Origin of the sequence: Vibrio anguillarum (assembly GCF_003390515.1) — a bacterium.
GTDB classification, from domain to species: Bacteria; Pseudomonadota; Gammaproteobacteria; order Enterobacterales; family Vibrionaceae; genus Vibrio; species Vibrio anguillarum.
Map to the genome: position 1 here is coordinate 1,277,641 of NZ_CP031479.1, position 57,671 is coordinate 1,335,311.

Here is a 57,671-nt window from a genome sequence, read left to right on the forward strand (position 1 = left end):
AATATTTTGATAAATATCAAAAAAAATTGAGAGCAAGTCTTAAATTTGCCTAATTTGTGTGTAGTTACATGCATTTATCCTAATGAAACGTGCTGCGAAGATAGCTTCATTTGCTGAACAAGATTTATCTGAAGCAAGCGCATTACTGAGAATTCCTTCAGTGTGAGATTTCACGCTGAATCATGTTTATTTCTTTTTGAGGATTATTGTTGTGACACGAATTATCGTAGTCGGTGGTGGCGCGGGTGGTTTAGAGCTCGCGACTAAACTTGGTCGCACTCTTGGCCGTAAAAATCGCGCAGAAATCACATTAGTAGATCGTAAAGCAAGCCACTTATGGAAACCGTTATTGCATGAAGTGGCAACGGGTTCATTAGATGAAGGAGTGGATGCGCTAAGCTACCGCGCTCACGCAAAAAATCATCGTTTTGATTTCCAAATGGGTAGTCTTGCTGATATCGATCGTGAACGCAAAGTGATTGTTCTTAGTGAATTGCAAGATGAGCATGGTGAATTGTTAATGCCAAGTCGTGAGCTTGAATATGACATTTTGGTGCTGGCAATCGGTTCAACGTCTAACGACTTCAATACTCCAGGAGTTCGTGAGCATTGTATCTTCCTTGATAGCCCTGAACAGGCAAATTGTTTTCGTACTGAAATGAACAATGAGTTTCTAAAACTTCATGCGAAAAATGGTAACGGTACAGTTGATATTGCGATTGTTGGCGCAGGTGCAACGGGTGTTGAATTATCTGCAGAGCTACATAATGCAGTAAAAGAGCTGCGGACTTATGGTTTTGGCGATCTTGATTCAAGCAAACTGAATGTCAACCTTGTGGAAGCGGGTGAGCGTATTCTACCCGCTCTTCCACCTCGCATTTCTAGTGCTGCGCATAGCGAATTAACGAAATTAGGTGTCAACGTTCGTACTGCGACTATGGTCACGCGAGCGGATAAGGATGGCCTAACAACTAAAGATGGCGAAAAGATTCCCGCTCAGATCATGGTGTGGGCTGCTGGCATCAAAGCACCGGATTTTATGAAAGAGATTGCTGGTTTGGAAACAAACCGCATTAATCAGTTAGTGGTAAAAAACACCTTACAAACTACAAGAGATGACGATATTTTTGTGATCGGTGATCTAGCACAATGTACACAAGCTGATGGTTCATTTGTGCCACCTCGTGCACAAGCAGCGCACCAAATGGCAAGCCAAGCGTTCAAGAATATTGTTGCTAAGCTTAACGGGCGTGAGCTCAAACCGTATGTTTATAAAGATCACGGTTCGTTGGTTTCATTAAGTCGTTTTTCTACCGTTGGTAGCTTAATGGGTAATTTAACCAAAGGCTCGATGATGGTTGAAGGTCGTATTGCGCGAGTAGTGTACATTTCTTTGTATCGCATGCACCAAATGGCGCTACACGGTATGTTCAAAACAGGGTTGATGATGTTAGTTGGCCGTATTAATCGTGTGTTGCGTCCAAACTTAAAGCTTCACTAATATTCCCAGCGTACTAGCCATAAAAAACCTCGCCTTTGTTAAAAGGCGAGGTTTTTTGTTGTCACCCACCACCACCGCCTTGGGCGATAGTGGTGGTTATATCAAATTCAAGTTATTTAATGGTACTTGAGCGATAAGTGTTATGTGTTAGCCAACTAGGCTGAGCATTGGTTGGTACTGAGCCATCTTGGTTAATGTTTGAGAAATGGAATGAATGTTGGTTCCAAATTCTCGTTGCATTTTTCCATGGTTTATCAGCATCGGCTGATTCATAAACGTAGACGCCGTGGTTGATTGCGCTTTCTTTTGCATAATCATTTGCGACCACAATAAGCGATGCATTGTTTTTGCCTTCGAGATCCGCCACAACAGGATATTCCCACAAGGTGTTCGACGAGTTAGCAATCGTTGCTAATACTGCTCCTGTGCGCCCATCAAGAATACGGACTCTCAGAAGATCTTGTACGATAACTTCATCAATGCCATCACCAGTGAAATCGTAAGCCGAGACACCAATTTTACCGCTGTTATAGTCATCATTTGCTACAGACCAAACTTTGCTACCTTGTGCATTATACATATCAACAGCATGATAACCTGCATAGACAATACCAGTGTTCAGGTAACTATCATTAATGCTTTCCCCAACAACAAACTGAACTGCATTAACGTGTTTTTTGAAGGTAAAGATAGGTTTTGGTTTGCTCCAAACATTTAAGCCTACCAATTGGGTATTGCTTGGGACTGTGTATCGTTCAGTGGTTGCTTTGCTCTTCATGACGGGAACAGCATAAGGAATCGTTTTAGTTTTCCAAACAGGAGCTAGGTAAGAAACTGTTTTGGTATGCCAGCCAAAGAACCAGTAAGAAACTTGTTTTGTTCTCCACTCCAATCCAAGATATGGAACTTCTTTGGTTCGCCACTCTAATGCTGGGTATTTAAAGGCTGAGTCTTTTGAACCTAACGTTATTTTCGAACCATCATTGAGAGTGAATTCCATCTCGAGTACGCCATATGTCCACCACGTTTTATATTTGCCGTAGGTTACATCGATAGAGCGGACTTTGCTTGCATCAATAGTATGCAGTGAACCACCTTGACCACCCACCATATTACTGGCTGTTGATCCAATCGCGTCAATCAGATCTCCTGAGCGGATTTTAAGTTGGTTGTCATCTGCTATTTTAACTGGATGGCTGTGATGTAAATGGGTATATCCATAAACAGGGGACTTAGCTATTTCATTGGTAGAGTTAGTTGCTGCATTACCAAGGAAATTAGAGATAGCTTGTACACCACCGCCTGGATTTTCAAGGTTATTAACCTCCCATTTTACTGAGCCGTCATGCTCTAATACGGCAAAGCTACTATTTTGTGCAGAGCCTTTCGAGGCTGGAACTGATACCACAATTTCTGGTTTATTGTCGCTATCTAGGTTGGCAACGGAAGAAAACCAAACCGTATCATTCGTTTGATATTGCCAAGTAAATGAGCCATCGCTTTTATAAAGAGCGCCGTTTGAAAATACTTCTTGGATACCATCGCCATCCGCATCAAAACTAATCGGTGATGGAGCCCACTCTAAACTAAATAGCAAACCAGTATCGTAATTATAAACACCATCGGCAGAGAGAATATCAATTGAACCATCATTGTTTAAATCAGATAGTGAAATTGCGCCAACCGAGCGCCATCCAGAAGCACTCTTCAGGATTTGTTTTTTTATCTGGCCTTCATTATCTAATATATTGATGTAAGGGCTGATTGTACTCGTTGTCACAATTTCAACTACACCATCTCCATCAAGATCGGCAACTGCAGGAGAGTAGCGAGCATCGGCTATAATGCCACCATTATTATATGACCAAAGCTCAGAACCATCGATGCCGCTTAATGCTCTAACTAGCCCACCTTGTGTATATTTGTTATTTTCAAACGTCACAACAATGATATCAGCGATATCATTCTCGTCGATTTTTCCATCACCATTATCATCATTTAACTGAGCAACGATAGGTGCCGCTATAACTTGGTTAGACTCAGGTTTAAATGAACTGCCTTGCCAAGACCATTTTAATTGGGTGTTTATCTCACTAGGGCTTGATGCGATTGCAATGTTACTTGCTGTGATACTGCCTATTGACAGTAGCCCGACCGCACATAACGAAAATTTAGAAGTCATTAGGTAACATCTCTCTCAGTATGTTTGTGTAAATTCCGATTTAAATTGATGTTGTTAACCTGTGCTGCACTTCAACGATAGGTCTTACGGTAAATAAGTTGAACATGGCACAACACGAGATGGAGGGATTATCAAGACTTAATAAGAGAGATTCAATCTAACATGGCTCTCATAAATGAGAGGTCTTAAAAATGAAACACTCACTAATAAAATACATTGTCAGTTTAACTTTTAGAAGATCACGTACCCAAACCATTGGAGCGGCCTGTAGGTGGGTTGTGTTATTGGTTTTAATAAGAATAGTTAACAACAGAATAGCTCTAACCTGTAAGGATATTAAATCAGTGAGCTAAACTGTATGGGAGATGAATAAAAGAAAAAACGCCCGGCAGGGCGCTTTGTTAGGCTTTATTCTGCAACGCGGCGAACTTGAATGATCATTCCCATTAATGGATGGTCTAGATAGTGGGTTTCGTTGCTGCGCATACGGCGTTTTTGGTCCATCCGATAGCTCTTTAAAAACTCTTCCTTTTCCACTGTTGGAGAGATGGCTTCTAGGTTCCCCAGTTGAACCTCGGCATTTTGCTCTTCAGGTGTAATGTCTAACTCCAATGGTTTACTTTGGAGCATGATTTCTCGCACACTCGGGGCTTTAAGGTCGAGCGTGGTTTCAGCATAAAGATAGTGCTGCACATAGATTTGTAATTTACCGTCGAGTTCGTAAAGGGGACTCGCGATGTTTTGTTCTAGCACACCGTTTACTGGCGATTCTTCTAGTACGGCTACTTTTTCACTGCCGTCAGTATTGAATTTAGCGGAGTAATCTTTACCCGCTTGAATATGGAAAATCGGTGCGGAAGCTCTGCCTTGATCGCCTTGACGCCAAGCCGTATGCAATAGCACTTCAAAGCCGGCGTGGTTTTTCAGTTTTTGTGCTTGATCGTTAAGTTGGTAGTCGGAAAAAGGCAGCATTTTCACGCCTTTTTCTTGGCGATAGTTTAAGTCACTAAAACTGCCCGCGCGTTGAATATTGATTTCAGGCAATGAGTTAGGCCACGACTCACTGACCTTCTCTGCATCAATTGCACGCTTAAAAATGATCACTTCTATGTCAAATTGCCGTTGTGCCAGACTTGGCATCGAAATAAGCAAAAGTAGGAGTGGGATCAGTTTTTTCATTATGGCTCCATCATTTTTTGTGCGTAATTTATGCTCTAGGCATCAGGTTTTGTTGGAATTCGCTGAGCATACTCGACACAAATTGAATTCGTTCACGTCTATCAGCTAATGGTACAGCAAACTTAAACTTAGTTGGCCCTTCCATTGCAAATTTTTTCGGTTGTGATTGCAGAAGTCTAACCAAAAAGACGGGATTAATGTCAGCATCTGGATAGAACTCAATGTAGCCACCTTTTTCATGCGCTTCGATTTTCTTCACTTTTATACGTGCAGCATCAATTTTGACTTCAGCAACGCCGAGTAAGTTATTTGCAGCATCAGGTAATTTACCAAAGCGATCAATCAACTCGACTTTGAGCTCGGCGAGTTCATCTCGGCTAGCGACACTCGCTATCTGTTTATACATGGAGAGGCGAGTATTTACATCAGGAATGTAATCATCGGGTAATAGCGCTGGCAAACGCATTTCCACTTCGGTTTGTTCACGAAGCAAATCGTCAAGAGAAGGTTCTCTGCCATTTTTTAATGCTTCAACCGCTTGCTCTAGCATCTCCATATAGAGAGTAAAACCAATTGATTGGATCTGACCGCTCTGTTCATCGCCCAATAATTCACCCGCTCCACGGATTTCTAAATCGTGCGTTGCTAGAGTAAAACCGGCTCCAAGATCTTCAAGAGATGCAATCGCTTCTAAACGTTTCACGGCATCTTTAGTGATGGCTTTAGGATGTGGAGTGAGTAAGTAAGCATAAGCTTGATGGTGAGAACGTCCTACTCGGCCACGAAGTTGGTGTAGCTGCGCTAAGCCAAGGTTATCTGCTCGGTCCATAATGATGGTGTTCGCGGTTGGGACATCAATCCCGGTTTCAATGATGGTTGTGCAAACCAATACATTGAATCGTTGGTGATAAAAGTCGTTCATCACTTTTTCCAGCTCACGTTCACGCATTTGTCCATGGGCGACGGTAATTCGAGCTTCAGGGACCAGCTTTTCTAAATCGGCAGCCACTTTGTCGATAGTTTCTACTTGGTTATGTAGAAAATAAACCTGTCCACCGCGCATGATTTCACGTAATACGGCCTCTCGAATCGTATTGTCATCATGTTGGCGTACAAAGGTTTTGATGGCTAATCGTCGTGCGGGTGGTGTGGCGATAATCGATAGATCGCGCATTCCGCTCATCGCCATGTTTAACGTGCGCGGAATCGGCGTTGCCGTTAGCGTGAGAATATCCACATCAGCACGCATCGCTTTCACTTTTTCTTTTTGGCGAACGCCAAAACGGTGTTCTTCATCAACGATCAAAAGACCAAGATCGCTAAATTTTAGCTCGCTGGAAAGCAGTTTATGCGTGCCAACCAAAATGTCGACTTTGCCGTCGGCGACATCTTGTAGAATCTGCTTTTGCTCTTTTGCTGATTTGAAGCGTGATAAAACTTCGACACGGATCGGCAGGTTAGCGAATCGGTCTCGAAAGTTCTCAAAATGCTGCTGTGCGAGTAAGGTTGTCGGTACTAATACGGCCACTTGTTTATTGTTGTCGGTGCAAACAAAGGCGGCGCGCATGGCGACTTCTGTTTTGCCAAATCCAACGTCACCACACACTAATCGGTCCATCGCTTTTTTCTGACACATGTCCGATAGCACGGCGTTGATAGCTGTATTTTGATCATCGGTTTCTTCAAATGGGAAACCTGCTTTAAAGGTCGCGTATTGGCCACGATCCAGAGCGAACTTATAGCCTGGTTTGAGCTCTCGTTTGGCGTAGACATCCAGCAGTTCCGCAGCAACATCGCGGACTTTTTCGGCCGCTTTTCGTCGTGCCTTGGTCCATGCTTCACCCCCGAGCTTATGCAATGGTGCGCTTTCTTCCGCGCCGCCAGAGTAACGACTAATGAGATTCAATGAAGCGACAGGGACATAAAGTTTGGCTTCGTTTTGATACTCAAGGGTGACGTATTCGGTCATCATGCCACCCGCTTCAAGCGTCTGTAACCCGAGATAACGGCCGATACCATGATCAATATGAACAACGGGTTGCCCTGGCTTGAGTTCGGCTAAGTTACGAATGACAGCGTCACTATTGGTGACTTTACGATCTTTCTTACGGCGAAGAATGACACGGTCACCGAGTAAATCACTTTCGCAGATGAACGCTAAGTTAGCATTGTTATCGATAAAGCCGTGCTCAGATGCCCCTAATACGAGACATTGTTTTTCTTTTGCTTGGCACGCTTGCTGGAAGGTTTCTTTTTCGATAGGGCGCAGTTTTACGCGTTGCAATAGCTCTAGTAATGCTTCGCGACGGCCTTCTGATTCGACGGAAAAAATGATTTTCCCAGCGAAACTCTCACTAAATTGCCGGATGGCGGCTAAAGGCTCTTTATTTTGATGCATGACCGCCAAGTCGGGTAATGCACTGACCGCTAAATTGATCCGCCCTTGCTTTTCTGAAATCGGTTCCACACTGAGTTGGATCTGAGCCACGTTTTTGAAAAGACTGAAAAGCTCATCTTTTTTAAGCCACAATTCATGAGGTGGCAGCAACGGGCGAAGAGGGTCAACTTTACGCTGCTGGTAACGATATTCGACGTCGGTTAAAAACTGGTCAATCGCTGTTTCGATATTTCCTACGACAATTAGTTGGCTTTCTGGCGCGATATAATCGAACAAGGTTTCGGTGTGTTCAAAAAATAGCGGTTGCCAGTATTCAATACCGGCTGGCCAAACCCCCTTTGAGACTTGCATATAGACAGATTCTGGTTCACGACGTGCTTCAAATCGTTGACGCCAGCGGGTGCGAAAATCTTCAATTGCACTTTCTGTGGTGGGAAATTCATGAGCAGGTAGCAAGCGTATCTCACTGATCTCTTCAATTGAGCGTTGATTCTCAGGATCGAAGGTGCGTATGGTGTCGATTTCATCATCAAAAAAATCAATGCGATAAGGATCGCTGCTGCCCATTGGAAATAAATCAAGAATCGAACCTCGGCTGGCGTACTCGCCTGGGCCAAACACTTGATCAACATGACGATAGCCCGATTTTTCCAGCTGAAGACGCAGTTTATCTAAGGAAAACTGGTCGCCAGTTTTAACCATCAGGGTATGCTGTAGCAGAAATTCTCGCGGCGTCTGACGCTGCAATATGGTGCTCACTGGCACAATGGTAATGCCTGTTTTCAAGCTCGGTAATTGATATAGGCGCGCGATGCGATCAGAAATGATCTCTTGATGAGGCGAAAAACTATCATAAGGCAAAGTTTCCCAATCAGGAAACAGCGCCACTTCGGCGTCACTAAACTGCTCAATTTCGTGCTGCAGCTTTAAGGCGGTTTGAGGATCAGGTACAGCCAGTAAAGTGTGGCTATTATGCTGGTTGGCCAGCTCTGCAATTGCCAACGCAAGGCTTGCACCACGTAGGTTACCAATGTGTTTTTTGTCGCCCGCGCCAGCAGGTTTAATCAGAGTCAGTAAAGAGTGTGTAGTCATGAGAACGCTTATGGTTTATTTCGGTCTAAAGAGCGTTGACGCAGCAATTTTTGCTGCTGGTACAGTGCGGCTTTAATCAAGAGATCTTGGTCAGTATCTCGCAGTAAATCGTATTTCATCGTGATGAGATAGTGTTGCTCGTCCGCTTGGCAATCAATCACCGAACTATAGCAATAAATAGCGGCTGCAGGGTGGTCCAAAAACAGTTTACAGCGGGCTTGGGTACCAATCTCTAGTGCATTTGGATAACGAAGAGAGAAGCGACTGGCACCAAATGTGCTGGTGATGAAGCGTGAATGTGGCTCATCTTGCTGTGACAGCATAAAGGTTAGCAACAAATTCAGTTTCGAATTTTGAGTATCAAGTAACTGAACGACGTGCTTGAAATCACTATTTTTCAGTTCTAGTCGTGCACTTTCGGTGAGTGCATCCAACTGGCTAAACTCACTGGCCACAATAAATGGGGCAGGAATCTCCGCTTCAAATATTGATTGGGAAGGTAGCATAAATGTGCTGTCTAAAAGTTCAATATTGGTTGTCAGTCCATAGTGAACCGTAAAAAATTCTTGCTCGGTCATAAAGGCATCCTTCTCATCGCTTTGTTGATTATCGTCATACCGGCGAACTAATCAAGGTATGTCCTTGTTATCGAGTCTATTTAACCGATTTTTGGCAAATTAAAGCTACAACCTTCCACCGTTTCTCGTTACAGTACTGAGCATCACTTTTAGGCGGTTTTTCTTATGTTTCATCCTATTTCGGCGTTCATCGGCTTGCGTTATTTACGTGGGCGATCCGGTGATAGATTCAGTCGATTTGTCTCTTATATGTCTACGGCGGGAATAACCATTGGCGTGATGTCACTGGTGACGGTGCTTTCGGTCATGAATGGTTTTGAATCCCAGCTCAAAAATAGAATTTTAGGTGTGTTGCCTCAGGCTGTAGTTTCGCAAAATGGCGATCGCACTTTGCTCACGCAAGATGTGCCTCAATTCATTAGCCAGCTCTCTAGCGCCAGAGCGGCTGAACCGATTGTACGCAGTGAAGCGGTTGTTCAAAGCTCATCGCAACTGACCGCAGGCTTGTTGGTGGGAATTGAACCTAATCAACATGATCCGATTGCGGCGCACTTGATTGCGGGTCAAGTGAGTGCGCTCAAGCCGGGCGAATATCAACTCTTCCTTGGCCATTCACTGGCGCGGGCGCTCAACGTGACAATTGGCGATAAAGTGCGTTTGATGGTCACTTCAGCTAGCCAATTTACCCCCTTAGGTCGTATTCCTGCGCAGCGTAATTTTACAGTCGCAGGCATCTTCAATACGGGGTCTGATGTGGATGGACAGCTGATGCTGACGCACATCAAAGATGCAGCGCGATTGCTTCGTTTACCACCAAATACTGTGTCGGGATGGCGGCTCTTTTTTGATGATCCTTTTGTGGTTGCAGACCTAGCTAGCGCACCTTTGCCTGAGGGATGGCAATGGAGTGACTGGCGAGATCAGCGTGGCGAGTTGTTCCAAGCTGTTCGCATGGAAAAAAATATGATGGGTTTGATGCTTGGGTTGATTGTTGGCGTGGCGGCTTTCAATATCATTTCCGCGTTGATCATGGTGGTGATGGAAAAACAAGCTGAGGTCGCGATTTTGAAAACGCAAGGCATGACAGATCAACAAGTACTGGCCATTTTTATGGTTCAAGGCGCGAGTAGTGGAGTGATTGGTTCGCTTGTCGGTGGTGTGTTAGGCGTATTGCTGGCGGATAACCTCAATGGATTATTAGAAAGCATGGGTGTAGCGCTGTTCTCTGTGGGGGGAACGCTGCCTGTAGTGATTAACCCCATGCAAATTATGTTGGTGGTGATAGCAGCCATCACGCTCAGCTTATTCGCGACACTGTTTCCTTCCTACCGCGCGTCATCCGTAAAACCTGCCGAGGCTTTAAGATATGAATAACCTTTTACAATGCCATAACGTATGCAAAACCTACCAAGAAGGGGAGCTACGGACTCAAGTGCTAAAAGGCGTCAGTTTTGGCATTCAAGCGGGGGAGTTAGTCTCAATTATTGGGACTTCTGGATCTGGGAAAAGTACGTTATTGCACATTCTGGGTGCACTGGATGAGGCAACCGAAGGTTCAGTGTCGTTTTTAGGTCAGGATTTATCGAGCTTAAGCTCCAATAAACAAGCGAACATTCGCAATCAACATTTGGGTTTTGTGTACCAGTTCCACCATTTATTAGCCGATTTCACCGCTCTTGAGAATGTTGCCATGCCGTTGCTTATTGGTGGCCAAAAAGCATCGCGTGCTAAACAGGCCGCGCAAGCATTGTTAGAAAAAGTGGGGTTGGGACATCGTTTATCTCATCGACCCTCTGAGCTCTCTGGTGGAGAGCGGCAGCGGGTAGCGATTGCGCGAGCGCTTGTTAATCAACCCGATTTGGTGTTAGCCGATGAGCCTACGGGCAACCTTGATCACAAAACGGCGCTGGCGATTTATGATTTGATGCGTCAAATGAATCAAGAGTTTGGCACGGCATTTTTAGTGGTAACGCATGATAGCGAACTTGCTGAAAAAATGGACAGACAGATGCACATGCAAGATGGTTTGCTGATTAATGTGGAGGCACCGTAGATGTTCACCTCGCTCTCTTTAGTGATTGGTCGGCGTTTTAGCCTGGCAAAGCAGCGTAATAAAATGGTGTCGTTTATCTCGCTCTCTTCCATTATCGGTATCGCTGTGGGCGTTGCGGTGATCATCGTGGGTTTGTCGGCGATGAATGGTTTTGAGAGAGAGCTGCAGAACCGCGTGTTATCTGTCATTGCACACGGAGAGTTTGAAGGAGTTCAACAACCCATCGCGAACTGGTCGTCATTAGTCAAGCAAGCCGTGCAGCATCCAAAAGTGGAAGCGGCCGCTCCTTATGTAAAATTGACGGCATTAGCGGAGAAAGGCGCGCAACTGAAAGCGATTGAGGTGCGTGGAATTGATCCGCAAATGGAGCGCGCCGTGTCGCGTTTATCTCAATTTGTCTCTTCCGATGCATGGCAAGGTTTTGTCGCAGGTCAGCAACAGGTCATTTTAGGCAAAGGAGTGGCGGATAAATTGGGCGCGGCAGTCGGTGACTATGTCACTTTGATGATCCCCTCTGCGAATGAGAGCGCTAAAGTTCAAGCGCCAAAGCGCGTGCGCGTCAAGGTCTCAGGGCTTTTGGAACTCAATGGCCAAATTGACCACAGCCTTGCGTTAGTGCCATTGGCAGATGCACAAGCTTACGCCAAATTAGGAGAGCGAGTGACGGGCGTTGCTATCAAGGTCTCAGAGGTATTAAATGCAACTCAAATTGTAAGAGAGGTCGGCAATACGCTTGATCAATACGTCTATCTACGCAGTTGGCAGCAAAAATTTGGCTTTTTGTACCGTGATATTCAGCTGGTCAGAACCATTATGTATTTGGTGATGGTGCTGGTGATTGGTGTGGCGAGCTTCAACATCGTTTCAACACTTATGATGGCGGTAAAAGATCGTGCGGCTGAAATCGCCATTTTGCGCACTATGGGCGCGACCGATGGATTAGTGAAACGAATTTTTGTCTGGCAGGGTGTTTTCTCTGGTGTATTAGGCAGTGTGATAGGTGGCGTGTTAGGTGTGCTGATTGCGTGGAATTTAACAGCGTTAATCAAAGGATTAGAACGGTTAGTCGGCCATCAGTTTTTGTCTGGTGATATCTATTTTGTCGACTTTTTGCCATCACAAGTGAACCTATCGGATGTGGTGCTTGTCTCTTCCACGGCGATTGTGTTGAGCCTATTAGCTACTTGGTATCCGGCCTCTAGGGCCAGTCAACTGAATCCGGCGTCTGTGCTTAGCGCTAAATAATCTCAACTCGGATTCTTTTCGTTCATCAGCATTGAGCTATTTTTAGCAAACAAAAAGGACCACTTGGTCCTTTTTCAACATCATGCGACATCGTTTTACATGCTCAGTTGTATAGCCAGTCTCAATCTCTTGAAGCTTTTATCTCGCTTGGCGCTTTTGCCAGCTTCTTACGACAGAATAGCGCCATAAACCGTGAATGCCGAAGTAGCCGATTATGGCGGATATCACTCCGCACATCATGCAACCTAAAAGGAATGGCGGACCAATGGTACTCATTTGTTGCATGATAAAATGCCAAGAGAGTTCAAAGTGAAATGGTTGTGGTGGTGTTTGCATTACCCATGCGCCAAGCTTGTAGGCGAAGTAGAACAGCACTGGCATGGTGATGGGGTTGCTAATCCAGACCAAGGCTACAGAGAGCGGTAAATTGACGCCGCACATAATGGCAAGGCCAGCGGACATGATCATTTGACTCGGAAGTGGAACAAAAGCCATGAACAAACCTACGGCGAAGGCGCCCGCTGCTGAGCGGCGGTTCAAACACCATAAATTGGGGTTGTACAGCACATTGCCAAAAATTTTTAATGCCTTCTGACGCTTAATCACTTCATGGTTAGGCATAAAACGTTTGATGAACTTTCTTGGCATCGTGACATGACTCTCTTATCTAATTACTGGACCCTAGCTTCGTTTTCGCTAACCGCCATTTCTGCTTCTTATTGGCCTTGGATGCCAGATTGGAAATGGATTATGCCTCTATTCGCCATTCTTATACTCTCTGTCGTTTATAGAAAACTGCGCTTTCTCTCAGGAGTAACAATGGCTTTAATGGTCATTGTGATCAGCGGGAACTTATTACGTGAGCAGTCCAACACTATTTTTCAGACAGGTTCGGATATTACCATAAACGGACAGGTTAACAGCTTTTTTAGACAAATTACTCATGGTTATGAAGGAACAATTTCGATTCGATCAATCAATGGTCAAACCTTAGGCATTTTTTTGCGGCCCAAGGTGCGATTAATTGCTCCTTTACCGTTGAAGTATGGTGACGTGGCTGAATTCTCCATCACAGTAAAACCTATCTTTGGTCGGTTAAATGAGACCGGGTTTGATGCAGAGGCGTACTCTTTGAGCCAAGGTATTGTGGCTCGTGCAACGGTTAATAATGGACAGTCTTATCGCATTGAATCATTACCAGAATGGCGAGCACAATGGTACCAGAAGATCAAAACCTGGCTCGCTGATGATCCCAATCTTGGTATTTTAATGGCGCTTACGTTTGGTGAGCGCAGTGATATTTCAACGGCACAGTGGAAAGCATTACGAGACAGTGGGCTGATTCATTTGGTTGCCATTTCTGGTCTGCACATTGGCATCGCGTTTGGTTTTGGTTATAGCCTTGGGCTCGTATTGATGCGTTTGCATCATCGCATGGGGTGGTCGCCATTCGTCGTAGGAAGCTTGTGCGCACTAGGCTATGCTTGGTTGGCTGGCTTTACCTTGCCCACTCAACGCGCGCTCATCATGTGTTTGCTCAATGTGGCGATGATTGTCCTCAATGTCCGTATCAATACTTTGCAGCGACTGCTTATGACGTTATCGGCGGTGCTGCTTATCGATCCTTTTGCTGCGTTATCCAGTAGCTTTTGGATGTCCTTTATTGCTGTCTCGGTTGTGTTCTACCAACTTTCTCTACCTCAAACTCAGCGATTTTTTTTATGGCGTTTATTGACGATGCAGATTGGGTTAGTGCTGTGTATGCTTCCGGTAACCGCTTATTTTTTCGGTGGGGTCAGTACCAGTGCGGCGCTCTATAACTTAGTGTTTATTCCTTGGTTCAGTTTTGTGGTGGTTCCGGCGATCTTTGTGGCTTTAGTGTGTACGGTTTTGACTTTTGATGGCGCACCTATGGTGTGGCATTGGGTGGCCAAATTACTCATTCCAGTTGATTGGTCAATACATTATTCAAGCCTCAGTTGGTTTCCTATTTCTGAGGCTGTTTTGGCTCTGTTGAGCAGTGCTCTGTTGCTGTTTGTGTTTTCACCGTTGATCTCGCGTTTTGCACTTGCGGTTTACAGCCTTATTGTGATGGTTTCTTGGCTCACCATTCCGATAAAAACAGGTTGGCGGATTGATGTGTTAGATGTTGGGCATGGGTTGGCAGTGTTGATCGAAAAAGAAGGACGCTATGTGCTTTATGATACTGGTGCAAGTTGGCAAGGCGGTGATCACATCCAGGCAACAGTTGCCCCCGTGTTAAACAAACGGGGAGCTACGCAATTAGACGGGTTGATTTTGAGTCACTTGGATAACGACCATGCAGGTGGAAGAGCGGAAGTTGAGCGTGTTTGGCAGCCCAAATGGAAACGTGCTAGTCAAACGATAGCGGGTTACCAACCTTGTATTGCTGGTGAACAATGGCAGTGGCAACAACTCTCTTTTGATGTTATCTGGCCACCAAAAACTGTAGCGCGGGCTTACAATCCTCACTCTTGCGTGATTCGAATCTTTGACCCAAATACCGGTTTTTCAGTGCTTTTACCCGGGGATGTGGATGCTATGAGTGAGTGGTTACTTGCGCGAACAGAGCAATCCTTACAAAGTCATATCCTGCTTGTACCACACCACGGTAGTAGGACATCTTCTACTGTTGCTTTGATTAGTAAGGTGAACCCTGAAGTCGCTATTGCCTCGCTCGCCAAAGGCGGACGCTGGCAATTACCTTCCGCACAGGTTGTTCAACGCTACCAACAACATGGAGCAAACTGGTTGGATACGGGTGAAGCAGGGCAAATTAGCGTTATTTTTGGCATGCAGAATTATCAAGTTAGCAGCTTGCGTATCTCTCGCTCTCAGGCTTGGTATAGGCAGATGCTCCGTAACGAGGTAGAATGAGCGCAATATTTTCTTAAAAACAAAGCATTTCTATGTCACTCAATACTGACGAAACCACTTGGCAAACCTTCAAACGCCTGTGGACCTATATCCGCCTATATAAATCTGGCCTAGCAGTTGCGGTTGTCGCATTGATTATCAATGCGGTCTCTGACACCTATATGGTGTCGTTACTTAAGCCTCTTCTAGATGAAGGATTTGGTAATGCGGAATCCGATTTTTTGCGAGTGCTGCCTTTTATTATTTTGGGGATGATGGCGCTACGTGGTTTAAGTGGGTTTGTCTCCTCGTACTGCTTGAGCTGGGTTTCTGGCAATGTTGTGATGTTGATGCGTCGAAAAATCTTCAATCAATTCATGCACATGCCTGTCAGTTTTTTTGATAGAGAATCAACGGGTGGTCTATTATCACGTATCACCTATGATTCAGAGCAAGTGGCTGGGGCGACCAGTCGTGCATTGGTCAGCATTGTTCGCGAAGGTGCGAGTATCATCGGCCTATTGACCTTGATGTTTTGGAATAGCTGGCAGTTATCTTTGGTATTAATCGTGGTTGCGCCAGTGGTTGCGATGGGGATTGGCATTGTCTCTAAACGTTTTCGCAAGATATCAAAAGGGATGCAGACCACCATGGGTGATGTGACCTCTTCAGCAGAGCAGATGCTAAAAGGGCACAAAGTCGTACTGAGCTATGGTGGACAAGACGTAGAGCGTAAACGTTTTGACCATGTCAGCAATCAAATGCGCCAACAAACAATGAAGCTGGTTGCAGCGCAGTCCACTGCTGACCCTATTATTCAAATGATTGCTTCTTTAGCACTTGTCACTGTGCTGTTTTTAGCCAGCGTTGATTCTATCCGTGCCGAATTAACACCAGGTACTTTTACGGTGGTGTTCTCGGCAATGTTTGGCTTGATGCGACCACTGAAAGCGTTAACGAGTGTTACCTCTGATTTCCAACGTGGTATGGCGGCCAGCCAAACATTATTTGAGCTGATTGATTTAGAAACCGAGCGCGACACTGGCCAGTTTGAAGCCGAAAAAGTACGTGGTGACGTTAGAGTTCAGGATGTGACCTTTACTTATCAAGGTAAAGAAAAACCAGCGCTGTCTCATGTGAGCTTTGAGATTCCTCAAGGTAAAACGGTCGCGCTTGTTGGGCGTTCCGGCTCAGGGAAAAGTACTATCGCGAGCCTCTTGACTCGTTTTTATGATGTCGATTCAGGTGCTATCTATCTAGATGATCATGATATTCGCGATTATAAACTGAAGAACTTGCGCACCCACTTTGCGCTGGTTTCGCAAAATGTTCATCTCTTCAACGATACCATTGCCAATAATATTGCTTACGCGGCAGAAAATGAGTATACGCGTGAGCAAATTGAGCACGCGGCTAGGCTTGCTCATGCCATGGAGTTTATCAATAGCATGCCTGATGGCTTGGATACCATGATTGGTGAGAATGGAGCCAGTTTATCGGGTGGTCAACGTCAACGAGTAGCGATTGCACGAGCGTTATTACGTGATGCACCCGTACTTATCCTAGATGAGGCGACTTCTGCGTTGGATACAGAATCTGAGAGAGCGATTCAATCAGCACTTGAAGAGCTACAAAAGAATAAAACGGTATTGGTCATTGCGCACCGCTTGTCGACGATTGAAGAAGCCGATGAAATTCTAGTGGTCGATGAGGGTGAAATTATCGAACGTGGTCATCATGCTCAGTTAATTGCACAGGATGGGGCGTATGCCCAACTACATCGAATTCAATTTGGTGACTAATCAGTGATTGAAAAAATCTGGTTCGGACATCACACAGCGTGTTTTTTGTTGTGGCCACTGTTGTGGCCACTGAGTGTCTTGTTTCGGTTGGTCAGTCAAGCACGTAAGCGAGCATTTCAAGCGGACAAAAAAGAGCGCTATAAAGCTCCTGTTCCTGTGGTGGTGGTGGGTAATATTACCGCGGGTGGTAATGGTAAAACACCGTTGGTTGTATGGTTAGTGGAAGCTTTACAAGAACAAGGCTTCAAACCAGGAGTTGTTTCGCGTGGGTATGGTGGTAAGGCTCCGGTTTATCCATTAGTGCTGCAAAGTGATACGCCAACCGCTCACTGCGGTGACGAACCTAAATTGATTCACCAGCGCACGGGGGCTCCGGTTGCTGTTGCACCAAAGCGCTCACAAGCAGTGCAAGCCCTGCTTCCGTTGGGTGTTGATGTGATCATCACTGACGATGGCCTTCAGCACTATGCATTGGAACGTGATCTCGAATTTGCAGTCGTGGACGGCGTTCGTCGCTTCGGTAATGAGCAGTTCATGCCTTTAGGTCCGTTAAGAGAGCCACTCTCTCGGTTAGCGGAAGTTGATTTTATTGTGACTAATGGCGGTCAAGCTCAATATGGCGAATTGGCTATGCACCTTTCACCTAGCTTAGCCGTGAACTTAGTGACAGGTCAGCAAGCGCCAGTGAGCCAGTTACCTGCATTAGTGGCTTTTGCTGGCATTGGTTATCCCACGCGCTTTTTCAATACATTAGAAGCTTTAGGTGCAAAGACGGTATTGACCCAAGGTTTTGCTGATCACCGAGAGTATCAATATTCAGAATTAGAGGCGCTTGCGCAACATGGAGCAAACGTCATCATGACAGAAAAAGACGCAGTGAAATGTGCGGCCTTTGCACAAGAAAACTGGTGGTATCTTCCCGTTTCTGCGCAATTTAGTTCGCCAGATGAAAGGCGTATTTTGGACAAAATAAAAGAGGTAATGGAGTCATATGGATCACCGTCTGCTTGAAATTGTAGCTTGCCCTGTATGTAAAAGTAAGTTGACTTATGATAAAGAAAATCAAGAGCTTATTTGTAAGTTAGATCGTTTGGCCTACCCAATAAAAGAAGGGATTCCTGTGTTGCTTGAGCCAGAAGCGCGCAGCATGACGATGGATGAGGGACGATAATGGCTTTCACCGTTGTTATCCCTGCTCGTTATCAGTCAACTCGCTTACCTGGCAAACCTTTGGCCGATATCGGCGGTAAACCCATGATTCAGTGGGTTTATGAGCAAGCGTTACAATCGGGAGCTGAGCAGGTCGTTATTGCTACTGATGATGCTCGTGTTGAAGCGGCTGTCCATGCGTTTGGTGGCAATGTTTGTATGACATCATCACATCACGAGTCCGGTACTGAGCGTTTAGCCGAAGTGGTGAAATTAATGGGCATTGCCGATCACCACATTATTGTTAACGTACAAGGTGATGAGCCACTCATTCCACCGAGCATCATCAAGCAGGTCGCTAACAATTTAGCCAACAGTAGCGCGCCGATGGCGACTTTAGCGGTTGAAATTACTGATCAAGCTGAAGTGTTTAACCCTAACGCGGTTAAAGTGGTAACAGATCAAGAGGGTTACGCGCTGTATTTCAGCCGTGCGACAATTCCTTGGGATAGAGACAATTTTGCAGCTGGTGGTCAAACGGTGATTCAGCCATTGCTACGTCATATTGGTATTTACGCTTATCGGGCTGGTTTCATCAATACTTATATCAACTGGCAACCCAGTGTACTTGAGAAAATTGAGTGTTTAGAGCAGCTTCGAGTACTGTGGTATGGTGAAAAAATTCACGTTGCCGTTGCTAAAGAAGCACCACCTGCTGGGGTAGATACACCAGAAGATTTAGAGTTAGTGAGAGCGATAGTAAGCCAACGTTAGCTAAAAAAAGGAGCAATTATGCTCCTTTTTATCACCGAGTTAATTACGGTTTTATGCGTGCCATGACCTGATCTTTTACGATGAAGTGATGATAAAGAGCCGCTGCGATATGACCACCGATAACAGTCAATACAATCACCTGCATTACTTCACCGTGTAAAGTTTTCCCTATGTTATAAAGCCAATCACTCTTACCTATCAATGAGGGAATAGCATCGCCTGCCAGAGTTAATGTCCGACCTTTTCCTGCAAAACGCAGATAACCACTGATTGGAACAAGCAATGTAAGGAGGTAAAGGGCAGCATGCGCTCCATATAGCAGCTTCTGCATAAGGTCACTTTCATACACTGGCGCTGGTGCTGTTGTGCTTAGTTTTACGGCTAAACGAATCATCGATAATCCAAAAACAGCGACTCCAAACCATGCATGTAAGTTCAGCCATAACACTCGCATTTCGCTACCTTTATCGGAGAATGAACGAAATGAATCGCTTAAAAACAGCAATACGAACAGTAATGCTATAACCCAGTGTATAGCGATGATGATTTTGTTGTGCTTCATTAGTTAAATACCCTTATAAATATTGGTGATTTTATTTAAGCAAATATTTAATGAATGAAATGTGAACAAAGCTGTAAGGATGTATTACAAATATTTTTTTAATAAAAAATGCGCAACGAATGAGGTCGCGCATTATGACGTCGATATTTAAGGTAACGACTTGTTCTTATGTGTCACGTTCGCCGTGTGGTGGGCAAGTCGCTAAAATTTCACGTCGGCCACTCTCTTTGACTTCCTCTAAAATGACATCAAACCCCCATAAACGGTAAAGGTGTTTTAGTACCTCATGACAGCTTTGATCTAAAGGAATTCTATCGTGTGGAACGTGTTGAAGCGTCAGTGAACGATCACCACGTACATCCACGTTATAAACTTGAATATTCGGTTCTAAATTACTGAGATTGTACTGTGCCGCAAGCTTTTCACGGATGGCGTGATAGCCAATATCATCGTGAATGGCACTAACTTCAATAAAATTCTTGCGATCGTCATCCACAATGGCAAACAGCTTGAAATCGCGCATTACTTTAGGTGAAAGATACTGGCTAATGAAGCTCTCGTCCTTAAAGTTGTGCATAGCAAAATGAAGCGCATCTAACCATTCTGTGCCAGCAAGCTCAGGAAACCATTCCCTGTCTTCATCGGTTGGCTCTTCACAAATACGTTTAATATCTCGGAACATAGCAAAGCCAAGTGCATATGGATTGATGCCACTAAAATAGGGGCTGTTGTAAGAGGGTTGTGCGACGACACTGGTGTGGCTGTGTAGAAACTCAAGAATGAATTTCTCAGAAACAAAACCTTCATCATAAAGGTGATTCAAGATAGTGTAGTGCCAGAATGTGGCCCAGCCTTCATTCATCACTTGCGTCTGTTTTTGTGGGTAAAAATATTGGCTTATTTTCCTCACAATACGAACGATCTCCCGTTGCCATGGCTCAAGCAGTGGCGCATGTTTCTCAATGAAATAAAGAATGTTTTCTTGTGGCTCACTTGGAAAACGAACTTTAAGATCTTCTTCTTTGGTTTTTGCTTTGGGCACGGTGCGCCACAGTTCATTAACTTGTGATTGTAGATAAGCTTCGCGCTCTTCTTGACGTGCTTTTTCTTCTGCTATCGATATTTTTTCAGGTCGTTTATAGCGGTCAACACCATAATTCATTAACGCGTGGCATGAGTCGAGCAGCGATTCGACTTCGGGTACGCCATATTTTTCTTCGCATTCTGAAATGTAGTTTTTGGCAAACAAGAGATAGTCAATGATAGAGCTCGCATCCGTCCAAGTTTGGAAAAGATAGTTGCCTTTGAAAAACGAGTTGTGTCCATAGCAAGCGTGCGCCATCACTAAGGCTTGCATAGTGACGGTGTTTTCTTCCATCAAATAGGCAATGCATGGGTCTGAGTTAATAACGATCTCATACGCGAGCCCCATTTGGCCATGTTTGTAACCTTGTTCCGTTTGAATAAATTTTTTGCCAAATGACCAGTGGCTGTAATTAATCGGCATGCCAATGCTGGAGTAGGCATCCATCATCTGCTCGGAGGTAATAACTTCAATTTGATTAGGGTAAGTATCGAGACGATAAAACTCAGCTACCCGGCGTATTTCAGTATGGTATTTCTCCAAAAGCTCAAACGTCCAGTCAGGTCCGTCTGGTAACAATTTGCTCTTGCGTTTTGAAGTGCCTTTCGCTTTTGTTGTCATTAGTATGCCTCCCTAAGCTGTTTCCTTTTGGAATAGCTCCCTAAATACAGGGAATATGTCATCCACGGTGCGAATGTTTTTAATCGCAAAATTGCCAAATGAGGGTTGTAATTTTTCGTACTCGTGCCACAAGGTTTGGTGTGAGCGACGAGTGATTTCAATATAAGCGTAATACTGGCAATATGGCAAAAGCTTATTGGTGAGGAGTTCTTTACAACGAGGCGAATCATCAGCCCAGTTATCACCATCGGATGCTTGAGCTGCGTAGATATTCCATTCGCCGAGTGGGTAGCGTTGTTCAATGATTTCATGCATTAATTTCAGGGCGCTAGAAACAATCGTGCCGCCTGTCTCTTGAGAGTAGAAGAACTCGTGTTCATCCACCTCTTTGGCTTGCGTATGGTGACGAATAAACACCACTTCGACATTTTCATAAGTGCGAGTTAAAAATAGATACAGCAACACGTAAAAACGTTTGGCAATATCTTTAGTCGCTTGATCCATTGAACCCGACACATCCATTAAGCAGAACATAACAGCTTGGCTCGATGGAATGGGGCGCTTTTCAAAGTTTTTGAAACGCAGGTCAAACGTATCAATAAACGGCACACTTTCAATTTTTTTACGCAACGCTTCGATTTCTTGCTTAAGTCGCTTCTCTTCTAATACTTGAGCGGGCTCTCTATTTTGAATGCGCAGTAACTCTTCTTCTAATTCCCCCATTAAACGACGTTTTCCCGCTGTCATTGCGGTGCGGCGAGCCAGTGATTGTTGCAAAGAGCGAACTACAGCAATGTTCGACGGTACACCTGCCGTTTTGAAACCCGCGCGATGAGTTTTCCATTCTGTAATCTTATTGATTTGATTTTTTTCTAGATTAGGCAATTCCAGATCTTCAAACAGTAGATCAAGATATTCATCTTTAGAGATTTGGAAAATAAATTCATCTTGGCCTTCGCCATCAGCACTCGCATCACCTTGTCCTGAACCATTGCCTTGTCCGCCACCTTTAGGTCTCTCAATTTTATCACCAGTAATAAACTGGTCATTACCCGGGTGAACTCGTTCTTTTAGGCCGCCTTTTCCTTGATGAAACACGGGTTCTTTGATGTCGTGATTTGGGATCGACACATCTTCGCCAGACTCGGTGTTGGTGATGGAGCGACGATTCACTGCGTCTGCAACAGATTCTTTGATCTGCTCTTTATGACGGCGTAAAAAGCGTTGTCTATTGACCGCGCTTTTGTTTTTACCGTTCAATCTTCTATCGATAAATTGCGCCATGAGTATCCCCTTGAAAACGTCACCTTTACGTTAGCCATTGTTCGTATGGCTAACGCATGTACAGGTTTTGGTTTGCTTGAAGTTAAGAAGATTTACGGACGCGTAAATACCACTCAGACAACAGCCTTACTTGTTTTTCTGTATAACCTTTCTCCATCATACGAGCGACAAAATCGTCGTGTTTTTTCTGGTCATCCGATGAGGTTTTGGCATTAAAAGAGATAACAGGAAGTAGCTCTTCGGTATTTGAGAACATTTTTTTCTCAATGACGGTACGCAGTTTTTCGTAACTGGTCCAAACCGGATTTTGTCCATTGTTGTGCGCTTTCGCACGCAGTACAAAATTGACGATTTCATTTCGGAAATCTTTCGGGTTACTAATGCCTGCTGTTTTCTCGATTTTTTCTAACTCGTTATTGAGCGATGAACGATCGAAAAGTTGGCCAGTTTCAGGATCACGATACTCTTGGTCTTGGATCCAGAAATCAGCATAAGTAACGTAGCGGTCAAAAATATTTTGACCATATTCAGAATAAGATTCCAAATAAGCCGTTTGAATCTCTTTACCAATGAACTCGACATAACGAGGCACTAAGTAGCCTTTTAAAAACTCCATATATCGTTCAGCGATTTCTTGAGGGAACTGCTCGCGTTCAACTTGCTGTTCGATGACATAGAACAGATGAACGGGGTTAGCCGCAACTTCCGTTTGGTCAAAGTTGAATACGCGCGACAGTATTTTAAAGGCAAAGCGAGTCGATAAACCAGACATACCTTCGTCAACACCTGCGTAGTCACGATACTCTTGATAGCTTTTTGCTTTTGGATCGGTATCTTTTAGCGTTTCACCATCGTAGACGCGCATTTTGGAGAAGAGTGACGAGTTTTCCGGCACTTTTAGGCGCGAGAGGATACTAAATTGACCAAGTAATTCTAGTGTGCTTGGTGAGCATGGCGCTTTGGATAGTTCGCTGTGTTCAAGCAGTTTTTGGTAAATTTTCACTTCTTCCGAGACGCGTAAACAGTAAGGGACTTTAACGATATAAACCCGGTCCAAAAACGCTTCGTTGTTTTTGTTGTTACGGAATGTCTGCCACTCTGATTCGTTTGAGTGCGCTAAAATCATGCCATCAAAGGGTAGGGCGGATAACCCTTCTGTCCCGTTGAAGTTTCCTTCTTGCGTGGCGGTTAAGAGTGGGTGAAGCACCTTAATTGGCGCTTTGAACATCTCAACAAACTCCATTAACCCTTGGTTGGCTTTACAGAGTGCACCGGAATAGCTATATGCATCGGGGTCATCTTGCGAGAAATGCTCGAGTTTTCGAATATCCACTTTCCCAACCAGTGACGAAATGTCTTGGTTGTTTTCGTCACCGGGCTCTGTTTTTGCGACGGCAATTTGATCGAGAATTGAAGGTCGTACTTTGACGACTTTGAATTTGGAAATATCGCCACCAAACTCGTGTAAGCGTTTGGCCACCCAAGGTGATGTAATTGAGCGTAAATAGCGTTTTTCTATCCCATATTCCTGCTTGAGGATTTCGCCATCTTCAACCACATCAAACAGACAAAATGGGTGGTCATTGACTGGGCTACGAACGCCATTTGCAGACAAAACATAAATAGGCATTTGTTGCATTAAAGCTTTGAGTTTCTCCGCCAGTGAAGATTTACCGCCACCAACTGGACCGAGTAGATAGAGAATTTGTTTTCTTTCTTCTAAACCTTGGGCAGCGTGTTTGAGGTAGGAAACAATCTGTTCTATGGCTTCTTCCATGCCATAGAAATCCTCAAAAGTTTTATAACGAGAAATCACCCGGTTAGAGAAAATGCGACTCAATCGGGGGTGTTTTGCTGTGTCTATCAGCTCAGGCTCACCAATCGCCATTAACAGCCGCTCTGCTGCATTGGCATAAGCACTTTTATCTTCTTTACACAGAGCTAAAAACTCTTGCAGTGATAGCTCTTCATCCTTGGCGGCTTCATAGCGTGCCTGAAAGTGGTCAAAAATACTCATAGTGAATTCCCCTCTGAAAACTGTCTAACTGACAACACCGCTTAAAAACACAAATTAATAACAATTTAAGACTAGTCCGAGTTTGACAATTTTGCTTAACAATTATGTGTTTATTTAAATTTCGTGACAGTAATAACGTCGATCAGGTTGAACTATTTAGTGTATGAATATCAAGAGTTCGAGGGATAAGTTGGTGTTGAAGTTAATAACTGCGAGGGGGAATGTAAAAAAGACGCAGTGTCTGCGTCTTTTCATCTTTCGTCAGCCTACCTTGCTAGGTATTAAAATTTAGGCATTAAAAATTTGTGTAAATTCTGCGGTTGACAAATGGTATTGGCGAGGACAATTACGCCAAGCCGTTAACATGCGACGATATTTATCTGACATTGGCATTTGGCTGTTGAAGTGGTGATCGGCTTTATCAAATTGTGGGTAAAGCCCTTCAGACTCAACCAAGAAACGCACGTAATGAACGCGTTGTGACTCTTTAGCGATATCAAACCCTAAAAAGTGCAGGCGGCGCTGATCCACATTTTTGCTTTCTGCATCGGAGAGCATTTTGTGTGATTCTTGCATAGCGTGATACATCTCCATGATGTCGATCACTTCGCGGCACTCCGCTTCGGTCAAGCAGCCAAATTCTTTGTTGAGTTCTCGCATTTGCAGTTCATAACCACGTTCTACAATGGTTTGTAACCGCTTGTATTTTTTGGCGTTGTTGGGATCCATCTGTGACATCAAAAAATACTGATTAGATAGAATCAGTCGTTGAGCGTTGGTCATTTCCATGGAGGTAGCCTCACTAAATTTTATGTTCTATTTGATGGCATAAGGTTAACAGCAATTATCGACAATGAAACATGATCTCAACACGGATTTAATATGGAAAGTATAAAATGTGTGCAATTCTTGTCACTTTTTGTGTAAGTGGTTATAGATATAATCTTTGTCGGAAAAGACACGCAACCATTCCGGCTTAAATACGGATAGTATCGCTAACGCCATACCATTGAGCAGCCCTTCTGGGAAAGCGAGTAAAGGAACAAAAATTAGGTAATTATCGCGGATGACTTGCCAGCCATGTTGCCCAAGAAGCAATTGATAAGCGGTGTTAATGGCCAAATGCAGGCTACCCGTCAGGCCGCCATTTAAAAAACCAGCCACAAAAATAAACACAAAAATGTTGCGCGGTAGATAATGATAACTCAAAGCAAACAAAGCATAACTAACTAGGATTGGCAGTAGCGATGATAGTAGTAAGTATTCGGGGATGTTAAAGAAGGCCAGTTTACCGACCACCGCCAGTGCGAATGTAACAGGAATAGTTATAACAAATGCGCAGCGCCAGCCAAACATCATCGTGAGGGTTGTTAAACCGAGAAAATGGATAGGCAATCCTTCGGTCACTCCGGCTTGAGCTAACCACAAAAGAAAAAGCGCAAAAGAGGCAAAATAGGTGAGATGCTGAAAGGATTTCTCGGCCTTAAACTTTGTCCAAAATGAGTATTTAAAATCGCGAAGGGTCGTTAACCCAACAAGTAGCAGGAGCAATAGCACCGCAAGTTGTTCCTGCTGCATGGCTAGCCTCTCTATAAAAATACCAGCATTATGCTGGCATTTTTATGGTTATTAAATCAAGCAATCAATATTTTATGTTTGAGTGATACTGAGCTAAGATCCCAACGATTTTGTCCATGGTCTCTTTTGACGGCGGATTCACACCTTCTAATGGGTATTCTAGCCCCATTGCTTCCCATTTATGAGCGCCCAATTTGTGATAAGGCAGCAGCTCTACTTTCTCGATGTTATCCATATCTTTAATAAAATCACCAAGCATATGAGCCGCTTCTTCGTCATCAGTGTAGCCAGGAACAATCACATAACGGATCCACGTTTTTTTACCTATGGTGTGTAAGTAGCGCGCGAAATCTAAGGTTCGCTTATTCGACACACCAATAAAATCATGGTGGATCTCATCTTTCATGTGTTTGATGTCTAAGATCACTAAATCAGTGGCATCGAGTACTTCATCAATCACGTCTGTGTGTTTGCGAATATAACCGTTGGTATCTAAGCAGGTGTGAATGCCCTCAGCTTGCGCTGCGCGGAATAAATCACGAACAAATTCAGGTTGAAGCATAGCTTCACCGCCTGAACAGGTAATTCCGCCGCCAGAGGCTTTCATAAAATGGCGATAAGATTTTGCTTCGGTAATGATTTCTTCAACAGTCACTTCCTTGCCTTCATGGGTGTCCCATGTGTCACGATTATGACAATACATACAACGCATTAGGCAGCCTTGCATAAAAACAATGAAGCGAATTCCAGGGCCATCTACCGTGCCACAAGACTCAAAAGAATGAATACGACCAGTTGTTGACATCAGTTCATCTCGAATAGGTTATTTGCCCGTTATTTTATTACAAATGGTAGGGATTAAGTAGGGTTAATGTGCAATTGCCGCCGCATATCCTAAACCATATGTTGTGGCTCAAAATGAATGCCATGAAATTCTGCACATTGACTACACTGTATAGAAATAAGAACTCGTTGAATGCGATAGGGTTTAAATAAGGAATAGTTCATGGATGTACAGTTTTCTCAAAAGCAAAAAATCAGTCTATTTTTAGTTATCCTTTGTGTTGGTTTTTTAGGTTTAGGGATTTATACCGCAAAGAGCTTGATGGGAATGGATGAACAGTATCGCTCCAGTGGCGAAGTGGCATCCGGTTCTGTGGCGATATTTACTACTCAAGCAAATTTGTTGTCGCTTGCATCAGAGCTAAACAACATGCAAGGCAATCAGGTCAACTCGATTTTGAATAAATTGGATCAGTTGATGGGAGAGGTGAATGCTAATGTTGCTTTCCTGCAAAAGACCAATTTTGCTCAAGAAGGGGAAGTGTTGCTCAAGGCGGCCAAACAATTTGACCAATTTTTGCGTCCTTGGTTGCAAGTGAAATCAGAGGTGGGTTTCAACGTTAACGAAGGTAAGCTGGGTGAGCTGAAAACGTTGGCCACCACGATAGAGAAAAAGATAGATGAGACGGGGATGGTTACAATCAACTCGGATTTTCAAGCCATGGTTAAGGCGCAGCAAAATTATTTATTAGAACCCACGGAGCAAAACTTAAAACTGTTTAATCGTGCTATGGCCAGTTTCGTCAATATGTCTGATTCTTATTCGATGTTGGATCTGTATGAAAAAGAGATACAACAATTTAAACAGGCTTTTTTACGTGTGAGTGAACTGTCTCAGCAATTGCAAGTGATGGAGAAACAAAGAGGCGATACAGAGGCGCAAGTTAAGTCGGTGATTCAAGATATTTCAACCAAGCTTTCCGCGTTGAGTGAGCAATATCAGTTGGCCGCAAAAACGACCGCATCGCAAACACAGTGGTCTGTATTGGCGGCCTGTGCGTTACTTGCCATATTGACCATTGCTATTTTCCTTACCTTTAGTTTTTCTCTTTCTCGTTCTTTGTCGCAAACTATTAACGTGTTGAACAATATCTCGCGTGGCGATTTGTCACGCCGTATGCCGATGACGAATAACGAAAAGGACGAATTCAATCAACTGGCATTGGCCATTAACCAAAGCTGTGAAAATTTAGGGAAATTGGTGAGTGGTGTGCAGAAAAGCAGTGAAGCCTTGTCTGGTGATGCCGCATCACTGAATGTTGGATTAGACACTTTGGTGACAAATCAATCTGATGTTTTGGGACAAACGCAATTATTGGCATCGGCCACAGAAGAGGTCAGCGTGACGACCCAAGAAGTCTCTAACTCATTGGAGTTTGTTGCGGAACTCAGCAAATCTTCTATGCAAAGCGCAGAAGAGGGAGGAAAAGTGATTTCCGTTGCTATTACGTCACTGGTTGAGGTTGGTAAAATCCTAAGCTCGGCCGCAGGCCACATTCATCAACTTGAACAAGCTTCTGCAAAAGTAGACTCGGTGATGGACATCATTAATGGTATTGCCGAGCAGACTAACTTATTGGCACTCAATGCCGCAATTGAAGCGGCGAGAGCGGGAGAGCAAGGTCGTGGCTTTGCTGTTGTCGCTGATGAAGTTCGAAGTTTAGCAGTAAGAACGGTCAATGCCGTGGCCGAAATTTCCGGCACTATTGATACTATGCAAAAGGAAAGTGCGGAAGTAATCACTTATATTGCGCAATCTGAGCAGTCTATGCAGAGTGGGCAAGAGAAAGGTAATGAGGCAATACAGGCCATCGCGCAAATTATCAAAAAAGCAGATGAAGCGGCGAATAAAACAGAAGCCATTTTTGCATCGATCCGAGATTTGGCGACGACTAGCCATTCAATGGCAGATAATATGATACAAATATCTAGAGCCATGAAAGCCTTGGAAGAGAACAATGAACAGTTAAGAGCAACCAGCCAGATTGTGGATAAACGCTCTAGCAGCCTAAGTGTAGACTGCCAAAGTTTCACCATATAATTTCAGTTTGCTAAACGTTAGAAAAAAGCAAAAAGAGAAATATTACCGACACCGTGAATGGAGTTTTTGTCTTCCTTATACTCAGGTGTGTTTGCGGTGAACGTTAAACTCGCACCGACTTGTTGAATATACCAAGCCGCACCAACTACGGCGGTCGCCTGAAGATTTTCCAAGTTAACTTGGTAATATTCAGATGGGTGATCCAATCCGTTTAAAGGCCTATCTCCTTCGATGGTAATGTCATTGAAGCGATAGCGTCCTTCTACACCTCCGAATAGAAACCATCCAGTATCCGAGGCACCAATCATCCCTGCCGAGAAAGGGTTTTCTGCACTGATTTGAGCACTGCCAAAGTTACCCGCAAGATCGGTCCCCCAACGCATCATAAAACCTGTGGAGAGATCACTGCGAAAGTTACCTACATTGACCTCTGAAACGTTGGAAAGCTCAACGTCAGTTCCTGCATAGCTGCGGTATCGTGCCAGATTAAAGTGAGACAGATAACCCACGCTGCCGACGATTTTTTCCTCTACTTGGTAGGCCCAGCCATTGGGTTCGTCAGATTTAGTGATGCTGTGCACTAACTTTTGCGCTTTCTCAGAAAGCGCAGCATCTCCGGTGGTTCCAATGGTTAAATTTGCCCGCGTGGCTTGTTGGGGATGCAAACTAATATAGTTAAGCTCGGTGTGTAAATACCCAGCGTAAGGTCGTTCATTCGGCTCTGGTTTGGTAAGAGAAATCTCCGAAGGAGTCCACATTTTGTGGCCAATGCTGATCTCCCATTTGTCCAATGGGGCCGCTCCCCAAACCGAAAGGCTGAGTGGTTTAGCCCACCAATATGGAGCAATCGCCCCTGAGGTGTAGCTTAAAAATAAACCATTGGTGTAGTCGCGATCTACGCCAAATACGCCATCGTTATCGAGGTTAAAAGCAACCGTTGCGTGTTGAGAGGCCAGCGCAGAAGCACTGAGTAACGTCAATGGAAGAATGTGAAATAGCTTCATACGAACACTGCAGAGTATAGACAAGCCCTAATCATATAGGAAAGATGCGCTATTCAGTTGATAAATAGGCAATTGAATCAAAATAAATGTGGTAAGCGTAACATTTGTGGTCGATGCATTGCGCATTTTTGATTTCTGAGTATAAAAAAAGCCCCACTCATCGAGCAGGGCTTAACTATTTTGCTAGTAATTTAACTGAAATTATAGAGATTCAGTGAAAGTACGTGCAATAACGTCAGCTTGTTGTTCAGCAGTCAGTGAGTTAAAACGCACAGCATAGCCAGATACACGAATGGTTAGCTGAGGGTATTTCTCAGGGTGTTTAACCGCATCTTCTAAAGTTTCGCGATTAAGCACGTTCACGTTTAGGTGTTGGCCACCCTCAATGCCTGCTTCATGGTGGAAGTAACCATCCATCAGGCCAGCAAGGTTTGCACGTTGACTTGCTTCTTCTTTGCCTAACGCATTTGGAACGATAGAGAAAGTATAAGAAATACCATCTTGTGCATCAGCAAACGGTAGTTTCGCGACTGAAGTTAATGATGCTACTGCACCTTTTTCGTCACGGCCATGCATTGGGTTTGCACCCGGTGCGAAAGGCATACCAGCACGGCGACCATCAGGTGTGTTACCTGTTTTCTTACCATATACCACGTTTGAAGTGATAGTCAGGATAGACTGAGTTGGAATTGCATCACGGTACATCTTAAGTTTACGGATTTTGCCCATAAACGTAGAAACAAGTTGGCATGCGATGTCATCAACGCGGGCGTCATTGTTACCAAATTTAGGATAATCACCTTCGATTTCGAAATCGATCGCTAGGCCATCTTCGTCACGAATTGGCTTAACTTTTGCATATTTGATTGCAGATAGAGAGTCAGCAGCAACAGACAGGCCAGCAATACCACATGCCATCGTACGTTTAACGTCACGATCATGCAGTGCCATTAGCGCGGCTTCATAGCTGTATTTGTCGTGCATGTAGTGAATGCTGTTTAGTGCGGTCACATATTGCTTCGCCAACCAATCCATGAAGTGGTCCATTTTTGCCCACAGTTCGTCATAGTCAAGATACTCACCTGCGATCTTGTCCATTTTAGGGCCAACTTGGATTTTCAACTTCTCATCAATACCACCGTTGATGGTGTAAAGCATGGTTTTAGCAAGGTTTGCACGCGCTCCGAAGAACTGCATTTGTTTACCTACAACCATTGGCGATACACAACATGCGATAGCATAGTCGTCAGAGTTCATGTCTGGACGCATTAAATCATCGTTTTCGTACTGGATAGATGAAGTATCGATAGATACTTTTGCACAGAAACGTTTAAAGCCGTCAGGTAGCTGCTCAGACCAAAGTACAGTGATGTTTGGCTCTGGAGAAGGACCCATAGTGTATAGGCTGTTTAGGAAACGGAAGTTAGAACGCGTAACGAGTGTACGACCGTCAAGACCCATACCACCCATTGATTCTGTTGCCCAAATTGGGTCGCCAGAGAATAGTTCATCGTATTCAGGAGTACGTAGGAAACGAACCATACGCAGCTTCATTACGAAGTGGTCGATCATTTCTTGAGCTTGTACTTCAGTGATTTTACCCGCTTCTAGATCACGTTGGATGAAGATATCTAGGAAAGTAGAAGTACGACCTAGCGACATTGCCGCACCGTTTTGTGATTTAACAGCAGCTAGATAGCCGAAGTAAGTCCACTGGATAGCTTCTTGTGCAGTTTCTGCTGGGCGAGAGATGTCAAAACCGTATTTTTCAGCCATTTTTTTCATTTGGCCAAGTGCGCGGTGTTGTTCTGCAATTTCTTCACGAAGTTGCATCGTTGCCGTTAGATCTTCGCCGTTCTCAAAACGCTCTTGTAGAGAAGTGAATTGAGCAAGCTTATCCTTCATTAGGAAATCAATACCGTAAAGTGCTACGCGACGGTAGTCACCAATGATACGGCCACGACCATAAGCATCAGGAAGGCCCGTCAGAACACCAGACTTACGACACGCTAGGATATCAGGAGTGTAGATATCGAAAACGCCAGCGTTGTGAGTTTTACGGTATTCTGAGTAGATTTTTGAAATCATAGGGTCAAGAGTTCTACCGTATGCTTTGCAAGAACCTTCAACCATACGCACACCACCGTTAGGGATGATAGCGCGCTTAAGTGGTTTCTCAGTTTGTAGACCCACGATAGTTTCAAGATCTTTTTCGATGTAGCCTGCATCGTGAGCAGTGATGGTAGAAATAACGTCAGTATCGAAATCGACAGGGGCCTTAGTCGCGTTTTCCTGTTTGATACCTTCCATTACTTTAGCCCAAAGCTTGTTTGTCGCTTCAGTACCTTCAGAAACTAGGAAAGATTCGTCACCTTCATACGGCGTATAGTTCTTTTGAATAAAATCACGAACGTTAACTTCGTTTTGCCACTCACCTGCAACAAAACTTTCCCAAGCTTTAGCAAATTGCTCTGCCATGACATACCTACCTTTTTAGTAGAAAAAACACGTACCGTCTTCACCGTTGAGCCAGTTATCCTCGAAAGGAGCAGTACACTCTATTAATACAATATCTATATTCACACTATTCAATTATCTGAATATAGATATTGTGCTTTTAAGCCTTGAATGCAAGATTAGACTAAAATTTTTTTGCAAACCTTAAACTAAATCAATAAAAGTTAAATTTTTCAAATAAAGTTTGGGTAGTGCGAGCACTACCCAAATTCGTATTAGTCCAAGCTCATTATAGCCAAGCTTTTAAACCGTATTGGTTTTCAAGCATACCAACCGCAAGCATAGCAATTAAACAGATGATCAGCACACCACCTGGAATGATGATTTTGTCGATAAAAGACAGCTTTGATGCACGTTCTTTGTCGCCAATTAGGCCATTGTTATCGAGTAGCATGGTCAATGCCCACGCTAGAACAGGGTTCACCACAGCGCTACCAAAGATACAGATGCCCGCTGCTTGTGAATCTTTTGTGTTTCTTACCATTTGCATACCCGCTTCTAGTAAAGGAAGAAATACCCCTACTAATAGGGCAATACGCATCACTGGAGGCCAAACCGCTACGTCCATAGGGAAGCCAAGGATAGCAATAGTCATGACCAATAAACCTAAGATGATGGCACCACCAGGAATTGGGCGTTTAGCAATCGCCGCTGGGATCATATACGTTCCCCATGACGATGTGATATTACCACCACCAAGTGCTGTACCTACCATTTGACGAATTGAACACATGGTCATTGTGTCATCAACATCCATCAGTACTTTTTCAGTTCTCTTCGGATAGTTCAATTCTTGGAAAATTCGGTGACCAAGGAAATCTGGTGACCACATCGCAACCGCCAAAATAGCAAAGGGCAATGAGGCGATAAAGTGTTCTACTGTTGGCAAACCAAGCATCCAACCTTCAGTGGTTGAGCCCCACCAGTAAACAGGATTAAGGTTAGGTAAGCCCATTTGAGTTTCAAATTGAAGATCAAAGCCAGTACCGAATAAAAGCGCAATCGCAAGCCCTGTCATTGCACAGACAGGAATTGCTAACCAACGCATGTTGATTTTTGCAAGAAATGCATACAGCACAATATTGACACCTAAAACCACTAGGCCAACGTAACCTAAGCTGCCTGCGGCGACATCGGCCGATTGCAAACTGGTAGCCCAAGTTTGGATAGAACCAATTTGGCTCATTGTTCCGGTAAAGCCGAGGAAGATAAGCAACCCGCCTGCGGTTCCCTCGGAGGTTAGATTGACCAGTTTCGAGCCTCCTTTAAAGTAACTTAAGAGAAGACCAAAAACGCCAAGCAAAATTGCCAATGCCAAAGGGTGTGCACCGGCTAATGCGATTGAGCCGATAAGAGGGATCATTGGACCATGGTTGCCAGCTAAGTTGGCTTTTGGGTTTAAGAAGCCAGAGGCAATAACACAGAAGAAGAGGGCAGGAAATAACATCTCTACACGTGCAACTTCAATCGCGAAGTCTTTACCTAGATGAATGTGATCCCATGCTTGGGTTAGGCCATCAGCCCAAGACATCATTACCGCTGAGTACATGGCGATGATGCCGATTGTGCCCGCGATGGCTGGTACAAAATCTTCAAGTTCAAAACGGAAGTCACGACCAGGTAAGTTCAAACCAAAGCGACGGGGCTTCATGATTTGCAGTTCGTGGTCTAGGTAATCTGAACGGCTTGCAAACTCAGATGCTGGACGATGCAGCTCTTTATAGCTTTTCGTCTCGATTTCTGAGCGCTCATTGTTGACTACGTCTGGCATAGATTCCTCATATTTTTAAAAGTTAGTAATTCGTACTGAATCCTAGTAATCCGCGAAGAAGCGGTAATGTTTTTAATTGAATATGTAGCACATCTCATATGTGCTTGCATAACAACAACTAAAAAAGAGAGTGTGGTCATTTATACAACCTTATCTTTGCTCGCGAGTTTAGCTTGCTTATCCTTTAGGGTGATTGATCTTGATCACTTTAAGAATAAATGTGAAAGAAAACTACAGCAGCCTAATGAAAACGGGGGGTTGAGCCGTTACTTGCTTGAAATAAGTTTTCACATTGTGATGTTTGTAAAAGAGTTTCAATGATATTAATGACCTTAAATATCCTATGAATCTAGGTGTACTTTATACATAAATAGGTTGTCTATCTTTAAGTAAATGTTAACAAAATGAGTTAACTGTTAATTGCTTGATGTGCCATTTATATGCGCCATATGGAGAAGTATTGGCTAAAATGTGAATTTTTAATCAGATAAAATAACTAAATATCCTTATTTCCCAGGTTGATAATTTGTTGCATGTTTTCGGTGTGAATGCTAGTTTGTATCAAAAATGGGAGTTGGAATACTCTGCAGTAGCAAATACAGGGAGTTAAGCGCATGACTGATGTACCGGCGCTGAATATTAAAGAGCTGCATAAAACCTTTGGTCAAAACGAAGTACTAAAAGGAATCTCGCTAGAAGCTCGTAAGGGTGATGTGATCTCCATTATTGGTTCTTCTGGCTCGGGAAAAAGTACCTTTCTTAGATGCATCAATTTACTTGAAACACCAACCTCTGGTGATATTTGGGTCAATGGTGAACTCATTCAAATGAAAAAAAATCGGCAAGGTGAAGCTTCACCTGTGAGTGAAAAGCAGGTGCAACGAATTCGCTCACGCCTTGCTATGGTATTTCAGGGATTTAACCTTTGGTCGCACATGACGGTGTTAGAAAACGTTATTGAAGCACCAATTCATGTGTTAGGAGTACCGAAAGCACGAGCCATCGAGAGTGCTGAGGTGCTGCTAAAAAAAGTCGGCCTGTATGAACGTAAAGACTATTATCCTGGTCACCTTTCTGGTGGGCAACAACAACGTGCGGCGATTGCTAGAGCATTGGCCGTGGAGCCAGAAGTCATGCTGTTTGATGAGCCCACTTCTGCACTTGATCCTGAATTGGTGGGTGAAGTGTTGGGTGTTATGAGAGACTTGGCAGAAGAAGGCCGTACTATGCTGGTAGTGACTCATGAAATGGCCTTTGCTCGCGATGTTTCAAACCATGTGATGTTCTTGCACCAAGGTTTAGTGGAAGAGCAAGGAGATCCAGCCATCCTGTTCACCCAGCCTAAATCTGAACGGTTAAAACAATTTATATCCTCTATTTATTAATGTGTTCATTATGTTGTGGTATTCGTCACGACATAAATATTAAGCAAAACCAACATAAACATAGCATGATAAATAAGTAAGACCTCAATCACAGGAGTATGGAAATGAAAAAGTGGTTATTAGTTGCAGCCGTTGCTGCTAGTGCAATGACTGGTATGGCCCAAGCGAAAGAATGGAAGACGGTTCGTTTTGGTATAGAAGGGGCTTATCCTCCTTTTAGCTGGACAGAGGCTGATGGATCTCTCAAAGGCTTTGATGTTGATATGGCCAATGCGTTGTGCAAGGAGATGAAAGTGGAATGTAAAATCGTTCCACAAGACTGGGATGGCATTATCCCATCACTGCTTGCACGTAAATATGACGCGATTATTGCAGCCATGTCGATTACCGACGAGCGCAAGAAAAAAGTCGATTTCACTGGTAAGTACGCATTAATTCCCAATAAATTTATCGCCAAGAAGGGAGCCGCGTTGGATTTTTCTAAAGAAGGTCTAAAAGGGGTGAAAATTGGTGTACAACGTGCAACAACGCACGATAAGTATCTTACTGATAATTATGGCGATGCAGTTGAAATTGTCCGTTATGGTTCATTTGATGAAGCCTATCTTGACCTAGCCAATGGTCGTATTGCGGCAGTATTGGGTGATGCCTCTGCATTGGAAGAGGGTGTGCTTAACAAAGCGGGCGGCGAAGCGTATGAGTTCGTCGGCCCATCATTAACCGATCCGAAATGGTTTGGCGATGGTTTTGGTATTGCGGTTCGTAAACAAGACAAAGATCTCACTCAAAAACTTGATATGGCGATTAAATCTCTTCGTCAACAAGGGATTTACCAAGAAATTGCGACCAAATACTTTAATTACGATGTATACGGTGAATAAGCTGTAACATCATATCTTACCCATATAATTAGAAGGTGAGAGTGGGCCGAGCATATGAATATGTTTATCGATCACTCTGTAATTAGGACTGGTTAGCTCAGTTGACTCCACCTTCTCAATTATGATGGGAATCCATTGATTCTTAACGGCTGGATCCTAGTTCCAGAAGTACCCAGCCGTTAAATTCTCCAGGGACTAGGGATGAATTATGTTGGACCTACACGGATATGAAGCCTCAATTTTGAAGGGAGCGGTGCTGACCATTGAAGTTGCCGTGCTCTCTTTATTACTTGCCATGTTACTTGGCATGCTAGGTGCGCTAGCCAAGCTTGCGCCTTACCGTTGGGCAAGAGCCATTGCCACTCTTTACACGACCATCATTCGCGGTATTCCAGACCTTGTGTTAATGATGCTTATTTTCTTTGGCGGTCAAATATTGTTGAATAATAGCCTTTATTCAATCAACGAATGGCTAAACAATTGGTTTATGGCAAGTGACCCGAGCCATGAATGGGCCGCTTATCTCCCCGATTATATTGATGTTAGCCCTTTCATTGCTGGGATACTAACCATAGGTTTCATTTTCGGTGCCTATATGGCTGAAACCTTTCGTGGCGCTATTATGGCGGTTGATAAAGGAGAGATGGAAGCGGCGAAAGCGTATGGTATGAGTTCTACCTTAGCATTTAGACGCATTTTGCTTCCTCAAATGGTTCGTCATGCATTGCCAGGGTTTGGTAACAACTGGTTGGTATTGCTCAAAACGACGGCACTTGTTTCCATTATTGGATTAGAAGATATGGTCAGAGTCAGCTCACTCGCGGCGGGTTCGACAAAAATGCCATTCACCTTTTATATGGCTGTCTCAGTGATCTTCCTTTTCTTTACCAGTGTATCAACCGGTCTTCTCAAATTGGTTGAGCGCAAGTTCAGCATTCACACGAGGTAAATATGGATTTTTCCCTTATTGCTCAAAGCCTACCAATTTATTTTAGTGGGCTATGGACAACGGTTTGGCTGGTGGGGTTGTCGTTAATCATCGGTTTGAGCCTTGCCATCCCCTTAGCGATTGCTAGGAATAGCCACAACTATTTTATTCGTACTCCAGCATGGGCTTATACCTACTTTTTTCGTGGTACACCGTTATTAGTCCAGCTTTATCTCATCTACTATGGAATGGATCAATTTTTCCCGGTGAAAGATACCTTGTGGGAAAACGCTTGGTTTTGCGCGTTGGTTGCTTTTGTTCTCAATACGTCCGCCTACACGGCTGAAATTATTCGCGGTGCGATCAATGGGTTGCCTAAAGGGGAAGTTGAAGCGGCGAAGGCATACGGAATGAGTACTTGGAAAACGTATCGACGAATTATTCTACCGAGTGCGTTAAGGCGCGCACTGCCCGCTTATAGTAATGAAGTTATCTTCATGCTTCACGGTTCTGCGGTTGCTGGTATTGTTACCATTATGGATTTAACGGGAGCTGCGCGTTTAGTGAACTCTCGTTATTATGCTCCATTCGAGTCATTTTTAACCGCAGGTTTGTTCTATATGGGCTTGACCTTCATTATTTTGTTCTGCTTTAAACAGGCTGAAAAACGCTTCTTAGCTTATTTGCGCCCATTAAGCTGAAGGGCTGCGAGTAGCAATTTGTTGTACCGAGTTTGTTTCTATAATCAAGGCATAGATTAAAATAAGAAGCGCGCTGAATGCGCGCTTCTTATTGGCACGTTACTTTCTGTTCCTACAAAGAAAAACTGGACCAAATTGGCGCGTGATCAGAAGGTTTTTCTATTCCTCGAAGTTCATAGTCGATGCCGGCCTCTTGGCATTTTTTTGCTAGGTTCGGGGTCGCTAAAATGACGTCGATTCGTAGCCCGCGGTTATCATCAAAGCCGCGTGAGCGGTAATCAAACCACGAAAATTGATCATTTACATCCGGATTTAACTGACGGAATGTGTCAACAAAACCCCAGTCCATTAAAGTTTGTAACCATTCGCGCTCTTCAGGTTGGAAAGAGCATTTTCCCGTTTGCAACCAGCGTTTTCTATTGGCTTCACCAATCCCAATATCCAAGTCGATAGGGCTGATGTTAATGTCTCCCATTACAATTATTTGTTCGTCAGGGGAATGATGTGTCGTTAAGTAACCCATTAGATCTTTATAAAACTGACGCTTATAGGGGTATTTTGTTTCATGGGAAATATTCTCTCCTTGAGGAAAATAGCCGTTGAGTATGGTTGTTTTTTGGCCGTTTTCATCTTCAAAAGTGGCCATAATCATGCGTTTTTGATGATCTTCATTATCGCTAGGAAAGCCTTTCTGTACTGAAATGGGTTCCTTCTTGCACAACATGGCGACGCCATAATGCGCTTTTTGACCATGGAAATAGACGTGGTAGCCCATAGCTTCAACATCCTCAAGAGGAAAAGCGTCATCGTGTACTTTGATTTCTTGAAGTCCAATGACATCAGGTTGATGCTTATCAATAATCGCTTGCAGTTGATGAAGGCGAGCTCTCAAACCGTTGATGTTAAAACTGATGACTTTCATAAGGGATCCTTAAGATGAGTTGTGCGCAAGATGTTACCATTTCAAGGCGCAAGGACAAGATGAAAAGCGAATCAATTGTAATACGTAAATTTTTTGAATAGTCAGAAAGGATATTTTTATTAACATTTATGTAAACTTACGATTGATCTCTCAAGTCAATATGCTCTAATTAAAGTCGTCACCATTTCGTCTGAAAACCCTATTAGCGCAGCATAAGGATGTAGTATGCGAACACTTTCGGTTCAATGGAAAATAACCCTTTTAGCCGGCCTTTGCCTGCTAATTACGTCATTGTCTCTCATTGGTTTTTCGGTTTATAACGCAGTGAATAACCAACAAGCAATAAAGCAACAAAGTTCAGATTCTGTGATCAATAAATCGCAGCAGTTATTAGAAACTCGGGCGCTGCTCAATGCCACCGAAGTATCTGAATATCTCAGTGAAGCCATGTATCGGGCTCAAATGCTTGCTGATACGGCCTTGTTTTTCAAATCAAATACCGAAGAAAATTTTGGTGAAAGCGAAGCGTTAAGGACATCTTTAGATGAAATGGTTCGCAAGACGGTAGTCAATTATCCCAATGTTCAGGGGGCTTATCTCGTCTTTAAGCCAAATTTGCTCGATAGCGAGGATGACAACTACCAGAATGCTGACTATGTAGGCTCAAATGAAATAGGTCGATTCGCTGCATACTGGATAACGTCCTCCAATGGTGAAAATGTGGTGGCAAATGTATTAAGCGAAGTGGCATTGAAGGATGAAGGAAACAGTGAGCGTTTCGCCTGCCCGTTAACAACCGCTAGTGCATGTATCTCATCGCCTAAAATTGTGATTCAAGACAATGAAACGTTTCTTACTTCTTCTCTCTCTGTGCCCATTTTGATTGATGGCGTTGCGATTGGCTTTTTTGGCATCGATTTAAAACTTAGCCCACTGGTAGCGATTGCACTGAGTTCAGATCAAAGTCTATTTGGCGGTAATGGTAAGGTCTTTATTGTCAGCTTAAATAACACGCTTATTGCGACTGATGAGCGTGAATTAACCTTAGGCGCGCCACTGGCTGATTCAGTCTTGACTACAAAGGAGATCGCCAATCTTCTAGCCGAGGGTAAAGTCCATTCTCAATGGAATTCAGATCGGCAGTGGTTGTCTGTCTTTGCTCCTATTCAGGTGGCGAACCAGACTTGGGGCGTGGTTTTTGAAATGCCGACATCGAGTGTGCTAGCTGATGCCAATCAACTGGATCAGATCATTACTCAACAGGTAGAGAATGGCGTTAGAGCGGAGCTATTAGTCGGCGCATTGCTAGTCTTTTTAGGGCTCGCAATCATTGCGTTAGCTGCAACCCAAATTGTGAAACCTATCCGAGCGGTCGTGGAGCGGTTACAAGATATTGCTTCTGGCGAAGGGGATTTAACTCAGCGGCTTGTCATCAGTAGTCATGATGAAATCGGTGATTTGGCACGCGGCTTTAACCAGTTTTTAGACAAATTACAGGCTATTATTCAGCAGATCGTAGAAAGTGCGAACCAAGTAGCTCAAACGACTGAACAGGCACGGCAGTCTGCCGTACAAACGCGTAGCCGTAGTGAGTCTCAATTTAAAGAGATGGATATGGTGGCGACTGCCTCTGAAGAAATGACACAAACAGCAAGTCTCGTTGTGCAAAATGCCGAGGCTGCGGTGCAAGCCGCTTCGCAAGCTAATCACTCCGCACTGACTGGGCAGGATGTCATCCGTGCCTCTGAAGCTGAGATGCATAAGCTGGTGGTGCGAATGAGTGATGCGGTGCCTGTTGTTGAAGAGTTGGCTCAAAACAATATCAATATTACCGAAATTTTAACGGTCATTGAGGGAATTTCACAGCAAACCAATTTGCTCGCATTAAATGCGGCTATAGAAGCGGCTCGGGCCGGAGATCAAGGGCGAGGGTTTGCTGTTGTCGCCGATGAGGTACGTAATTTGGCCCAGCGGACTCAGAACTCTGTGGGTGAAATACGCAAAGTGATAGAAAAAGTCCAACAAGGTACTGAGGGCGTAGTTGAGGTGATCCAGCAAGGAAACGCGTTAGCAAATGGAACTGCGATGCAAGTTCAAAAGGCCGTTGCTGAATTAGAAATAGTGTTTGAATCCATCTCAGCAATTAACGATATGAATAGCCAGATTGTAAAAGCGGCCCAAGAACAGCAAGCCGTCTCTGGTGAAGTCAACCTCAACCTATCCAATATTCGTGATCTTAGCGCGCAGATATTGACACTGGTCGGTGAATCAGAATCGGTTGGTGCTCAGATAAGTCAACTCTCGGCTAAGCAGCAACAGTTGGTTGGACAATTTAAAGTCTAACGGCTGAAAGAGTAAGAAGTAGATGTTTGCTTCTTACTCTCTCGCTGTATCATCCAGTTTACGCAATAAATCCTGCTGTACGATTTTCAGCGCTTCAAGTGCGGTGTGTGGTTCAATCTGATTGGTTTCTAATAAGTAGATGAGATCGACAGCGAGCTTTATCTCTTCAGACGCGCCGTCTAGCGGTACAGTAGGATCATTCATGTTATTGGTTTTTCTCCCTGAACGTAATTTGTTTCTCAATTTTGGCTTTGGCTTCTTGGCAACGCTTGAGCCGCTGCTCTACGGTCAATAACGCTTTTTGTGCTTGCTGCTGACTAACAGCAGAAGTTTGCTTAAGTCCGAGTTCTTTTTCTCTCACCATATCCATCAGCCTCCGCTCCCATTCTTGGTGCTGGGCCAGCTCTTGATATAACGCATTGATCGGTTTGCGATAATAGCTGCGATGCTTGGGCTCACTTTTTCTGATCGATACTGTCGATATTTCGCGTTGGATTGCCGCAATTTGTGCAAGCAGTCGATCGGTTAGATATTGAGCTCGTTGACTGGTTAGCCGTTGGCTCTCTTGTTCGCGCACGATGGAGTCAAAGGTCGCTTTTGCTTCCATAACACAAGGGATTAATAAGTGCGCTTTACAGTGGAACAGGCGCTCATCAAACAGAGCCTGATGGTGTTCACCACGAGTTCGGTCAACACTGGCGGCTTGTTGTTTTAACTCTTCAATTAAGGACTTCAATTGAGAAAAATGGTTCATAAGCCTGCAAACCACGCATCATAAGTCAGCTTGATTGCAAGCACACTGACCACACTCACAAACACCGGACGAATAAATTTAGCGCCGAAACGAATCGCTGAATGTGCGCCAACAAAAGCTCCAGCCATCAAACAAACTCCCATAGTCAGTCCCAGCACCCAGTCAATATGCCCCAAAATGGCAAAGGTAACCAATGACGTTACATTACTGGTAAAATTCATCGCTTTAGCAAGGCCAGAGGCCAATAAAATGTTGAGTCGGTATAACGCCATCGAACTGACTGTCCAAAATGCGCCAGTCCCCGGCCCTGCCAGCCCGTCATAAAATCCAAGTATCAAGCCTTGCGCATACTGCTTTTTGTGAAGTACAGGGCAGGGAGGCGGGCTGACATTCTGGTGTGCATGTGGTGTTTTATGCCATATCGTATAGATAGCGGCAGCTAGAATAATGAGCGGCAGCACTTTTTGTAGCCAATCGGTGCTGATCGCATCGACAGCAAAAGTACCTATGGTTGCGCCAATTAAGGTGGCAATGAAAGCTCTGACCCAGCAACTTGGTTGAAACAACTTCTTCTGATAGTAGGTTAATGCGGCAGTTGATGAGGCAAATGTTGCCGCCAGCTTATTCGTTCCTAGTGCGATGTGCGGCGGAAGACCGATTGATAATAACGCGGGTACAGTAAGCATGCCACCGCCGCCAGCGACTGCATCGATAAAGCCAGCAATAAAAGCAACAAGCGCCAACACAATCAAAGTGGTTGGCTCAACAAATTCCATGAATAAAATCGGCCCTGAGTAATGAGATGAAAGGGCGTAGTGTTAAGCCCTAGCTAATATTCTATTGTTCTTTTAAATGGAGGAAGCGAGTCCAATAATGATTTTCCGTAGCGTTTTGAAACGATTCGGCGATCGAGAATCACGACTCTACCAGAATCACGCTCTTTGCGCAGCAATCTCCCGACGGCTTGGATCAGCTTTTTGCTGGCTTCAGGAACGGTTATCTGAATAAAAGAGTTTCCACCTCGTTTCTCTATGTATTCGGCGTGAGCTTGCTCAACTGGAGAGGTTGGTACGGCAAACGGAATTTTTGTGATCACCAGATTCTCCAAAAGTTCTCCTGGTAAGTCTAGCCCTTCCGAAAAGCTACTGGTGCCAAACATTACGCTCGTTTTACCACACTGCACTAGCATTTTATGTTTATTTAGAATTTCTGTGCGTGATATTTCACCTTGGACTTGCAGCGCCCAGCCTCGTTTAACAAAATCTGTTGATATTTTTTCAGCCACTTCGCGCATTTGCCAGTAAGAAGCAAATAGCACTAAATTAGCTTTGTTTGGCTGAATAAACTCAGCGAGACGCTCTACCAGATAATCAGTATACTCTTTCGCTTGCGGTTCAAAACGCATTGCTGGAATGAGTAACTCGGCCTGATTTTGATAATCAAACGGTGAAGCGAGTGCTAGGAAACGTGTGCCATCTTCTGCCTTTTCACTGATCCCTGCTTGCGAGCAAAAGTAGCTGAACGAGTTAAGAGCTCGCATCGTCGCGGAGACTAAGATTGCGCCTATGCAGCGGCTCCAGATCTGTTGATCAAGTTGCCAACCAATTTCTAGCGGTGAAACGTTAACAATGAAATCACCTTCACGCTCAGGGTGAATTTCAAGCCAACGTGCCAAAGGGGCTCCTTTTTCTCGCTTGGGCTCCGCCATCAGCAACCATACTTGGGCAAGGTTCTCTAAACGCTGAATATAAAAGCCTAATTCAGTCAGTGCTGGTTCTGCCAACCGAGCGGCGAGTTCGCCTTCTTTAACTCGTTCAGCAATCAAGTCCGCAATTTTAGCGACGGATTGATTAGCTTTTTGAGAGAGCCGCTTTAGGGTTTTAGACTCTTCTTCAAGCCATTGTGGCAGTTCGCCATGCTCAAAACGGTATCGCTTTTCTTCAAATTGTTCGAGTACAAACTGCTTTGTCAGTTGGCTCAAGCTTGGGATAAGTTGTTGCAGTGTCTCTTGCAGTTCGTTACGAAAACGTGCCACTCGTTTTTCTTCGGCTAAGCTTGAAAACTTGGTTACGGATTGATTGAGTTTTTCTAACCAACTTGCTGCGCCTTTCAAGCTTGCGGACGCTGAAGCGTGATCTCGTGCTACATGAGGTAAGTGGTGTGCTTCATCAAAAATGTAAATGGTGTTTTCTGGCTCAGGCAGAATGACACCACCGCCAAGGTCAGCATCCGCCATGACCAAGCTGTGGTTGGCAATAATGACATCGGCTTTATCCAGTTCCGAACGCGCCTTTTGAAAAGGACAATCTCTGTGGCCAGCAAAGCTACCATTACAACTATGCTTATCACTAACAATCAGTTGCCATAACTCATCTTTAATCGCTTTTGGCCACGAGTCGCGATCACCGTTCCATTTTCCTTGAGCCAGTTTTTCATACATGGTGGTGAATAATTCAACGTCTTTTTTTTGTGGCTTTGATTCGAACAGGGCAATTTGTGAGCCATCTACTCCACACGCAGCCGCGAGTTTTTCGGTGCAACAGTATCGTTGACGTCCTTTGGCAAGGATAAAAGAGAATTGACGATCAGTGATGCGTCTAAATAAAGGCAAATCTTTGCTGATCAGCTGTTCTTGAAGTGCCACTGTGGCTGTCGAAACAACAACCTTTCTATTATTCAATACTGCAACAGGAACCGCCGCCATTAAATAGGAGAGTGATTTCCCTATTCCTGTACCCGCTTCAGCAATCAAGATTCGGTTGGATTTGTGATATGAACCACACAATGTTTTTGCAATCTCAGCAACAAGATAATTTTGTCCTCGGCGAGGAATGAAGTTTTCGAGCTGAAATTGCAGGTTTTGATAACTATCCCGAATGGATTTTTGGATTTTTGTTGTAAGCATACACAGACCTAAATAGCAGAGTGCCGAGTCTAGCACAGTTCACTAAAGGATACGCAGTTCACGAAATCGTATGCTTTTAGATCAAATCTAGATCTTGTTCACAAAAAAAAACTGAACCTTCAGGAACTTATGTTTAATTCTCATTGTGAAAAATATAAAACTATCCATTCGGTTAAATGATGACATCAACATCCATTTAATCTTGCCAAACTAAATTTTACTGGTGTTTAATTCTGATGTTTCATGATTGTTAGTTTTTAGATTGTGTGATGTTTTTGCTTGGAAGTCGCCCGTAATTTTATGAAAATATCATGTAACTATATGTTTTTAATTATTTTTACCTTTATTTTTGTTTGTTTTTTAGGATATTTGACATGCAGGATAATCTTTTGCAATCTAATCCTTGAGATTTAATGGCGGCAACGAACCGAGTTTAAATTTGGAAGTTGCCAGCAAAAACAAAGGGAACCGGATAAGGAATTCCCATACATAAGAAAAGGCAGTGGATTAATTATGAAAAAGACTCTATTAGCACTATTGGTTGCTGGTGTTGCTACATCTGCACAAGCGAAGGTTGAATTATTCAAAGATGACGCTTCTTCTGTATCTGTGAAGGGTGAAATTGCGACCTTTCTTTATACCAGTGATTATGACCACAAAACTGATAACACTAAAGACGTAAAAACTGACTTAGACGTTAACGCATGGGCTAAAGTTCAATTCGACTTTTCTCACAAAGTGACTGACACGTTGACCGCTGGCGGTACTTTTGAAATTCAAAGTGGTACTGGGTTTAAAAAGAGTGATAATAACGCAGAATTTGATGATGTTGCTGCATATTTGAAAGGGGATTTCGGCCTAGTTGGTATTGGTGAAATCGGTGATGTTTCTGACTCTAATGATGCCGTATCAAAAACTGATATCTTAAATGAGCTAGATAACAATTACTTACCAGCTTCAGCTTCGGATAGTAAAGGCCATGGTATTTCTTATACTAAAGGTTTTGGTGGTTTAACATTAGTTGTTGATGCATATACTGAAGCTGCTGAAAATACAGACAGCATCTTTGGTTTGAGTGCAAACTATGCAGCAGAGATTTTCTCTGTTGGTGCGATGTATCAAAACCATGGCGATTCACCAGCAGTCGGCGATGCAGCGGCTTACAAAGATAAGTCAACTTGGGCAGTAGCTGCTGACGTTAATCTAGGCAAAGTAACTCTGGCAGGTTCTTACAACGTGGTGTCTGCAGATACTGTAAAAGATGTTAAAAATGCAACTCTAGCGGCAACATTTGCAGCAACTGATGCGTTCTCTGTATACGGTGTTGCGGGTATGCAAGATGACGGTAGCAAAGATGATGGTCAAGAATTTATCCTAGGTGCGTCTTATGCTGCATCTAGCCTGTTGACTGTATTTACTGAAATTTCAACTCGTGATGATCATGGTAAAGCAGACACGACTGAAATTCTAGTTGGTGGTTACTTCGATTTCTAATTTTTGAAATTGATTACTATAAAAAAGCCAGTACATAGTACTGGCTTTTCCATTTCTGGAGTGCGTCTATGTTTATTTATCGACTTCTTAGCTTTCTTTGTATAGCCCTAATTACTGCCCCAACGTTATCTGCAACATTGTCTACAGATTCAAGCATTACGTTGTTAGTCGTGAATCTTGAAAAGGTTACCGAGTCACCACAGGCACTGCCTGATGGTTTAAATCAATTAGTTGTCCAATATAAAGGGCGAATTCGTGATGGAGCTAAGCGAGAGGCGATTTCATCTATCCCTTACGTTATCACTTTGATGACTAAACCTTATGATCATTTACATATCAAATTTGTTGCTAAAGATTTAAGTGACTATCAGCAGCGCTTGCAACATGGTGATGATCTGTTTGAGTTAACCGTGAATGATTTACCTTCAGTAGCTATTATTGATATTTTGCCTGGTAAGAAGGGCTTTCTCCCATACGGTGATCCTGTATCTCTATTGCATGATTACAATCAGCAGAATGGCATAATGGTAGATTCGGGAAAAGTACGAGCATTAAAACAAGAATTGGCTGAAGTTGAAGAACAAGCTGACCCTGTCCAAGGCTCGGAAAGCGAAGCTATTTTACAGCTAAAACTTTGGTATGGTCGTGCAACAGAGCAAGATAGAAAAATATTCCAACAGTGGCTAGGACAAAAGTAAGGTTGCTCATTTACAATCAATAGCCAAATATAAGAAATGGATTGTAGTCAGGATAGAAAACTAATCATATTGTAACCCCTTTTTTGCATAGAAAAGGGTTTTACTTTGAGTACCCTACCCGCAACACTTCTTAAATTTCTTGCCGCTACCGCAATGACATGGGTCATTTCGTCCTAGCTTCGTTGGTGTGTTCTCCTGTGGAAATTCACCGTCAATGTAGAACCAGATACCATTTTCTCGTATAAATCGTGAACGTTCTTGCAGACAAAATTGCTGTTGATTCTGTGTGTAATAGGCTTTGAAATGAACGAAGCCTTCATTTTCGTTGTTGCGGATACTTGCGGAGATGACGTCTAGCTCACACCATTGACTGTTGATTGATTCTTCAATCGCGTCGCGTTGCTGTGGTGCATTGCAACTCGGATGATAGGTATTGATGACGAAATCAACCAAACCCAGAACATGGGCACTATAGCGGGCTCTCATCAGTTGCTCTGGATAGATGGCTAAAGCTGAATCACTGTGGATTGGTTCACAGCAGTGTTGGTAATCTAAATGGCTACCACAATAGCATTGGTTCATAAATCCTCTCAAATTGCCCATTCATATAAGACGGGGAAGTTTAAGGAGATCTAAACTCGATGTCTACTCAGGAGTGGACACCCAGTAAATCGGCTGTCCATTTCACAGCTTCGTTGTAACACTCTTTCACTACGGGCTCTTCGATATTTAACGCATTAGCAATTTTCTCAACCTTTTGCCAGTCAGCCTGTTCATAAGCTCGAGTTAACTCGAGTACCAGACCTAATTCTCCTTTCCCTTCTATTAATGCAAGTTTAACGTATTCGTCGATAGGCATCTCTTCCATGATACTTTCTAAAGGTTGATCAAGTAGGCTATCGAGTAGCGAAAACATTCCTGTCAGGAAGGCCGAACCGGGTTCGACGTTCATTTTTGCTTTCACACCGATCAGCTCGCAATATCTTGCCCTTTGAATGGATAAACCATACAAATAATCCGGTTTAGATTCTTGCGTCGAAGCAATCGCAACCAAGGAGATAAACTTTCTCAATCGTTGTTCACCGAGATAGATCAGCGCTTGTTTAAATGAATGGATCTTTGAACTGACTGTCGCGGATGAGTTAACAAAGGTTAACAGTTTATAAGACAGGGTCAGGTCGGTGGCGACAAGCTCCTCAATGGCTTTGTAATCGAGGTTAGATTTGGCTATTTCTTTGAACAGTTGCACCACAGTAAGAAATGCAGGCTCTAACGCTTTGCGCTGTAACATCTCTGGTTTGCTAAAAAAGTAGCCTTGAAAATAGGTAAAGCCCGCCTTTTTAGCTTGCTTAAACTCTTCATAGGTTTCTACTTTCTCAGCAAGGAACTCAATTTTCGTCGCACCAAGTTTTTGAATAAAGCGAGCGGCTTTTTCAAGGGGAACGATACGGATGTCAAATTTGATAATTGACACGTAGGGGAAGAAGACGAGCCAGCCTGAACTGGGTACAAAGTCATCAAGCGCAATTCGGTAACCAAGCTTCGCCATCTTTTTAATTGCTTCTAATAACTCTAAAGTTGGTTCGCAATCTTCCAATACCTCAACGACCAAGTTTTGCGCAGGAAAAAGCGTAGGCACGAGGTTAATCAGGCTTTGATAAGGAAAATTGACAAACCCTAAATGCTTACCCAGCGTATTGTAATGAGTGGATAAAAAATGATCAGAGAGTAACCGACTCGTTGCTAAGTCTGGGTCTATATCTGGAAAGGTGTTCTTAGGACCGTCTCGAAATAGCAGCTCGTAGCCGATAGTTTTTCGGTCACGATCGAGTATGGGTTGTCTGGCGATATAGGAGTATTTCAAGGCAAGACTCTTATCTAATTATTGATATTATTGATTATACTTATTATAGCTTAACTTTTGATTCGACCACTTAAACCAATTAGTACCAGAGTGCGACTTGGCGTCAGTTTTTAGAACTAAAAGGTCGAGTTTGCAGTTCGTAACCATCATTAGCATAGACTAAGACTGAACCTTGGGTGTACCAGTCACCCAAAACAATTCGCGTTGCGGTGCCATGAAGTTGATTTCTGTGATGAATCTCTGGTCGATGAGTATGGCCATGAATCATTAAATCGACCCCATACTGGGTCAGAACTCTATCCACTTCACTTTGTGTAACATCCATAATATCCATAGATTTCATTTGCTTATCATTATGGATGCCCGACTGTACTTTACCCACAATACGAACCTTTACAAAAAATGGCAGCCGATTAAATACCCATTGTAGCCAAGGCTGGTGAACCTTCTTTCGATAGGTTTGATACTTTATATCGTCAATACAGAGTGTGTCGCCATGCAACACCACGGCTTTTTTTCCGTAAAGGTCAATTACTTGTTCTTCTTGGAGAAGAGTGATTCCGGTTTCTTTCGCAAATCGTTTGCCAAGCAAGAAGTCGCGGTTTCCTTGAGTAAAATAGCAAGGAACTCCTTCGCGAGTCAGTTGTTTAAATTCCGATTTTATTTGGTTGGCGAAAGGTGAATTATCATCGTCACCTATCCAAAATTCGAAAAGATCGCCAAGCACGTACAGTGCATCGGCATGGATGGCTTCTTCGCGCATGAAACGGATAAAACACTCGGTGATATCTGGTCGAGAAGGGCTTAGGTGTAAATCAGAAATAAATAGTGTATGCATAATAAAAATAAGGAGCGCATAGCGCTCCTTTTACCGTTACTCTTCGATGGTTGTGCCAGAAATGAACACTTCTTCTAGTGGAACATCTTGATGCATGCCCATAGAGCCTGTGCTCACGGCTTTTATTTTGTTCACAATATCCATACCTTCGATCACTTCAGCGAACACGCAGTAGCCCCAGCCATCTCGGCTTTCTGAACGAAAATCTAGGAATGTGTTGTTGTTCACGTTGATGAAAAACTGAGAACTTGCAGAGTGTGGATCCATAGTGCGCGCCATGGCAAGAGTACCGATCTTATTGCTTAGGCCATTGTTGGCTTCGTTTTTAATCGTTGCGCGAGTTGTTTTTTCTTTTAGGCCAGAGGTCATGCCGCCGCCTTGAATCATGAATCCATCGATAACGCGGTGGAACAGAGTGTTATCGTAAAAACCGTCACGGCAGTACTGTAGAAAGTTTGCGCTTGTTTCTGGTGCTTTTTCTTCATTAAGTTGAATTTTAATATCACCAAAATTCGTGTGAAGGATGATCATGATAGTTACCTTTATCTATTTTTCGTTGAGGCCCGGATTTTAACTGAACTTTGGACACATTCAAATCAACAAATGTCTTTAGGGGCCGTATTATTGCGAGAGAATAAGGATGACCAAGCTAGGCTAGAGTTGTTATACTGTGAAGCCATTTTAGTTCAAACAGTTATTAGATAGAGATCATGCTGAAAATATATAACTCAATCACTAGACAAAAAGAAGAATTCAAACCAATTCATGCCAACAAAGTGGGTATGTATGTCTGTGGAGTCACCATTTATGATCTCTGTCATATTGGCCATGGTCGCACCTTCGTTTCTTTTGATGTGATTTCTCGCTACTTGCGCTACTTAGGCTATGACCTTACATTTGTGCGTAACATCACTGATATTGATGACAAAATCATTAAACGTGCTGCCGAAAATGGTGAATCTTGCGATTCGCTAACCGAGCGCTTAATAGCAGACATGCATGCAGATTTCGATGCATTGAATATGAAACGTCCAGATGTCGAGCCTCGTGCAACCGCTTATATCCAAGAAATCATAGGCTTGGTGCAACGACTGATTGAACGCGGTTTTGCTTACGTTGCTTCTAATGGTGATGTGATGTTTGAAGTCAGCAAATTTGACGAATACGGCAAGTTATCCAAACAAGATCTCGATCAGCTTCAAGCGGGCGCTCGTGTTGATGTTGATCTTGCTAAGCGTAGCCCACTTGATTTTGTGTTGTGGAAAATGTCGAAGCCGGGAGAGCCCACTTGGGAATCCCCATGGGGAGAAGGACGCCCAGGCTGGCACATCGAATGTTCGGCGATGAATTCAGCGATTTTGGGTAACCACTTTGATATTCATGGTGGAGGCTCTGATTTGCAGTTTCCTCACCATGAAAATGAAATTGCTCAGTCATGCTGCGCACATGACACTCCCTATGTGAACACATGGATGCACAGTGGCATGGTGATGGTGGATAGAGAAAAAATGTCTAAATCATTAGGGAATTTTTTCACAATCCGCGATGTACTTGCTCACTATGATGCGGAAACGGTGCGCTATTTCTTGATGTCGGGCCATTATCGTAGCCAATTAAATTACAGCGAAGATAACCTAAAACAAGCGCGAGCCTCGCTAGAGCGTCTATACACAGCGTTGAGAGGGTTGGATTTAACCGTAGCAGTTGCGGGCGGTGAAGAGTATGTCAGTCGCTTTACGATAGCGATGAATGATGACTTTAATACGCCAGAGGCTTATTCCGTATTGTTTGATATGGCACGTGATATCAACAAGTTGAAGACAGAAAATCTTCAGCAAGCCAGCGCTCTTGGCGCACTTATGCGTGAGCTTGCCGATGTGATTGGCATTTTGCATCAAGATCCAGAAGCGTTTCTTAAAGGGGACACTAATGGCGACGAACAAGTGGCTGAGATTGAAGCTTTGATCAAACTGCGTAATGACTCACGTGCAGCAAAAGATTGGGCTAATGCTGACGTGGCACGCGATAAGTTGAACGAACTCGGCATCATTTTAGAAGATGGCCCAAGTGGGACTACTTGGCGTCGTAAATAATCAGGCAGTTAACTTGTCGATGATGGGCTTGAACTTTATTGGTTAAGCCCATTTTGTTTTTCGTCCACGATTAAGGTTTTCATGTCAATTATTTTAGGTATAGATCCCGGCTCGCGAATCACAGGTTATGGTGTGATCAGGCAGCATGGACGATATTTGTACTATCTTGGTAGTGGATGTATTCGTACATCCGAAAAAGAGTTACCTGGGCGGCTCAAGCAAATTTACGCTGGCGTGACGGAAATCATCACACAGTTTCAGCCTGATGTTTTTGCCATCGAGCAAGTATTTATGGCAAAGAATGCGGACTCAGCACTCAAACTCGGGCAAGCAAGGGGCAGTGCTATTGTGGCGGCGGTGAATGCGGATCTTCCAGTCTATGAATATGCCGCTCGACTGGTTAAACAATCTGTAGTTGGTACGGGTAGTGCTGATAAAGCGCAGGTGCAACATATGGTCCAGCAAATGCTCAAATTATCGGCTAAGCCACAAGCGGATGCCGCTGATGCTCTGGGTGTGGCAATTTGTCATGCGAATACCAATAAAACCTTGATTGCGTTAGCTGGGCGGGCAAGCAGTGCTAAAAAAGGCCGATATCGCTGAAAAACCGATCTCGAGCGAGGTGGTATTTTTCTACTGGCTATACATCCAGTTATTTATTATCATCCGAGTCAAATAACCTCATTTCTCTAAGGAATTTCCTGTGATTGGACGTCTTCGCGGCATTCTGATTGAAAAGCAACCTCCAGAGCTATTGATTGAAGTCGCTGGCATTGGTTATGAAGTCCAAATGCCAATGAGTTGCTTCTATGAACTCCCTAAATTGGGCGAAGAAGCGGTCATTTATACCCATTTTGTGGTCCGAGAAGATGCGCAGCTTTTATATGGTTTCAACACGGTAAAAGAGCGAGCTTTATTTCGTGAAGTGATTAAAGCGAATGGCGTCGGGCCAAAATTAGGCTTGGGTATTTTGTCCGGAATGACGGCCGGTCAATTTGTTTCATGCGTTGAGCGTGAAGATATCTCCACATTAGTTAAGCTTCCTGGCGTGGGTAAAAAAACCGCTGAACGTTTGGTTGTTGAGATGAAAGATAGGCTGAAAGGTTGGGGAGCCGGTGACCTCTTCACTCCCGCTACTGACGCTGCGCCAGTCGATAACAATTCCTTGGAAGCGCTCACGAGCAATGCGGAAGAAGAAGCGATCAGTGCGTTACTTTCTTTGGGTTATAAGCCTCAACAAGCTTCTAAAGTAGTGGCACAAGTAATGAAAGCTGACATGACCAGTGAAGCGCTGATTAAAGAAGCCTTGAGAGCAATGGTATGATTGAAGCTGATCGCTTAATTGCCCCTGATAGCCCTATTTTTAAAGATGAAGATATTATTGATCGCGCGATTCGTCCCAAAAAATTAGCGGATTATCGTGGCCAAGATCATGTACGCAATCAAATGGAAATCTTCATTAAAGCGGCACAAATGCGCAGCGAACCACTCGACCATCTCCTGATTTTTGGCCCTCCAGGGCTTGGAAAAACAACATTAGCCAATATCGTTGCCAATGAGATGGAAGTGAATATCCGCACAACTTCTGGTCCGGTATTGGAAAAAGCAGGTGATTTGGCGGCATTACTGACTAACCTTGAAGAGAACGACGTTCTTTTTATTGATGAAATTCATCGATTAAGTCCTGTGGTTGAAGAAATTCTTTATCCCGCAATGGAAGATTACCAGCTCGATATAATGATTGGCGAAGGTCCAGCCGCTCGGTCCATTAAAATCGATTTACCCCCTTTTACGCTGATTGGGGCAACAACTCGCGCTGGCTCGTTAACCTCACCCTTGCGTGATCGCTTTGGTATTGTACAGCGCCTTGAGTATTACAAAATTGATGATCTACAGTACATAGTGCAAAGAAGCGCGGACTGTTTAGGATTGTCGATGGAAGCGGATGGTGCACTTGAAGTGGCTAGGAGAGCAAGGGGAACGCCTCGGATTGCCAACCGTTTATTGCGCCGAGTTCGAGATTACGCTGAAGTGAAAGGCAACGGGCACATATGTATAGAGACTGCAGATAAAGCGCTAAACATGTTGGATGTTGATAGCCAAGGTTTCGACTATATGGATAGAAAGCTATTACTAGCGATTATGGACAAATTTGGCGGTGGCCCTGTTGGTCTCGATAACCTAGCTGCTGCAATCGGCGAAGAAAAAGATACCATTGAAGATGTGTTAGAACCCTTTCTTATCCAACAAGGTTATTTACAACGGACACCAAGAGGACGAATGGCGACCGATCGCGCCTATCTTCACTTCGGAATTGAAAAATAAGTTTACACCTCATCATCATTTTTAGGTGGTAAGCACAAAGTGTGAACTACATCTTATTTATGATAATTTCCTTATCACTAAAGAGTTAATGATGTGAAGTGTATTGTTAACTCTCTGTGTGATTCGTTGTATTAATTTCTATTCCTTTCACTAAATACTCACAACAATTTCATTCTTCCTTTGATGTGGATCATTTTGTTCTTTTTTTGTTCAGATTTGCCGCGTGAAAATTGATGTAAATCAAGGCTTTTTTCTCCCATAAATCTTTTGAAACAACCTGCATTTAGAAGTAGTATTAGTCCCAGCTATATTAGCTGATGCTTAACAATTAACTAACCATAACGGTACATGCTTGCAACAAAATTCTGATATTTTTCAACATTTGATGAGGTTATATCACTGATGGATTTTGAGGAATTTTAACCCGTTTAGCATGTCAAAAGTGTCATTCAGCCGGCACAAAGGAGTTACCATGATTGACGTCGTTGATCTATCGCGGTTGCAGTTTGCACTGACAGCGATGTATCACTTCCTGTTCGTTCCATTGACTCTAGGTATGGCTTTTCTTTTAGCCATCATGGAATCTTTGTATGTAATGACTGATAAGCAAATCTATAAGGACATGACAAAGTTCTGGGGTAAGCTTTTTGGTATTAACTTTGCCCTTGGGGTGGCCACTGGCCTCACTATGGAGTTCCAGTTCGGTACAAACTGGTCATACTATTCCCACTATGTAGGTGACATTTTTGGCGCCCCTCTTGCGATTGAAGCACTTGTAGCCTTCTTTTTAGAATCAACCTTTGTCGGTTTGTTCTTCTTTGGGTGGGATAGACTATCAAAACGCCAGCACTTGGGCGTGACTTGGTTGGTTGCTCTGGGGTCCAATTTCTCGGCACTTTGGATCTTGATTGCGAATGGTTGGATGCAAAACCCAGTTGGCGCAGAATTCAATTTTGAAACTATGCGTATGGAAATGGTCAGCTTTGCTGAAGTCGTTTTCAACCCAGTTGCTCAAGTGAAATTTGTGCATACCGTCGCTTCTGGTTACACCACTGGCGCGATGTTCATTCTTGGTATTAGCTCATATTACTTGCTGAAAGGTCGAGACGTTGCGTTTGCACGCCGCTCATTTGCTATCGCTGCATCATTCGGTATGGCCGCTATTTTGTCCGTGATTGTGCTTGGTGATGAATCAGGATATGAAGTGGGTGAAGTTCAAAAGGTGAAGCTGGCTGCGATTGAAGCTGAGTGGCACACGGAACCTGCACCGGCTGCATTTACACTGTTTGGTTTGCCTAACCAAGACGCCATGCACACCGATTATGCAGTGAAAATTCCGTACGTGATGGGTATTATCGCTACACGTTCACTGGATACCGAAGTCACAGGGTTACGCGATCTACGCGATCAACACGTTGACCGAATTCGTAACGGTATGTATGCCTATGAACTGTTAGAAAAATTACGTGCAGGCGAAAAATCACCAGCAAACATTGCCGCTTTTGAAGAAGTGAAAGGCGATTTGGGCTACGGCTTATTGCTAAAACGTTATACCGATAAAGTGAGCGATGCAACGGAAGAGCAAATTCAAGCCGCCGCCGATGATTCAATTCCAACCGTATGGCCACTATTTTGGTCATTCCGTCTGATGGTCGGTGTTGGTTTTGTGATGCTATTTGTCTTTGGTGCAGCATTTATTCAAACTTGTCGTCAGAAAATTGAGCAAAAACAATGGGTACTTAAAGCCGCCTTGTTCAGTATTCCTCTACCGTGGATTGCAATTGAAGCAGGTTGGTTTGTTGCTGAATATGGCCGTCAACCATGGGCTGTTGGTGAAATATTGCCAACCAATGTTGCCGCTTCTGCGCTAACTCTGGGCGAATTATGGACCTCATTGTTTGCGATTCTTGCACTGTACACTGTGTTCTTGATTGCTGAAGTTTACCTGATGGTTAAATTTGCTCGTAAAGGGCCTAGCAGCCTGAAAACTGGTCGTTATCACTTTGAGCAAAACGCAAACTCTGTTGAAGACAAAGTTAGCCGTCAAGTCGAAGCATAAGGCAGGGAGATAGAATAATGTTTGATTACGAAATCTTGCGACTAATTTGGTGGGTGCTGATCGGCGTACTGCTGGTTGGTTTTGCAATCACAGATGGTTTTGACATGGGCGTTGGTGCTCTTGTTCCCGTCATTGGTAAGAATGACAGTGAGCGTCGTGTCATGATCAACTCTATTGCCCCACACTGGGATGGTAACCAAGTTTGGCTTATCACGGCAGGTGGTGCACTGTTTGCGGCTTGGCCGTTAGTCTATGCGACATCATTTTCCGGATTTTATTTGGCTATGATTGTTACATTGGCTGCATTATGGCTTCGTCCGATTGGTTTGGATTACCGTTCAAAAATTGAAGATCCAAAGTGGCGTAATACTTGGGATATCTGTATTTCAATTAGTGGCTTTGTACCACCAGTCATCTTTGGTGTTGCCTTTGGCAACTTACTACAAGGCGTGCCATTCCAACTCAGTGATTTCATGATGCCAACGTATCACGGTTCATTTTTTGGTCTGTTGAACCCATTTGCTCTGCTTTGCGGCTTAGTCAGCTTGTTTATGATTATTTTACAAGGCGCCGCTTGGCTACAGATGAAAACCACCGATGAGCTGCATGCACGCGCTCGTGGCGTCGCTCAACTAATGGGCTTGTTGGTTGCTGTTACTTTCGTCGCTGCAGGGTTTTGGATCCAAAACATCGATGGTTACGTGATTACCAGCGTAATTGATACACATGCTGCATCAAACCCACTCAATAAAGAAGTGATACGTGAGGCGGGGGCGTGGATGGCTAATTTCAACGCTTACCCATTACTATGGATCGCACCAGCTTTGGGTGTTGCCATGCCACTACTTGCTGTGTTGGCGTCGCGTTTTGAAAAAGGTGGTCTCGCATTCTTGGCTTCTAGCTTAGCCAATGCGGGTGTGATTTTCACCGCTGGTTTTGCGATGTTCCCATTTATCATGCCTTCAAGCTTAGTACCAAGTAACAGCTTGACCATGTGGGACTCGACATCGAGTGAATTGACGTTGAACTTAATGACAGTGGTCGCTTTTGTAATGGTACCTATCATTCTTGGTTACACCACTTGGACTTACTACAAGATGTTTGGTCGTCTTGATAGCAAGTTTATTGAAGAAAACAAAAACTCACTTTACTAAGGAGCATAGATATGTGGTATTTCGCATGGATTCTAGGTGTGCTTTTAGCTTGTGCATTTGGCATCATCAACGCTCTTTGGTTAGAGCATTCTGAAATGATGGACAAAGACAGTGAGTAAACTTGCAATGCAAGTCACTGAGTACCATAAACTGGTTGATAAGACTCTGCTCAGAG

49 protein-coding genes (1 of these 49 running past the window's edge) are annotated in these 57,671 nt (G+C 43.8%); 25 read left to right on the forward strand and 24 right to left on the reverse strand.

Going from position 1 to position 57,671, the window contains the following annotated elements:
- Positions 1 to 211: 211 nt before the first annotated feature.
- On the forward strand, positions 212 to 1,501 hold the full coding sequence (locus DD616_RS10010) for an NAD(P)/FAD-dependent oxidoreductase (protein ID WP_208872242.1): 1,290 nt from the start codon (positions 212 to 214) through the stop codon (positions 1,499 to 1,501).
- A 112-nt stretch (positions 1,502 to 1,613) separates the two neighbouring features.
- On the opposite strand, the gene DD616_RS10015 is transcribed toward DD616_RS10010, so the two are convergent.
- From DD616_RS10015 to DD616_RS10030, 4 genes are all read right to left on the reverse strand, one after another.
- Entirely contained in the window at positions 1,614 to 3,683 is a 2,070-nt protein-coding gene (locus DD616_RS10015; protein WP_088732654.1) for a beta-prism lectin domain-containing protein, read from the reverse strand.
- Between the two features lie 408 nt (positions 3,684 to 4,091).
- Complete coding sequence (locus DD616_RS10020) at positions 4,092 to 4,862, reverse strand: peptidoglycan binding protein CsiV (RefSeq protein WP_094123642.1); 771 nt, start codon at positions 4,860 to 4,862, stop codon at positions 4,092 to 4,094.
- A 28-nt stretch (positions 4,863 to 4,890) separates the two neighbouring features.
- A complete protein-coding gene (gene mfd / locus DD616_RS10025; protein ID WP_208872243.1) occupies positions 4,891 to 8,352 on the reverse strand; it encodes a transcription-repair coupling factor in 3,462 nt (1,153 codons plus the stop codon).
- A gap of 8 nt (positions 8,353 to 8,360) precedes the next feature.
- Complete coding sequence (locus DD616_RS10030; RefSeq protein WP_017048079.1) at positions 8,361 to 8,930, reverse strand: hypothetical protein; 570 nt, start codon at positions 8,928 to 8,930, stop codon at positions 8,361 to 8,363.
- A 165-nt stretch (positions 8,931 to 9,095) separates the two neighbouring features.
- On the opposite strand from DD616_RS10030, the gene lolC reads away from it, so the two are divergent.
- From lolC to lolE, 3 genes are read left to right on the forward strand one after another with little or no spacing between them, the layout of a single operon-like run.
- Entirely contained in the window at positions 9,096 to 10,304 is a 1,209-nt protein-coding gene (gene lolC, locus DD616_RS10035) for a lipoprotein-releasing ABC transporter permease subunit LolC (protein WP_208872244.1), read from the forward strand.
- Positions 10,297 to 10,983 carry a lipoprotein-releasing ABC transporter ATP-binding protein LolD gene (gene lolD / locus DD616_RS10040; protein ID WP_013856530.1) on the forward strand — a complete coding sequence of 229 codons (687 nt, stop codon included), beginning with the start codon at positions 10,297 to 10,299 and terminating at the stop codon, positions 10,981 to 10,983. Before lolC ends, lolD begins: the two co-directional genes overlap by 8 nt.
- Entirely contained in the window at positions 10,984 to 12,228 is a 1,245-nt protein-coding gene (gene lolE / locus DD616_RS10045) for a lipoprotein-releasing ABC transporter permease subunit LolE (RefSeq protein WP_013856531.1), read from the forward strand.
- A 138-nt stretch (positions 12,229 to 12,366) separates the two neighbouring features.
- On the opposite strand, the gene DD616_RS10050 is transcribed toward lolE, so the two are convergent.
- Positions 12,367 to 12,876, reverse strand: coding sequence for a DUF2062 domain-containing protein (locus DD616_RS10050; RefSeq protein ID WP_010319231.1), 510 nt, complete (start codon positions 12,874 to 12,876; stop codon positions 12,367 to 12,369).
- A gap of 6 nt (positions 12,877 to 12,882) precedes the next feature.
- On the opposite strand from DD616_RS10050, the gene DD616_RS10055 reads away from it, so the two are divergent.
- The 5 genes from DD616_RS10055 to kdsB are packed head-to-tail and all read left to right on the forward strand — an operon-like array spanning position 12,883 to position 18,830.
- Positions 12,883 to 15,126 carry a DNA internalization-related competence protein ComEC/Rec2 gene (locus tag DD616_RS10055; RefSeq protein WP_231140415.1) on the forward strand — a complete coding sequence of 748 codons (2,244 nt, stop codon included), beginning with the start codon at positions 12,883 to 12,885 and terminating at the stop codon, positions 15,124 to 15,126.
- A 32-nt stretch (positions 15,127 to 15,158) separates the two neighbouring features.
- On the forward strand, positions 15,159 to 16,907 hold the full coding sequence (gene msbA, locus DD616_RS10060; protein WP_017045180.1) for a lipid A ABC transporter ATP-binding protein/permease MsbA: 1,749 nt from the start codon (positions 15,159 to 15,161) through the stop codon (positions 16,905 to 16,907).
- A gap of 3 nt (positions 16,908 to 16,910) precedes the next feature.
- The gene (lpxK, locus tag DD616_RS10065; RefSeq protein ID WP_208872245.1) at positions 16,911 to 17,918 is read left to right on the forward strand and encodes a tetraacyldisaccharide 4'-kinase; all 1,008 of its coding nucleotides are present in this window, start codon (positions 16,911 to 16,913) and stop codon (positions 17,916 to 17,918) included.
- Positions 17,899 to 18,078, forward strand: coding sequence for a Trm112 family protein (locus DD616_RS10070; RefSeq protein ID WP_013856535.1), 180 nt, complete (start codon positions 17,899 to 17,901; stop codon positions 18,076 to 18,078). Before lpxK ends, DD616_RS10070 begins: the two co-directional genes overlap by 20 nt.
- On the forward strand, positions 18,078 to 18,830 hold the full coding sequence (kdsB, locus tag DD616_RS10075) for a 3-deoxy-manno-octulosonate cytidylyltransferase (protein ID WP_017045182.1): 753 nt from the start codon (positions 18,078 to 18,080) through the stop codon (positions 18,828 to 18,830). Before DD616_RS10070 ends, kdsB begins: the two co-directional genes overlap by 1 nt.
- A 43-nt stretch (positions 18,831 to 18,873) precedes the next feature.
- Here the strand turns inward: kdsB and DD616_RS10080 are convergent, their stop codons facing one another.
- The 7 genes from DD616_RS10080 to pflA form a co-directional block, all read right to left on the reverse strand.
- Positions 18,874 to 19,392, reverse strand: a complete 519-nt coding sequence (locus tag DD616_RS10080) for a cytochrome b (protein ID WP_017045183.1) — start codon at positions 19,390 to 19,392, stop codon at positions 18,874 to 18,876.
- A gap of 166 nt (positions 19,393 to 19,558) precedes the next feature.
- Complete coding sequence (locus DD616_RS10085) at positions 19,559 to 21,097, reverse strand: SpoVR family protein (protein WP_013856538.1); 1,539 nt, start codon at positions 21,095 to 21,097, stop codon at positions 19,559 to 19,561.
- Positions 21,098 to 21,109: 12 nt separating this feature from the next.
- Positions 21,110 to 22,381: a YeaH/YhbH family protein gene (locus DD616_RS10090; protein ID WP_017042294.1), complete on the reverse strand. Its 1,272-nt coding sequence runs from the start codon at positions 22,379 to 22,381 to the stop codon at positions 21,110 to 21,112.
- Positions 22,382 to 22,463: 82 nt separating this feature from the next.
- Positions 22,464 to 24,398 carry a PrkA family serine protein kinase gene (locus tag DD616_RS10095; protein WP_208872246.1) on the reverse strand — a complete coding sequence of 645 codons (1,935 nt, stop codon included), beginning with the start codon at positions 24,396 to 24,398 and terminating at the stop codon, positions 22,464 to 22,466.
- Positions 24,399 to 24,686: 288 nt separating this feature from the next.
- Positions 24,687 to 25,187, reverse strand: a complete 501-nt coding sequence (locus DD616_RS10100; protein ID WP_013856541.1) for a YfbU family protein — start codon at positions 25,185 to 25,187, stop codon at positions 24,687 to 24,689.
- A 123-nt stretch (positions 25,188 to 25,310) separates the two neighbouring features.
- On the reverse strand, positions 25,311 to 25,976 hold the full coding sequence (locus DD616_RS10105) for an energy-coupling factor ABC transporter permease (protein WP_208872247.1): 666 nt from the start codon (positions 25,974 to 25,976) through the stop codon (positions 25,311 to 25,313).
- Positions 25,977 to 26,040: 64 nt separating this feature from the next.
- Positions 26,041 to 26,781, reverse strand: a complete 741-nt coding sequence (gene pflA / locus DD616_RS10110; RefSeq protein ID WP_208872248.1) for a pyruvate formate lyase 1-activating protein — start codon at positions 26,779 to 26,781, stop codon at positions 26,041 to 26,043.
- A 201-nt stretch (positions 26,782 to 26,982) separates the two neighbouring features.
- On the opposite strand from pflA, the gene DD616_RS10115 reads away from it, so the two are divergent.
- Complete coding sequence (locus DD616_RS10115) at positions 26,983 to 28,860, forward strand: methyl-accepting chemotaxis protein (RefSeq protein WP_208872249.1); 1,878 nt, start codon at positions 26,983 to 26,985, stop codon at positions 28,858 to 28,860.
- 17 nt (positions 28,861 to 28,877) lie between these two features.
- Here the strand turns inward: DD616_RS10115 and DD616_RS10120 are convergent, their stop codons facing one another.
- The 3 genes from DD616_RS10120 to DD616_RS10130 form a co-directional block, all read right to left on the reverse strand.
- Positions 28,878 to 29,864: a lipid A deacylase LpxR family protein gene (locus tag DD616_RS10120; RefSeq protein ID WP_026027180.1), complete on the reverse strand. Its 987-nt coding sequence runs from the start codon at positions 29,862 to 29,864 to the stop codon at positions 28,878 to 28,880.
- Between the two features lie 201 nt (positions 29,865 to 30,065).
- On the reverse strand, positions 30,066 to 32,342 hold the full coding sequence (gene pflB / locus DD616_RS10125) for a formate C-acetyltransferase (protein WP_013856546.1): 2,277 nt from the start codon (positions 32,340 to 32,342) through the stop codon (positions 30,066 to 30,068).
- Positions 32,343 to 32,610: 268 nt separating this feature from the next.
- Complete coding sequence (locus tag DD616_RS10130) at positions 32,611 to 34,152, reverse strand: DUF3360 family protein (protein WP_017042289.1); 1,542 nt, start codon at positions 34,150 to 34,152, stop codon at positions 32,611 to 32,613.
- A 614-nt stretch (positions 34,153 to 34,766) separates the two neighbouring features.
- On the opposite strand from DD616_RS10130, the gene DD616_RS10135 reads away from it, so the two are divergent.
- The 4 genes from DD616_RS10135 to DD616_RS10150 all read left to right on the forward strand — a co-directional run bounded on the left by DD616_RS10135 (position 34,767) and on the right by DD616_RS10150 (position 38,047).
- Positions 34,767 to 35,537, forward strand: a complete 771-nt coding sequence (locus DD616_RS10135; RefSeq protein WP_013856548.1) for an ABC transporter ATP-binding protein — start codon at positions 34,767 to 34,769, stop codon at positions 35,535 to 35,537.
- Between the two features lie 104 nt (positions 35,538 to 35,641).
- Positions 35,642 to 36,418 (forward strand): L-arginine-binding protein AotJ, encoded by a 777-nt coding sequence (gene aotJ / locus DD616_RS10140; RefSeq protein ID WP_026028918.1) that lies wholly within the window; start codon positions 35,642 to 35,644, stop codon positions 36,416 to 36,418.
- Between the two features lie 208 nt (positions 36,419 to 36,626).
- Positions 36,627 to 37,367, forward strand: coding sequence for an ABC transporter permease (locus DD616_RS10145; protein WP_094123468.1), 741 nt, complete (start codon positions 36,627 to 36,629; stop codon positions 37,365 to 37,367).
- A 2-nt stretch (positions 37,368 to 37,369) separates the two neighbouring features.
- Positions 37,370 to 38,047: an ABC transporter permease gene (locus DD616_RS10150; RefSeq protein WP_017045191.1), complete on the forward strand. Its 678-nt coding sequence runs from the start codon at positions 37,370 to 37,372 to the stop codon at positions 38,045 to 38,047.
- 112 nt (positions 38,048 to 38,159) lie between these two features.
- Here the strand turns inward: DD616_RS10150 and xthA are convergent, their stop codons facing one another.
- Entirely contained in the window at positions 38,160 to 38,969 is an 810-nt protein-coding gene (gene xthA, locus DD616_RS10155; RefSeq protein WP_017045192.1) for an exodeoxyribonuclease III, read from the reverse strand.
- Between the two features lie 225 nt (positions 38,970 to 39,194).
- Here xthA and DD616_RS10160 point away from each other — a divergent pair, with 225 nt between their 5' ends.
- Positions 39,195 to 41,312, forward strand: coding sequence for a methyl-accepting chemotaxis protein (locus DD616_RS10160; protein WP_017050380.1), 2,118 nt, complete (start codon positions 39,195 to 39,197; stop codon positions 41,310 to 41,312).
- Positions 41,313 to 41,345: 33 nt separating this feature from the next.
- Here DD616_RS10160 and rsmS read toward each other — a convergent pair whose 3' ends face one another.
- The 4 genes from rsmS to dinG are packed head-to-tail and all read right to left on the reverse strand — an operon-like array spanning position 41,346 to position 44,971.
- Positions 41,346 to 41,516, reverse strand: a complete 171-nt coding sequence (gene rsmS, locus DD616_RS10165; RefSeq protein ID WP_013856554.1) for a pleiotropic regulatory protein RsmS — start codon at positions 41,514 to 41,516, stop codon at positions 41,346 to 41,348.
- Position 41,517: 1 nt separating this feature from the next.
- Positions 41,518 to 42,066 carry a primosomal replication protein PriC gene (gene priC / locus DD616_RS10170; protein WP_010319211.1) on the reverse strand — a complete coding sequence of 183 codons (549 nt, stop codon included), beginning with the start codon at positions 42,064 to 42,066 and terminating at the stop codon, positions 41,518 to 41,520.
- Entirely contained in the window at positions 42,063 to 42,842 is a 780-nt protein-coding gene (locus DD616_RS10175) for a sulfite exporter TauE/SafE family protein (RefSeq protein ID WP_010319210.1), read from the reverse strand. The genes priC and DD616_RS10175 overlap by 4 nt, the downstream gene beginning before the upstream one ends.
- Before the next feature lie 53 nt (positions 42,843 to 42,895).
- Positions 42,896 to 44,971: an ATP-dependent DNA helicase DinG gene (gene dinG / locus DD616_RS10180; protein ID WP_199871528.1), complete on the reverse strand. Its 2,076-nt coding sequence runs from the start codon at positions 44,969 to 44,971 to the stop codon at positions 42,896 to 42,898.
- Positions 44,972 to 45,484: 513 nt separating this feature from the next.
- Between dinG and DD616_RS10185 the strand changes: the two genes are divergently transcribed.
- The gene (locus tag DD616_RS10185) at positions 45,485 to 46,465 is read left to right on the forward strand and encodes a porin (RefSeq protein ID WP_094146912.1); all 981 of its coding nucleotides are present in this window, start codon (positions 45,485 to 45,487) and stop codon (positions 46,463 to 46,465) included.
- A gap of 68 nt (positions 46,466 to 46,533) precedes the next feature.
- Positions 46,534 to 47,163: a DUF2057 family protein gene (locus DD616_RS10190; RefSeq protein ID WP_208872250.1), complete on the forward strand. Its 630-nt coding sequence runs from the start codon at positions 46,534 to 46,536 to the stop codon at positions 47,161 to 47,163.
- A gap of 114 nt (positions 47,164 to 47,277) precedes the next feature.
- Here the strand turns inward: DD616_RS10190 and DD616_RS10195 are convergent, their stop codons facing one another.
- The 4 genes from DD616_RS10195 to DD616_RS10210 all read right to left on the reverse strand — a co-directional run bounded on the left by DD616_RS10195 (position 47,278) and on the right by DD616_RS10210 (position 50,396).
- Positions 47,278 to 47,745, reverse strand: a complete 468-nt coding sequence (locus DD616_RS10195; RefSeq protein ID WP_208872251.1) for a YchJ family metal-binding protein — start codon at positions 47,743 to 47,745, stop codon at positions 47,278 to 47,280.
- 67 nt (positions 47,746 to 47,812) lie between these two features.
- Entirely contained in the window at positions 47,813 to 49,027 is a 1,215-nt protein-coding gene (locus DD616_RS10200; RefSeq protein ID WP_013856560.1) for an EAL and HDOD domain-containing protein, read from the reverse strand.
- Positions 49,028 to 49,130: 103 nt separating this feature from the next.
- Complete coding sequence (gene lpxH / locus DD616_RS10205; RefSeq protein ID WP_208872252.1) at positions 49,131 to 49,865, reverse strand: UDP-2,3-diacylglucosamine diphosphatase; 735 nt, start codon at positions 49,863 to 49,865, stop codon at positions 49,131 to 49,133.
- Between the two features lie 36 nt (positions 49,866 to 49,901).
- Positions 49,902 to 50,396 (reverse strand): peptidylprolyl isomerase, encoded by a 495-nt coding sequence (locus DD616_RS10210; RefSeq protein WP_010319203.1) that lies wholly within the window; start codon positions 50,394 to 50,396, stop codon positions 49,902 to 49,904.
- A 179-nt stretch (positions 50,397 to 50,575) separates the two neighbouring features.
- Between DD616_RS10210 and cysS the strand changes: the two genes are divergently transcribed.
- From cysS to ybgE, 8 genes are all read left to right on the forward strand, one after another.
- Positions 50,576 to 51,958 (forward strand): cysteine--tRNA ligase, encoded by a 1,383-nt coding sequence (gene cysS / locus DD616_RS10215; protein WP_094124411.1) that lies wholly within the window; start codon positions 50,576 to 50,578, stop codon positions 51,956 to 51,958.
- A gap of 81 nt (positions 51,959 to 52,039) precedes the next feature.
- Complete coding sequence (gene ruvC / locus DD616_RS10220) at positions 52,040 to 52,561, forward strand: crossover junction endodeoxyribonuclease RuvC (protein ID WP_013856565.1); 522 nt, start codon at positions 52,040 to 52,042, stop codon at positions 52,559 to 52,561.
- Positions 52,562 to 52,661: 100 nt separating this feature from the next.
- The gene (gene ruvA, locus DD616_RS10225; RefSeq protein WP_013856566.1) at positions 52,662 to 53,282 is read left to right on the forward strand and encodes a Holliday junction branch migration protein RuvA; all 621 of its coding nucleotides are present in this window, start codon (positions 52,662 to 52,664) and stop codon (positions 53,280 to 53,282) included.
- Positions 53,279 to 54,283: a Holliday junction branch migration DNA helicase RuvB gene (gene ruvB / locus DD616_RS10230; protein ID WP_017042275.1), complete on the forward strand. Its 1,005-nt coding sequence runs from the start codon at positions 53,279 to 53,281 to the stop codon at positions 54,281 to 54,283. The genes ruvA and ruvB overlap by 4 nt, the downstream gene beginning before the upstream one ends.
- Before the next feature lie 472 nt (positions 54,284 to 54,755).
- The gene (gene cydA / locus DD616_RS10235) at positions 54,756 to 56,342 is read left to right on the forward strand and encodes a cytochrome ubiquinol oxidase subunit I (protein WP_029189795.1); all 1,587 of its coding nucleotides are present in this window, start codon (positions 54,756 to 54,758) and stop codon (positions 56,340 to 56,342) included.
- 17 nt (positions 56,343 to 56,359) lie between these two features.
- Positions 56,360 to 57,496 (forward strand): cytochrome d ubiquinol oxidase subunit II, encoded by a 1,137-nt coding sequence (gene cydB / locus DD616_RS10240; protein WP_013856570.1) that lies wholly within the window; start codon positions 56,360 to 56,362, stop codon positions 57,494 to 57,496.
- Between the two features lie 11 nt (positions 57,497 to 57,507).
- A complete protein-coding gene (gene cydX, locus DD616_RS10245) occupies positions 57,508 to 57,615 on the forward strand; it encodes a cytochrome bd-I oxidase subunit CydX (RefSeq protein ID WP_000270284.1) in 108 nt (35 codons plus the stop codon).
- Positions 57,608 to 57,671, forward strand: the beginning of a protein-coding gene (gene ybgE, locus DD616_RS10250) for a cyd operon protein YbgE (RefSeq protein WP_013856571.1). The gene runs 239 nt beyond the window's last position; only the first 64 of its 303 coding nucleotides appear in the window; the start codon lies at positions 57,608 to 57,610; its stop codon lies beyond the right edge, outside the window. Before cydX ends, ybgE begins: the two co-directional genes overlap by 8 nt.

What these genes read in the sequence shown, in the direction of transcription:
- cydB (WP_013856570.1), top strand. Translation starts at nt 56,360, where the DNA reads ATGTTTGATTACGAAATCTTGCGACTAATTTGGTGGGTGCTGATCGGC.
- DD616_RS10090 (WP_017042294.1), bottom strand. Translation starts at nt 22,381, where the DNA reads ATGGCGCAATTTATCGATAGAAGATTGAACGGTAAAAACAAAAGCGCG.
- lolC (WP_208872244.1), top strand. Translation starts at nt 9,096, where the DNA reads ATGTTTCATCCTATTTCGGCGTTCATCGGCTTGCGTTATTTACGTGGG.
- lolD (WP_013856530.1), top strand. Translation starts at nt 10,297, where the DNA reads ATGAATAACCTTTTACAATGCCATAACGTATGCAAAACCTACCAAGAA.
- DD616_RS10130 (WP_017042289.1), bottom strand. Translation starts at nt 34,152, where the DNA reads ATGCCAGACGTAGTCAACAATGAGCGCTCAGAAATCGAGACGAAAAGC.
- DD616_RS10030 (WP_017048079.1), bottom strand. Translation starts at nt 8,930, where the DNA reads ATGACCGAGCAAGAATTTTTTACGGTTCACTATGGACTGACAACCAAT.
- pflB (WP_013856546.1), bottom strand. Translation starts at nt 32,342, where the DNA reads ATGGCAGAGCAATTTGCTAAAGCTTGGGAAAGTTTTGTTGCAGGTGAG.
- DD616_RS10160 (WP_017050380.1), top strand. Translation starts at nt 39,195, where the DNA reads ATGCGAACACTTTCGGTTCAATGGAAAATAACCCTTTTAGCCGGCCTT.
- DD616_RS10105 (WP_208872247.1), bottom strand. Translation starts at nt 25,976, where the DNA reads ATGCAGCAGGAACAACTTGCGGTGCTATTGCTCCTGCTACTTGTTGGG.
- lolE (WP_013856531.1), top strand. Translation starts at nt 10,984, where the DNA reads ATGTTCACCTCGCTCTCTTTAGTGATTGGTCGGCGTTTTAGCCTGGCA.
- msbA (WP_017045180.1), top strand. Translation starts at nt 15,159, where the DNA reads ATGTCACTCAATACTGACGAAACCACTTGGCAAACCTTCAAACGCCTG.
- DD616_RS10190 (WP_208872250.1), top strand. Translation starts at nt 46,534, where the DNA reads ATGTTTATTTATCGACTTCTTAGCTTTCTTTGTATAGCCCTAATTACT.
- pflA (WP_208872248.1), bottom strand. Translation starts at nt 26,781, where the DNA reads ATGTCAACAACTGGTCGTATTCATTCTTTTGAGTCTTGTGGCACGGTA.
- DD616_RS10100 (WP_013856541.1), bottom strand. Translation starts at nt 25,187, where the DNA reads ATGGAAATGACCAACGCTCAACGACTGATTCTATCTAATCAGTATTTT.
- aotJ (WP_026028918.1), top strand. Translation starts at nt 35,642, where the DNA reads ATGAAAAAGTGGTTATTAGTTGCAGCCGTTGCTGCTAGTGCAATGACT.
- DD616_RS10070 (WP_013856535.1), top strand. Translation starts at nt 17,899, where the DNA reads ATGGATCACCGTCTGCTTGAAATTGTAGCTTGCCCTGTATGTAAAAGT.
- mfd (WP_208872243.1), bottom strand. Translation starts at nt 8,352, where the DNA reads ATGACTACACACTCTTTACTGACTCTGATTAAACCTGCTGGCGCGGGC.
- cydX (WP_000270284.1), top strand. Translation starts at nt 57,508, where the DNA reads ATGTGGTATTTCGCATGGATTCTAGGTGTGCTTTTAGCTTGTGCATTT.
- DD616_RS10120 (WP_026027180.1), bottom strand. Translation starts at nt 29,864, where the DNA reads ATGAAGCTATTTCACATTCTTCCATTGACGTTACTCAGTGCTTCTGCG.
- xthA (WP_017045192.1), bottom strand. Translation starts at nt 38,969, where the DNA reads ATGAAAGTCATCAGTTTTAACATCAACGGTTTGAGAGCTCGCCTTCAT.
- DD616_RS10210 (WP_010319203.1), bottom strand. Translation starts at nt 50,396, where the DNA reads ATGATCATCCTTCACACGAATTTTGGTGATATTAAAATTCAACTTAAT.
- DD616_RS10185 (WP_094146912.1), top strand. Translation starts at nt 45,485, where the DNA reads ATGAAAAAGACTCTATTAGCACTATTGGTTGCTGGTGTTGCTACATCT.
- DD616_RS10020 (WP_094123642.1), bottom strand. Translation starts at nt 4,862, where the DNA reads ATGAAAAAACTGATCCCACTCCTACTTTTGCTTATTTCGATGCCAAGT.
- DD616_RS10055 (WP_231140415.1), top strand. Translation starts at nt 12,883, where the DNA reads ATGACTCTCTTATCTAATTACTGGACCCTAGCTTCGTTTTCGCTAACC.
- DD616_RS10115 (WP_208872249.1), top strand. Translation starts at nt 26,983, where the DNA reads ATGGATGTACAGTTTTCTCAAAAGCAAAAAATCAGTCTATTTTTAGTT.
- lpxH (WP_208872252.1), bottom strand. Translation starts at nt 49,865, where the DNA reads ATGCATACACTATTTATTTCTGATTTACACCTAAGCCCTTCTCGACCA.
- DD616_RS10050 (WP_010319231.1), bottom strand. Translation starts at nt 12,876, where the DNA reads ATGCCAAGAAAGTTCATCAAACGTTTTATGCCTAACCATGAAGTGATT.
- cydA (WP_029189795.1), top strand. Translation starts at nt 54,756, where the DNA reads ATGATTGACGTCGTTGATCTATCGCGGTTGCAGTTTGCACTGACAGCG.
- DD616_RS10145 (WP_094123468.1), top strand. Translation starts at nt 36,627, where the DNA reads ATGTTGGACCTACACGGATATGAAGCCTCAATTTTGAAGGGAGCGGTG.
- DD616_RS10015 (WP_088732654.1), bottom strand. Translation starts at nt 3,683, where the DNA reads ATGACTTCTAAATTTTCGTTATGTGCGGTCGGGCTACTGTCAATAGGC.
- priC (WP_010319211.1), bottom strand. Translation starts at nt 42,066, where the DNA reads ATGAACCATTTTTCTCAATTGAAGTCCTTAATTGAAGAGTTAAAACAA.
- ruvB (WP_017042275.1), top strand. Translation starts at nt 53,279, where the DNA reads ATGATTGAAGCTGATCGCTTAATTGCCCCTGATAGCCCTATTTTTAAA.
- DD616_RS10195 (WP_208872251.1), bottom strand. Translation starts at nt 47,745, where the DNA reads ATGAACCAATGCTATTGTGGTAGCCATTTAGATTACCAACACTGCTGT.
- DD616_RS10150 (WP_017045191.1), top strand. Translation starts at nt 37,370, where the DNA reads ATGGATTTTTCCCTTATTGCTCAAAGCCTACCAATTTATTTTAGTGGG.
- dinG (WP_199871528.1), bottom strand. Translation starts at nt 44,971, where the DNA reads ATGCTTACAACAAAAATCCAAAAATCCATTCGGGATAGTTATCAAAAC.
- DD616_RS10095 (WP_208872246.1), bottom strand. Translation starts at nt 24,398, where the DNA reads ATGAGTATTTTTGACCACTTTCAGGCACGCTATGAAGCCGCCAAGGAT.
- DD616_RS10135 (WP_013856548.1), top strand. Translation starts at nt 34,767, where the DNA reads ATGACTGATGTACCGGCGCTGAATATTAAAGAGCTGCATAAAACCTTT.
- ruvC (WP_013856565.1), top strand. Translation starts at nt 52,040, where the DNA reads ATGTCAATTATTTTAGGTATAGATCCCGGCTCGCGAATCACAGGTTAT.
- kdsB (WP_017045182.1), top strand. Translation starts at nt 18,078, where the DNA reads ATGGCTTTCACCGTTGTTATCCCTGCTCGTTATCAGTCAACTCGCTTA.
- cysS (WP_094124411.1), top strand. Translation starts at nt 50,576, where the DNA reads ATGCTGAAAATATATAACTCAATCACTAGACAAAAAGAAGAATTCAAA.
- DD616_RS10085 (WP_013856538.1), bottom strand. Translation starts at nt 21,097, where the DNA reads ATGACAACAAAAGCGAAAGGCACTTCAAAACGCAAGAGCAAATTGTTA.
- DD616_RS10080 (WP_017045183.1), bottom strand. Translation starts at nt 19,392, where the DNA reads ATGAAGCACAACAAAATCATCATCGCTATACACTGGGTTATAGCATTA.
- DD616_RS10175 (WP_010319210.1), bottom strand. Translation starts at nt 42,842, where the DNA reads ATGGAATTTGTTGAGCCAACCACTTTGATTGTGTTGGCGCTTGTTGCT.
- rsmS (WP_013856554.1), bottom strand. Translation starts at nt 41,516, where the DNA reads ATGAATGATCCTACTGTACCGCTAGACGGCGCGTCTGAAGAGATAAAG.